This window comes from Pseudomonas sp. Q12-87 (genome assembly GCF_001269755.1).
GTDB lineage: Bacteria > Pseudomonadota > Gammaproteobacteria > Pseudomonadales > Pseudomonadaceae > Aquipseudomonas > Aquipseudomonas fluorescens_S.
Map to the genome: position 1 here is coordinate 230,687 of NZ_LHVI01000016.1, position 52,462 is coordinate 283,148.

Consider the following 52,462-nt stretch of genomic DNA (forward strand, 5'->3'; position numbering starts at 1 on the left):
CAGATGCAGGCCCGCTGCGATGTTCAGCGACATCTGGTGACCGCCGTGCGGAACGACGCGGCGGGAAGACCAACCCATTTCTTCCATCACCTTCAAGGTGCGCATGTACTCCACCAGTCCATAGGACAGCGCGCAGTCGAACTGGAGATAATCACGGTCGGGACGCATGCCGCCGTGGCGCAGGAGGTTACGGGCATCCTGGTGGGAGAACAGGTTTTCCCCGGTAGCCATAGGCAGTTCATAGTGATTGGCAAGCTCAGCCTGGAGTGCATAGTCCAGCGGATCGCCGATCTCTTCGTACCAGAAGAGGTTGTACTGCTTGATCGCTTCTGCGTAAGCGATACCTGTTTGAAGATCGAAGCGACCATTGGCATCGACCGCCAGGCGACGACCGTCCCCAACGACTTCCAGCACCGCTTCGATACGACGGATATCTTCGTCCAGTGGCACCGCGCCAATTTTCATCTTGACGACGTCGTAGCCACGATCCAGATAACTCTGCATTTCCGCTTTGAGCTTGGTCTGGTCTTTGCCCGGATAGTAGTAGCCACCCGCTGCGTAGACCCAGACCTTGTCGTCCGCCACGCCGTCACGGTAACGGTCGGCGAGCAGGCGATAGAGGGGTTTGCCTTCAATCTTGGCAACGGCATCCCACACGGCCATGTCGATGGTGCCCACTGCGACCGAACGCTCACCGTGGCCACCTGGCTTTTCGTTGGTCATCAGGGCTTTCCAGATGGCGAACGGATCCAGGTTGTTGTTCTCATGGTCGACGAGCGTATCTGGATCCGCTTCCGTGATGCGCGCCAGGAAACGATCACGCATCAATGCGCCTTGCCCATAACGGCCATTGGAGTTGAAGCCATAGCCGATGACGGGTTTACCGTCGCGAATAACGTCCGTGATGACAGCGACAACCGAGCAGGTCATTTTCGAGAAATCGATATAGGCATTGGCGATTGGGGAGGCAATCGAAACAGTTTTTTCGCGGATGTCTACGATGCGCATGACGGGTTCCTCTTGTTGTTGATGGCCCCACGTTATGCTTTGCGATGACACCCGCCCAATGCTATTAATGCCGCACCCTATGCACAGGAGGCATGGCCCTTGGAGCTCGTTTGGCTTGAAGATTTTTCGGCGCTTGCGGAGTACGGCAGCTTTGTTCGGGCGGCCGAGGCACGGCATGTTACGCAGCCGGCGTTCAGTCGCAGAGTGCGCTCGTTAGAGAGTTGGATGGGGGTGCAACTGTTCATTCGAACGCCTCAAGGCGCGACGCTTACTGAAGCAGGGCGGCAAATATTGCCAAGTGCCCAAGAGGCTGCCAGACGCTTGTACCGAATGCGCAATGAGGCCCAGGAGGTCGCTGGAATGGCCGCCAAGTCGCTTCAATTCGCGGCGACGCACTCCCTGTCATTTACCTTCTTCCCAAAGTGGCTGCGAAGCTCAGAGAGCGGCGCCCCAATCGAGGCTGTGCAACTGCACTCCGATAGCATGGCTGTCTGTGAGCAGATGCTTATACATGGCCAGGTTCAGTTTCTGCTCTGCCATCGCCATCCCGACGTTCCACCTCTACTGGCCCCTGATCAGTTCATCGGCAAGAAGGTGGGTGAGGACGTTCTCGTTCCCCTTGCGAGCGCTGGCGCTACTTTCGGCTCCTCGCCTGCGGCATTGCCATACCTTGCTTACACCCACGAGTCCGGCTTGGGACGCATCGTCGCTCACCGGCTGCGGGGCAAAGAAGAGTACCTTCACCTCAAACCGCTTTTCAGCAGCCACCTTGCAGCGGTACTGATGTCCATGGCCCTGGAAAGCAAAGGCGTGGCCTGGTTGCCCAAGAGCCTCACCGAGCAGGAAATACTGGATGGTCGCCTGGTCAGGGCGCTCGACGAAAGTTGGGATATACCGTTGGAGATCCATCTGACCCGTCCCTCTGCGCCACTCAGTCAATCTGCGGAAGAGTTTTGGGGCAGGGTGGGGCAGTGATTGTGTCCGCATACGGTTCAGCAACTGATAAGCAGCCGGCCGACATACCGTGTTGCTCATCCCATTTGAGGATGCTCTGTTTATGGTTGCAGATTCCGCATACGTATAGTCCTTGTCCCGGTGCCCGATCGCAAATAAACCCGCTTAGTTGAAATTTGGTATTCAGGCCAATACGCCGTCCAAAATGGACACAAGGAAGAACCATGGACGCTAGAGCTATTCCCGAAGGTTTTACCCCGTTTGGCCGCAGCAGTCCGCTGCTTGATTTGCTCGGCCCGATCTACGCGAGAGGCAGCGGGCTGGAATTGCAACTTGGATTATTGACTGACTCACGACATGCCAATGGCCGCGGCACCTTGCATGGAGGTGTATTGGCGACATTAGCCGATGTGGGCATGGGGTACGCCATGGCATTTTCCAGCGACCCTCCGCAGCCATTGATCACGGCCAGCATGACGTTGGATTATCTCGGCGTGGTGCAAATCAATGAATGGCTGGAGGTACGTCTCGAATACTCCAAAAAAGGACGTCAACTGGCGTTCGCTGCCGTCAGCTTGCATGTGGGTGATCGAACAGTGGCACGCGCGAGTGCGGTGTTCTCTGTGCCAATGAATTGAAAATATCCGTCCATCCAATTCGCCGAATACTGGGCATTTGCCGGTAAAGTTCGGAGCACGTACTTTTCCGGTCTAATCAATTCCTCTCTTTATTGAGGAGAGCCATTGCTCGCTGCTCTGAAATCGGCATTACCGTTGGATTTGTATTCTCGACATGGATGTAGACAAACCAGTGATCCGGGGGAGAGTGAAGAATCCTGTGAACATTGACGGGCCTATTCCCGCCTATTCCGCGGGAGCCCAGCGCCGTGTGATCCTGTCGAATTTCCGCATGTTCAATACCATGCCGCGCCATGGCGTTGCTAAATGCTTGGTCGACTCGTTTTTTGTTGCGGCGCTGAAGGGTCATATGCGCGCGGTATATCGCATAGCAAAAAAAATACGCTGAACGTCATCAATATCAGCCCGAGGCCGAACTTGCTCCAGAGAGAATCGTCCATGCCGAGTTGCCCTTAGGTAGTCCCGATGCCCGTTGAGGCATGTTGACGGGATTCAAAGCAGCATAGCAGTAGCTCGCTGGCCGACCCGTTGAAATCGGTCTGTTGAAACTGCCGCCCCTCATCGCTCGGCGATACCGCCACTGCCTCCGATTCTGCTTTACCGTTTGGTCATTGCACTTGGTTTCTACGCTTACGAAGCATATGCTTGTCATATATGAAACGTATAGAGTGAAACCCATGGGCATTGTAAACATCGACGACGAATTACACGATCAACTGCGCCGAGCCACCAAGGTGTCCGGTCGGTCCATCAACGCGCAGGCTGCTTTCTGGATCAAGGTCGGCCTGTTGTGCGAGATAAATCCTGAGCTGACCTTCAACGAGATCATCCGCCGTGAACTCGGCAGCGCGGGCGTGCGTGCACAGCCATTGGTGGTGAGTTGAGCATGATCAAGAATCCCGGGCAGGTAGCCCTGCTAGCGGAGTCTGGCCGACTCCTGGCGTCTGTGTTCGAACTGCTGGATAGAACCAAGCTTACGGGGATGTCGACACTCCAGGTCGATGCCCTGGTGGAGCGTTTTATCGTCGATGACCTCAAGGCCCGACCGGCGAGCAAAGGCCAGTATGGCTATGGGTTCGTACTCAATTGCTCGGTGAACGAGGTGGTTTGTCACGGTGTGCCATCGCCTGCCAAAATTTTGCGGGATGGCGATATCGTCAATCTCGATATCACCTTGGAAAAGAATGGCTACATCGCCGACTCCAGCAAGACCTACCTTATCGGTGAGGTCAGCGCCGCTGCCCGGCGCCTGGTCGATGTCACCTATGATGCGATGTGGCGGGGTATATGCGCGGTGCGGCCAGGTGCGCGGCTGGGTGACATTGGGGCGGCCATCGAGCGCCACGCCAAATTGAATGGGTACTCTGTGGTGCGTGAATACTGCGGCCATGGCATCGGCCGGGAAATGCATGAGGAACCTCAGGTGCTGCATTTCGGCAAGCCCGGCACCGGCCTGGTGCTGCGCGAGGGCATGGTGTTCACCATCGAGCCCATGCTCAATCAGGGCACGAACCATGTCCGGACCGAGGCGGATGGTTGGACGGTCGTGACCAGGGACGGAGCGCTTTCCGCTCAGTTCGAGCACACCGTTGCGGTGACTTCTTCGGGTGTTTCGGTGTTGACGTTGCGCCCGGAAGAGTTGGGTAGGGCGCGGGAACTGGAACCTCTCGTCGTTTCGTAACTGAAAACCAGACTGAGCCGTGTCTATTGTTTCTGGCGACAAATCGCTACCGGAGGCATGGACATGAGGCAGCGTATTTCACCCGACGCTTCAGGCAGGCGCGGTTGCTTTGCTGGCGTACTGCCTGGGCGAGCAGCCCAGAATGCGTTTGAACGCCGTGCTAAACGCGCTCTCCGACTCGTAGCCAATCGACAGCGCGACAGTGGATACCGAGTCGCTTGAGCTCAGCAATTTTTCCGCCGCCAATAGCATCCGCCAGCGGCTGAGATATTCCATTGGCGAGGCGCCGACCTTGGCTTTGAATTTGAGCGCAAACGTGGAGCGCGATACGCCGGCGCAGGCGGCCAACGTCTTTAATGTCCAGGCCTGAGCGGGCGCCTCGTGCATGGCGCTAAGCGCGGCGCCTAATTGTTTGTCCGCCAGCGCATAAAACCAACCGATGCGCTCTGTCACCTGCTGCGCCAGATGCACGCGCAGGGCCTGGATCAACATCATGTGTGCCAAATGTTGGGCGATTAAAAAGCCGCCCGGCTGCCCTTCGCGCAGTTCGCGTCGCATGCGCTCCAGTGACCAGCGCAGGTCGGTCTGGTCGTCGTTGCCGCGGATATGCACGATGGGCGCAAGCAGGCCCAAGAGAAAATCAGCATGCAGGCCATCCAAGGAAAAACGGCTACCTGCCAGAAAGAAATCGCCGCCCCCGTTGTACGTCACGATGCCGTCCGGCCGTTTCGCCGGAAACAACGTGGCGCCGTCGATGGGCGCCAGCGCGGGGTCACTGGCCAAACGAAAGCGCCGCCCGCGTGGCAACAAAAAACAATCGCCCTCCTTCAGCAACAGGGGAGCCGCGACGCCTTCCATAATCAACCAACACTGGCCGGTAATAACCGCATTAAATTTGATCGCGTCATACGAGGTGAACTGGATTGACCAGTCCCCACCGGCAGCGAACCCGGCAGACACATAGCTGTGAGGTTTGAGCAGCGAAAGCACTTCAGAAAGCGGGTCCATGCAAGATTCCGGACGATGGCCAATGTATTTTAGATTTCCAAGCATAGATCGTATTGATCGACGCCGTCACCATGGAGATCATTTCGCCAGATTCAGGAGCGCACCATGATTGTCGTTACCGCCCCCACCAGCAACATTGGCTGCCAGGTCATTGAGCGATTATTAGCTGCCGATGCGCCCGTCAGGGTCATCGCACGCGACTCATCACGATTGTCGCCAACCGTACGGGAGAGTTGCGAGGTAATCGAAGGCTCTCACAGAGACGACGCTGTCGTGGATAAAGCCTTCCAAGGGGCTGACGCGATGTTTTGGTTGGTGCCGCCTGATCCGAAAGCCCCCAGCGTGAACGCGGCCTATCAGGATTTTAGCCAGGCCGCGTACCGGGCAATCAAACGTCATGGCGTGGCACGCGTGGTCAGTGTCTCCGCACTTGGGCGGGGCGCGGCGAAACAGGCAGGTCTGGTCAGCGCATCACTGGCCATGGACGATCTGCTGGCAAGTACCGGCGCCCACTACAGGGCTTTGGCGATGCCCACGTTTATGGACAACCTTCTGCGCCAAGTGAGCTCGCTCAAACAGGCCGGTGTATTTTTCTCACCCATCTCCGCGGACCTTAAACTGCCCACCTGCGCGACACGAGACATTGCCGCGGTGGCCTGCAAGTATCTGCTGGATAGCCACTGGACCGGGTACAGCGATGTGCCGGTACTAGGACCGGAGAACCTGTCATTTAACGACATGGCGCACATCATTTCGCAGGTGCTGGAAACCCCCGTGCGCTATCAACAGATACCGTTCGAGGTGTTCAAGGAGAATTTGCTCTCGCAAGGCATGTCGCCCGCGATGGCTCAAGGCGTGGTCGACATGATGATCGCGAAAAACCAGGGCCTCGACAACACAACCCCGCGAACTGCGCAAAGCACAACACCTACGAGCTTGCGGCAATGGTGCGAAGAAGTTCTTAAACCGGCTATACAGGCGTAACACGTATTCAACGACAAAAGGCCCGCATGCGCGGGCCTTTTGCTGCCGGTTGCCTTTATTTCGCAGCTTTCTCAATCAGGTTAGCCACCACCTTCGGGTTGGAAACCATCACCACGTGGGAGGCGCCTTTAACCACGACGGTCTGCTTGGAATGCGCACGCTCCGCCATGAACGCCATCGCCTGTGGAGGAATGTTCTTATCCTTATCGCCGTACACGAACCAGGACGGAATGGTTTTCCAGGCTGGGTCGGTAGCGGCTTCGTTCAGCGCGGCGACGGTGACGGGACGCTGACCGGCAGCCATCAGGCGAGCTTCAGCCTCAGGGACATCGGCTGCGAACTGGTCGTGGAATTTATCCTGTTGGATGTAGAGATCCTTACCGCCATCGGCCAGTTCGACCGGGGCCGACAAGGCCGAGGCCAGGGTGCCGCCCGGGAATCGTCCAGACAGTTGCGCCGCAGTCTCGCCAGCTTCCGGGGTGAATGCGGCCACATACACCAGGCCCTTCACGTTCTGCTGGCCGTACGCCGCCTCGCTGATCACCGAACCGCCGTAGGAGTGGCCGACCAGGACCACCGGTGTCTTGATGTTCTTGACGATGCTTGCCACGGATTGGGCGTCGCTGCTGACGCCACGCAGTGGGTTCGCTGCGGCAATGACGGGATAGCCGTCCTTCTCCAGGATTTTGACCACGCCATTCCAGCTCGACGAGTCGGCGAAGGCGCCATGTACCAGAATCACAGTGGGTTTGACGTCAGCAGCGTTTGCAAAACCAGCGGCTGCGAAAGCGGTGGCGAAGGCCAAGCCAGTAAGAATCTTTTTCATGAGTAACTACCTGTAAGAGAAGGAAAGGGAATTGCCGGGTTCGGTGTTATTGGACGACGACGTGCAGGTGCACATCGAGGTTGCTGCGGGTGGCGGTTGCTGCTGCGGTGTAGAGTGCTGTCATGATTTCGCTCCTGATATCGATCCAATCGCTGCTGGTTTTGCTTAGCGCTAAATGTTTGCGCGCTAAGAAGTTGAGATAAAGTTAGCGGTACAAACACTTGCGCGCAAGATAAATTTACAAAAAAAATTGTTCTTTTTATAAGGTTCTGTTTTTAAAGAAATATTTTTCGACGTGGGAGGAAGGGGATCGCCCGACGACGCATGTGGATCGAAGAAAAATGATCGAAGGCGTTTGCGGACACAGGAAGCGCGGCGGATCGTTGTCAGGAGAGGCCTCGCACCAACAGCATAATGGCGCCGATGAATACGACGCCCTCCATCAAGAGCGAGTGCCGACCCGGCGTCACGTTGCGCAGCAAATGGCGGGCAACAAATGCTCCGGGCACCGTTGCCAGGCCAATCAAGAGTCCTGCAAGGACCAGTTCGGAATTGAGCTGCTGGAAGCCGCCAAATATGACGACCTTGACCAGCCCCATCGTTAGCGAGACGACGGCATCGGTGGCGATGAGAGGCGCGCCGAATAGCCCTGACGACAAGAGGATGCCGCTCAGGACCGGACCGGTTCCGGTCATCGCCCCGTTGATCAGCCCAAATCCCACGCCGGCAATACCTTCTCCATAGGCGCCAAGTTGGTGGCTGGACGGTGAGCGTAGGCGCCGGTGCATGATGCTCAGCAACATGACGCCGCTGAGCAGCAGGCAGATCCATCGTGACGACAACAGGGTGTAGCTGTATGCACCCAAGGCGCATCCGGGCAAGCCGCCGCACAATAACCTCTTGACGTGGACCCACTCGACGGCCTGCCGGAACGCCCATGCACGGCTTCCGTTGGTCAAGACCATGCCTACCGCCATGAGCGGTATGACATTCTCAACGCCCACGATGGGGATCAGCACCATGGGGAGGATCAACCCCGTCCCGAAGCCTGAAATGCCCCCAATCAACGATGCGGCAAATGCCACGGCGGCAATCAAGATGGCTTCATACGCGCCAACATTGTCCATTTGTAATCGCCTCATTCGTTCCGCAAAAAATCGCAAGAACGATCAAATGCCCCGCGTGTTCATTTGCTAACGTTGCTCCAGCTTTCTAGGAGCGTCTACATGCTGAACATCGAAAAAGCCTTGTGGTACATCGAGGCGGAGTTGAAATCCGGCCTGGATCTTGGGTGTGTTGCGCGCCACTGCAATATTTCTCCGTTCGCGCTAGCGCGTTTGTTTGCACTGTCGACGGGTTGGCCGGTGATGCGTTACATCCGCGCGCGGCGTTTAAGTCAGGCGGCGTTGGCGTTACGTCGAGGAGTACCGGATATCCTGCAAGTGGCGCTGGATGCTCACCCGAGATACCCACGTCTGCAAGGGTTATAAAAATACTCAGAATGTACGCAGATTCATGGTGGAGCACTGCGGCACGGGCTTTAAGTTCGACAGGGACTTTATGGCCTGGATACGTAATGGGGAAACGAAGACCATAGGGGATGTCGTTGACGAATGGGCACGAAGAAATCCTGGTGCCCACTGAGCCGAGTTATCCAAGAAATCCTTGAGTATGTCTGTGGATAACCGCGTCGCCGCCAGGCGGATCGGGCGTTTCAAGCGACGATCAAAAAATAGCCACATTGCCGGTGGCGCATCCCGCGGACCGGCAGGAATAACTGATAAATTTCCAAGGGTTGGCGAAATCTCATTCACCGGAGCGTTTCGGCACACTAGTCGAGCATTTCGGCACAGTAATCCCCCCGTGCGCTCTCTAGACTCATGCTTCTCACAAGGCTTAGAAGAGGTCACGATGAACATCAGAACAATCCTGTCCGCATTGTCCATGAGCGTCGCTCTCACCGCGCACGCTGCCGATTTTTCGTTGACGAGTCAGGATATTGCGCAAGACCGTCCGCTGACCAGTCGAGAGGTGTTCCAGGGGTTCGGTTGTGAAGGGGGCAATACGTCGCCGGAGCTTTCCTGGAGCAATGCCCCGGCGGGTACCAAGAGTTTTGCAGTCACAGTCTACGATCCTGATGCCCCGACCGGCAGCGGTTGGTGGCATTGGACGGTAGTCAACTTGCCGACTTCAACCACCCATTTGCCCCGGGGAGTGGGCTCGAACCTGCCTGCTGGTGCAGTACAAGGTCGCACCGATTATGGCCAAGCGGGATTCGGCGGCGTTTGCCCTCCAGTAGGGGATAAACCTCATCGCTATCAATTCACCGTATGGGCGTTGAAAGTCGATAAGCTACCCCTCGATAATCAGTCCAGTGGCGCCCTGGTGGGCTATATGCTCAATGCCAACGTCTTGGCCAAAGCGACCATCACTCCCATCTACGGACGTTAAAAACGATGCGCCCATGTGTCGGCACACAGCACCGGGAAAACACGATCGATGCGTTTGTCATCCGGGCGCGACAGCCCCATACCTTGCGGCGGGTATCGATATTCGCCACCACTTTGTGCCGCGTGCGCCAGGGACAAAAGCTGCTGCAATGGGATGATCGAGCGATGCGCGCCGGGTCGCAACATCTGATCCTGATGCCGGCCGGACGTGAGCTCGGTATTTCCAACTTCCCGGGTCGCCAGGGTCATTACATTGCCGATGCAGTGACCTTTCCCGGTTCGGTGTTGCGTGACTTCAGCGCCCGGTATGGCCAGCAGATCATGAGCTGCAACCAGGCTCCGACATCCGATCTATGTGTCCCCTTGGACAGGCATATCACCCAAGCGTGGGACCAGTTGTTGGCCGCCATTAATGCACAGGCTCCCCACGCTTTACGCACGCATTATGCGCAGGCGGTTCTATTGAGCCTGGGCCTTGGCGGCTTCGCCGGGCCGCTGCTGATGGATCGCAACGATTCACTGCGCGAGCGGGTGCAGCGACTGGTCATGAGTGGCCCGGAGAAAGACTGGACAGTTGCCAGCGTCGCACAGCAATTGAACCTCGGTGAGTCGACGCTGCGCCGGCAATTGGCCAATGAAGGGGACAATTTCAGGAACATCCTGGAAGGCGTTCGGCTGGCAATGGCGCTGCAATGGCTGCAAACCACTTCTCGACCCATCGGTGAGATTGCCGGCGCCAGCGGTTATGCATCGGCCTCACGTTTTGCCGTGCGCTTTCGCTCTCATTACGGCCTGTCGCCCCGGGATTTGCGAGCGACAATCTAAGTACCCACTTCAGCCAGTCATAAAGAAGACTCGACCGTCATGCGGTACGACCGCCGAGCACTTCTGCGACCCAGTCGGCAATGTACTGGCCGGCGTTGATGCTGTTGTCGAAGCTCGAATGCTGCACGCCTCCTTCCCGCTCGGTGAATATTTTCAGCTCGCGCTTAGGGCTGTTGATCAATTGTTCGTAGGTGCGCTGTGCCCACTTCAACGGGATCTGCGAGTCCTTTTCACCGTGGGTGACGAGGAAGGGCACCTTGATGCGATCCAATATGCCGTCCAAGTGGACATTCTCGGCGATGGCCATGAACTCATCGGTGTCTTTGGCGCCCCATACCCAGGCCACATGCGACCAGTAATGGGGAACCGGGAAGCTGCCTTCTTTTTCCATGCGGCGTTTCTGCACATCGCGCCAGTCGTGGTTGGCACCCCATACCACCCCACAAGCGAAGCGCGGTTCGAAAGCGACTGCGCGAGGGCAGTAATAGCCGCCGAGCGATACACCTTCCAGGCCGATGCGCTTGCCATCGATATCACTGCGGGTTTGCAACCAGTCCACCACGCGGCTGGCCCAATGCTCACTGTCGAAACGGGCGGTCAGGTGATGCAGGCGCAGTGCTTCGCCGGTACCGGGCTGGTCGATGATCAGCGACGACACGCCACGTTTCGCCAGCCAGGCGGGCAGGCCGACGCGGTATTTCATTTCTTTGGTGGAGTCCAATCCGTTGACCTGCACCAGAATCGGCGCCGGGCCAGTGACGCCTTCGGCACGGACCAGCAGACCTGAAATGTGCTTGCCCTCGTAGGGGATTTCAACTCGTTCGCAGTTCTCTTGCGACAGTTCGATACCGCGTTGGAAGGTCTTTAGAAAGCGCTGGTATAACTCTGCGCGGCCAGGCGCACCATGGGCTTGCAGGCGTTCGCAGCTCAAGTAGTAGGTGGCGGCGCGGTTGTATTTTTCCCCGGCCGATAACCGTCGGCCTTTGGTTTCGTCTTCCTCAGCCAAACCGCAAAGCTTGTCAGCCATTCTCGCCCAGGTTTCACGGAAGGCTTTGCTGCCAGCGGCGTCGGGCTGCTTGGCGGCCTCTTGGAGCGGCGCGCACATTTCTTCGATTTCGCCGATGCGGGCACCCATCTCGATGGCGAGGTCGACGGAAAGATTCCAAACGTAGTTAGTTGGGAAGTAGCGGAACATGATTGTTATTGTCCTTGTACAGGCAAAGGCAGGCAGCCAGGTCCGGGCCAGCTGGATCGGGCTCAGACGGTTTGAAGCAGGCTAAGGGGAGGCCAATTGTTTGGCCAATCGCGAGTCGGGATGGCAGGTATCGCGAACGACGATGGCCTGTGTGGATGGGGCCCGGGTTATGAGCTCCAAGCGCACATTCCAAGCCGTAAATCCAGATACCTATCATCGTACTTCACGATTGCTCCTAGCGAAGGATGCGATTGGTGCTGTCCAGATTCGATTCATTAAAGTCCGCCGCATACCGTACCGCCGTTGGCGGATGGCACCACTGGATCCTGCCGCTTGATGAACTGTAGCCACCGTCCGTCACGGCATTCTTTTCCCTGCTGTGTAAGGAGATGGGCATGTTTGCACTGAGCCGTGTGCTCGGCGATCTATCGGTGGGTGCCAAGCTGTTGCTGGGTTTCGGCCTGGTACTGCTGGTGACTCTCGGAGTGGCGGCCACCGCGTTCCATTCTCTGGGTGTATTGCAGCAGCGCGGGGAGCAATCGCGTCATGAGTCGTCGATCCAGGCACTTATCCTGCGTGCCCGCATCGCCGAGAAGGAATTCGCCCTGGATCTCTCTCCACAGCGCCTGGACCAGGTGCGCGAGATTATCGGCAAACTGAGCCAGCAACTCGATGACGCACCAGCCAGTAGCGCATCCCGCGCCACCATGCGCACGGCTGTCAGCGCGTATCTGGAGCAATTTCTCGGCTATGCCGATTCCTTGCGTCGAGCCCGCGAAGCCCGCCTGCATATGCAGGCGCTTGCGCAGACCGCAGGTGGCCGTTTCACCTTACTGTTTCTTGATCAACTGGATGCACTTAATGTCCAGCTAGGGCAAGGGACTCCGCCGAGCAGTGATCAGATGGTGCTGCTGGAGCAGACCGCTGCGCTGCGGGACAAGCTCGCCAAGCTGCGTGACAGCGAGCTGTATTACTCGCTCGACGGCGAGGAGCATTACCGCAGCGACTGGGAAATGAGCATGAGCGACCTGCTGGCCGCCATGCAGGCGCTAGATCTGGGTGAGCAACAAGGCGAGTCGCTGCAGGAGGCGAGCACGGCCTTGAGCGACTACCGCAAGGCTTTCGTCGAGTTCGTTGGCAGCCGTGGGCAAAGTGCGCAAAACAGCGCGGCGATGAATGCGCAAACCGAACAGGTGAGCCTGTTGCTGGCCCAGGCCGAAGAACAGCAGAAGCTGGCGGTACTGGACGATAATCGTAGCGCCTATCGTCAATTGGGTCTGATCACCGTCCTGGCGTTGGCCTTGGGCATGGGGGCCAGCCTGCTGATCCGCCAGTTGATTCTCCAGCCGCTGCGCCAGGCCGTGCAATTGGCTGAGCGTGTGGCGGCAGGGGATCTGAGTCAGCCGCCATCGGAGAGCGATCGTCGCGATGAATTGGGCCAGCTGTTGAGCACAGTGGGTAGCATGCTGGGCAATCTGCGCGGATTGGTCGGGCGCATCGACCGTGGTGTCGGCTCGCTTAACGGCATGGCCCGCAGCCTGGCCGAGGTGACCCAGAGCAATAGCCGTGGTGTCGAGCAGCAGCGCCAGGAAACCGAATTGGCAGCCACTGCCATGCAACAGATGGCTGCCACGGCGCAGGAAGTCGCCCGCAACGCGGGTGAGGCCAGCGAAGCGGTGGCCCACGCCGACGAACAGGCCCGTGAGGGCGATGAGCTGGTACGTCTGGCGGGTGGCAAGATCGATCATTTGGCAGTGGAGATGAGTGGTTGCGCACAAGCCATGCAATCCCTGTTGGTGGAGAGCGCAGCGATTGGCGGGGTGCTCGATGTCATCAAGGCGGTGGCCGCGCAGACCAACCTGCTGGCGCTCAACGCTGCCATCGAGGCTGCGCGTGCTGGTGAGCATGGTCGCGGTTTCGCCGTGGTCGCTGATGAAGTGCGTGGGCTGGCTCGGCGCACTCAGCGTTCAACCACGGAAATCGAAGGGCTGATCGCTCGTCTGCGAGGTGTTGCCGAGCACGCCGCCGAGCGCTTGCAAGGCAGCCACGTGCTGAGCGATGAGACGGTGGTGCTTGCCGCCCAGGCCTCCCAGGCGCTGGCGCGAATCACTCGGGCGGTGTCGCGCATCGAGCAGATGAACCAGCAGATTGCCGCCGCTGCCGAGCAGCAGAGCGTTGTGGCCGAGCAAGTCAGTCAGAGCATGACGCGGGTGCGCGAAGTGGCCGAGGGCAGCGCAAGGGAAAGCCTGCAGCTGCAAGTCTCAACGGCCGATTTGCAACAGATTGGCGGCGAGTTGAATGCGGCCGTCGGGCACTTTCGCACTTGATTCGTCTCTGGGCAGCGGGAGCAACTATTGCTCCAGCTCGTTGATGATCTGACTGATTTTCGCCCGCAGCCAACGATGCATCGGGTCCCCATCCATGGTGCGGTGCCAGAGCATGAACTCACGCATGACCGGGATTTTCACCGGTGGCTGCAGGATGCGCAGCGGCAGGTAGTTGGCATAGAGCTCGGCCATGCGCTGGAGCATGGTGGCGACACGTTGGGTGCCGACGATCAACTGCGGCAAGGTGTTGAAGTCGTGGGTGACGACTTCCATGCGACGCGTGAAGCCGTACTGGCTCATCAGCCATTCTTCGACGCTCAGTTGCCGGTTACGGCCAAAAATCACCGATACGTGGCCCATCTCGATGTACTGATCGAGCGTGATGCTATCGCCCACTTGGGTGTTGCCGTCCCATACAACACAAACGTGCTCTTCTTCGAACAATAGCTGCGATGGGTGGCCATCGATGAGGTAGCGCTCAGGCACGATCATCATGTCGGCTTCGCCGCGCATCAGCAGCTCGGTGGACGTGTCGCCGGGGCCAAGCAGTTCGAAAGTAATGTGCGGGGCTTCCAGGTAGATCTTCTGAATTACCCGGGCAAACAGGACACTGATCAGGTAGTCCGAAGTAATCAGGCGGAAATGGCGCTTGCTGGTGGCGGGGTCGAACACTGGTTTGGCGGTGATCGAGGACTGGATCGTCAGCAATATCTCCCGTACGGGCGCCGCCAGTTCACGGGCATAAGGCGTGGGTTGCATCTTGCGCCCGACCTGCGCCAGCAATTCATCTTCGAAATAGGCACGTAGCCTGCCCAGTACCCCGCTGGTGGCGGATTGGGTCATGTGCAGGCGTTCAGCGGCGCGGGTGATGTTCTGTTCTTCCAGTAACACATCAAGCGCCACCAGGAGGTTGAGGTCCAAATGGTTGAAACGCATGGCGGCCTCGATTCTTGTATTTATTTTGTAAATACATTCCGGCGTTCCCATCGCCGCGTCAAGCCCCTTGAAAGGGCGGATCGACGATGATTATTCGATCGTCCCCGCTCTTGGCTCGGTGCGCACAGGTATCGCGTTTGCCGATAGGTCGCATCCCGACAAGCGATTAGTCAGTGGGCTTTCCCGACGTCAGTATCGGCTCGCAGTCGGTTGGCCGTGACGCTTTATCGACTCCAAAACAACAAGATCGGCAGCGCATCGTCCGGCACTGCTCCGCAACGGGGTGTCGACCTTGCGCCGAATAAATTAATGGAGTGGTAACAATGAACATCATCGGCCTTGATGCCTTGGTTTTTGGCGTCGACGACATTCAAGCCTGTACCCATTGCCTGCGTGACTACGGCCTGCAACCTGTCGATGTCGACAGCGAGGGCGGCCGTTTTGAAGCCCTCGACGGCACTGCGGTGATTATCCGTCGTGCTGACGATGCCAGCCTGCCGGCGGCCATCGGGCCTGCGCCATCGATTCGTGAAACCATTTATGGCGTGGTCAGCGCGGCTGACCTTGAGGCCATCGCCGACGAGCTGGGGCGTGATCGCCCGGTAACCCGCGGTGCCAACGGCTCGGTGCACAGCGTTGACGACATGGGGTTTGCCGTTGGTTTCCAGATCAGCGTCCGCCGTCCATACAGTGCGCCCGCCGACCTGACCAACGCGCCGGGCCATGCCGCCCAGCGCCCGGTCAACCAACCTGGCGTCAATCCTGATATGCAGGCGCTGCCGCGTACCCTTTCCCATGTGGTGTATTTCGTGCCGGATGCGGTCAAGGCCGAAGCCTTCTACAAGCGCCTGGGCTTCGTGACCACCGACACCTTTGTCGGCGCCGGTCCGTTCATGCGCCCGGCGGGTTCCGATGATCACCATTGCCTGTTCATGATCCAGACGCCACCGCATATGAAAGGCTGCGAGCACTTCACTTTCCACATGGGCAGCGGCACGGAAGTGCTACTGGCCGGGCGACGCTTCGAGCAGAACGGCTGGACCAGCTTCTGGGGGCCGGGCCGTCACCTCTTTGGCTCCAACTGGTTCTGGTACTTCAACAGCCCGTTGGGTTGCCACATCGAATACGACGCCGACATGGACAAGCACGATGATGCCTGGCAAGCACGCCAGGCGCCGTTGTCGGCGGATAACTCGCAGCTGTTCCTGTTCACGTCCAGGGAAAAATGGTTTCCGAGCGGTCCGCCGCCCAAGCAGGCGTGAGTGCCGATCCGTCCATGAGCCATGCCGCCATTGCTCTGTGCCGCCTGGATGAACTGCTCGAAGGGCAGGCCCGTGGATTCGATCCGCTGGGTGCGGGAAAGGACAGCGTCTTCGCCCTGCGTCACCACGGTGAGGTGCGGGTTTATCGCAACAGCTGCCCGCATCTGGACGTGTCCCTGGAGTATCGCAAGGACCGTTTTCTCAGCGCCGACGGTAGCCAGATCGTCTGTTACGCCCACGGTGCCCGGTTCCTTCCGGACAGTGGCCTGTGCGTCTACGGACCGTGCCTGGGGGAGCGCTTGGGCGCTCTGCAATGGAAGGTCGAGGCCGATTGGCTGGTGCTCGAAGCGGGTCAGTTGGAGGCATTTGGACCGTCATTAACGTATCGCGGTTTCTGATACATCGTATCCCTACATGCGATTAGTCAAACGCCTGCTTTGCCGAGAAAGTGGGCACAACGCGGTAGCGAATGCGTGCAGAAGTACCCAGTGGCGAGGCCTCGAATCGCTCCTGCGGAGCCAGCGTGAATAACAAGAATAAGAGTGAGACAAGCATGAACCCAGTGAAGAAGGTGCTTATTGTCGGCGGTGGTATCGGTGGTCTGTGTGCCGCAATCGCATTGCGCCGCCAGGGCATCGACGTCGAGCTTGTCGAACTCAAGGCGCAGTGGACCGTCTATGGCGTCGGCATCATCCAGCAGAGTAACGTCGTGCGTGAGATGGCCAAGCTGGGTGTGCTGGACGGCTACCTGGATGCCGCCTGCGCATTCGAGGATGTGACCATCTCCAACACCGCCGGGGAGCAACTGGCGCGCTTTCCAGGCCAGCGCCTGGCTGGCTCCGAGTATCCCGCCAACGTCGGCATCTCGCGTCTGGCCCTGCATCAAGTCCTCAGCGAAACCACGATTGCCCTGGGCGCCTCGATTCGCCTGGGCCTGAGCGTACAAACGCTGGAGCAGGCGGGCGAGGGCGTCGACGTGCTGTTCACCGATGGCAGTCGCGGCCGTTACGACCTGGTCGTGGGGGCTGATGGCCTGTACTCCCATCTGCGCGATTTGTTGTTCGGCGAGCAATACCAGCCGCGATTCACCGGTCAATCGGTGTGGCGCTACAACTTTCCACGTGCCCCTGGCATCGATCACCTGGCCACCTTCCAGGGACCCGCCGGCAATGCCGGGCTGGTGCCGCTGGGGCACGACCAGATGTACCTGTTCGTGACCTCCCATGAGCCCGGTAACCCGAGGATGGATGCCTGCACCCTGGCGTCTGAGATGCGCCAGCGCCTGAGCGGTTTCACCGGCCTGATTGGCGAACTGCGCGAGCAGATCAAAAACAACGACCTGGTCGTCTACAAGCCGCTGGAAGTGGTGTTCGTCAACGAGCCCTGGTACCGCGGTCGTGTCGTGCTGATCGGCGATGCGGTGCACGCCACCACCCCGCACCTGGGGCAGGGCGCTGGCATGGCCATTGAAGACGCCGTCGTGCTGGGCGAGGAGCTGGTCGCCGGAGGCAGCGTCGAACAGCAGCTCGAACGCTTTATGGCGCGCCGTTATGAGCGCTGCAAATTCATCAGCGAAAGCTCGGTACTGGCCGGTGACAAGGAAATGGACCACGACCGTAGCTTCGACCGGATCGGCCTGGTCAGGCGGATGCTCGAGGTCACGGCAGAGCCCATTTGAGGCGCCGGCAGGACTGATTTCGCTTTCCCAAGGATGTTCATGCCCGTGCAGGCCTGGCCTGGCTCTACGGCGGGCGCTGTTTACCAGAAGAGCTGACATACAACAACAATAAAGAGGGTTACTTCGATGGCTACTCGCAAGCTCGCTGCCTCGCGGCGCGTCCCCTTCACCCTGACCCTTGCGGCCAGCCTGGGGCTTGGCGCTTCGGCTGCCCAGGCGTTTCAGATCGATACCGGCAGTCCGGATCTCAGCTTGCGTTGGGACAATACGCTCAAGTACAGCTCGGCCTGGCGCCTGAAGGACTCCAGCAGCAAGCTCAGCCAGGGGCAGACGGCGCAGAACCAGAATGACGGCGATAACAACTTTGGAAAAGGGCTGATCTCCAATCGCCTGGACATTCTTTCCGAACTGGACATCGGCTATCACGACTTTGGCGCTCGCCTGAGCGGTGCGGCCTGGTATGACACCGTGTACCAGGACCGCAACGACAATAACGACGCAGCCAGTGCCAACCAGCGTTCGGTCGGCTTCGACGAGTTCACCAGCGACACGCGTCACCTGCATGGCGGCGATGGCGAACTGCTGGATGCGTTTGTCTACTGGAACGGTGAACTGGCCGACCGTGCGATGTCAGTTCGTGCGGGGCGTCACGGTCTGATCTGGGGTGAGAGCCTGTTCTTTGGCGGCAACGGCATTGCCGGGGCCATGGCGCCGGTGGACGTGGTCAAGGCGCAATCGGTGCCCAACACCCAGTTCAAGGAAATCACCCGGCCGGTCAACCAGCTTTCGACCACTTACCAACTGACCGATGATATGTCATTGGGGGCCTTCTACCAGTTGGAGTGGGAAGCTACCCGTTTACCCGGCGCCGGCAGCTACTTTTCCACCAGCGATACCATTGGCGAAGGCAATGAACGGCTGATCACTGGCGGGCCATTTCCGGATTTCCTAGGCGGTAATGCCAACAGCCCGGCGGCGTTTTTCCACGGCAAGGACAAGAAAGCCAGGAGCTCCGGCCAGGGCGGCCTGCAGCTCAAGTACAACACCGGGACGACGGATTACGGCCTGTACGCGCTCCAATATCACGAGAAAACGCCCTCGTTGTATTTGAAGCCGAATGCCACCGGACCGAACTTCAGTACCGGGCAAATCGGCGAATATTCCTGGGTTTACCCGGAAGACATCCGTGTCCTGGGTGCCAGTTTCGCGACTTCCGTGGACGAGTACAGCTTTGCCGGTGAGGCGTCCATGCGCTGGAACATGCCGCTGGTGTCCAACGCCCAGACCGTCCTGCCGGGCGTCGACGCGGACAACAATGATGACGCTTTGTACGCCGTTGGCCGGACGGCCCACGTCAACCTCAATGTCCTGGCATCGCTGGGCCCTTCCTTCGTCGCCAATGAAGCCAGCCTGGTAGGGGAAGTCGCCTGGAATCGCCTGCTGGCAGTGACCAAAAATCGCGCCGCTCTCGACCCTAACGCCACCGATGACGGCCTGGGCTTGAAGCTGGTGTACACGCCCACCTATCGCCAGTTCTTCCCTGGCGTGGATCTCAGCGTTCCGGTGGGCATCAGCTATTTCCCCATGGGCAAGTCGGCGGTGATCAGCGGGTTCGGCCCCGATAGAGGAGGGGACATGAACATCGGCGTCTCCGCCACGTACCTGGACCAAGTGACCGTGGGACTGACCTACACCCACTTCTATGGTCCCGAGGACACCAGCCTCAACGCCGCCAACCAGTTCAACTTCAAGCAGTCGCTGAAAGACCGGGATTACCTGGCTTTCTCCGTCAAGTCCACGTTCTAAGAGGATTCGCGCATGACCATTCAGTTCACTCTAAAGGCCTTGTGCTTAACCCTGCTGGCCGCCGCCGCGCCGATGGCCCTGGCCGCCAGCGCCGAACAAGCGGCCGCGCTGGGCAAGACCTTGACGCCCTTCGGCGCGGAGAAGGCGGGCAATGCCGACGGCAGCATTCCGGCTTGGGACGGTGGCTACACCAAGGCCGATCCAGGCTACGTCCCGGGCGGCAAGCGTGGCGATCCGTTTGCCGCGGACAAGCCGTTGTATAGCATCACCGCCCAGAACCTGGCCAAGTACGCCGACAAGCTCAGCGACGGCACCAAGGAGCTGTTCAAGCGTTTCCCGGAGACCTACCGCATCGATGTCTATCCGACCCGGCGCACGGCGGCCGCACCGCAGTGGGTCTATGACAATACGCTCAAGAATGCGACCCGCGCCAAACTGGTCAACAGCAGCGCCGGCCTGATCCCCGACGGGGCCTATGGCGGGATCCCGTTTCCGATTCCACAGAACGGTACCGAAGCCATTTGGAACCACTTGCTGAACTGGCGCGGCACCTCGGTGGCGGCGCATTTTCGCCACTATCTGATGACGGCCGACGGCAACCAGGTGATGACCAGCGACGGCCTGTTGACCCAGGAGATGCCCTACTACTTCGAGGAGGGCGGCCCTGAAAACTACTCGGGCGACTACTGGCAGGTGCACTTTGTCAATTCCGGCCCGGCGATTCGTGCCGGCGAGCAGATCCTGGGCCGTGAGAACATCAACGGTGACAAATCCCAGGCCCACGTCTATTTGAGCGGCCAGCGCCGGGTGCGCACGCTGCCCAACGCTTGCTGCGATACCCCTACGCCGTCCACTGCCGGGGTCATGTCCTTCGACGAACTGTTCGTGTGGCAGGGACGTACGGACCGGTTCGACTGGAAACTGGTGGGCAAGCAGGAAATGTACGTCCCCTACAACACCAACAAGGTGCAGAACGCTGCCCAGCCGCAGGACCTGTTCGCCAAGCACCATCTGAATCCTGACTACGTGCGTTGGGAGTTGCACCGCGTCTGGGTAGTCGAGTCGACGCTGGCCGCCGGCAAGCGTCACCAGTTGCCCAAAGGTCGCTACTACCTCGACGAAGACACCTGGCAAGCCCTGCTCGGCGACCGTTGGGATGCCAGCGGCCAACTGGCCAAGACCCTCTGGTCGCTGCCTTCCGTACTGCCCGACCTGCCAGGCCTGGTGCAACTGTCGGCCGGTTTTTATGACCTGACTTCGGGGGCGTGGTTTATCCAGAACCTCTACGCCGGATTGCCGGAACAGTATCACGCGGTTGATCGCTACAAAGCCTCGGAGTTCTCGCCAGCGGCGATGGCTGGACGCGGCGTGCGTTAAATCCGGGTTGAGCGTGAAGGGCAGGCCTGTCGGTCTGCCTTAGGGTGCGAGTGTTTTTCCGAGGTGGGTTATGAACAGAATCAGTCAGGCGGGCGCTTTGCTCTTGGCCTTGTATTTGCCCTTCGCCACGAGCGAGTGCCTGGCAGGGGCAAACACCGTGGGCGCGCCGCTGAACACCCCGGCCATGGTGGTGCCGGCTGCGCAGAAGAGCGTATTACTCGATCTGGCGCGGGCCGGCACACGTGTGGTGGCCGTAGGCGAGCGTGGCCTGGTGCTGCTTTCCGATGACAACGGGCAAAGCTGGCGTCAGGCATCGGTGCCGGTATCGGTCAGCCTGACGGCGGTGCAGTTCGTTGACGCGCAAAAGGGATGGGCTGTCGGTCACTCCGGTGTGGTATTGGCCACTCGCGATGGTGGCGAGCACTGGACGCTGCAACTCGACGGTGTACGCGCGGCACAGCTTGAACTGGATGCAGCCAGGGCCGACCAGGCCACGGCGGCCAACCCGGATGACGCATTGGCACGTGTACAAACGGCCGAACGGGTCGTCGCCGAGGGCGCGGACAAGCCCTTTCTGGCACTGGACTTCATTGATGCACAACACGGGCTGATCGTGGGGGCCTACGGGCTGGCGCTGTGGACCGCCGATGGCGGTGCGACCTGGCAATCGCGGATGGGTCACATCGCCAACCCGAACGGGATGCACCTGTACGCCATCAGTCACCAGGGGACACGTTGGTTCCTCGCTGGCGAGCAGGGTTACCTGGCGCGCTCGGATGACGACGCGGTTTCGTTCAGTCAGTTGCAAAGCCCTTACGAAGGCAGTTTCTTCACCCTGCAAACCCGCGCCGATGGCGCCCTGTTGGCGGGCGGCCTGAGGGGCAACGCTTTTATCTCCAAGGATGGTGGCGACAGCTTCCAACGCCTGTCAGTCCCCATGCCGATTTCATTCAACGATGCCACCCGCCTGGCCGACGGCGAGGTGCTGCTGGTCAACCAAAGCGGTGCGCTGTTTCGCAACGGCGAACAGACCGGGGAGGCGCTGCTGCCACTCGGTGAGCCCTTGGGCAAGCCTGTTTCAAGTCTGATCGAGGCAGCCGATGGCAGCCTGATCGTCGCCGGTTTCACTGGGCTGCAGCGTATTGCGCAGCCATCCACTGCCGCTTCGGAGTGAGATCATGACGTCCCCTAGCCATTTCACCCCGTCTCCTGCGAATGCCTTCGATGACTTTGATCCGCGTTCCGGCTCGGTACTCGAGCGGGCCCTGTTCAACCATCGCCTGTGGGTGTTGCTGCTATGCCTGGCGACCACGTTGGTGCTCGGCTGGCAGTCCAGTCGCGTCGAGCTGAACGCCAGCTTCGAAAAAATGATCCCTACCCAGCATCCCTACATCGCCAACTACCTGGAGCACCAGCAGCAGTTGAGCGGGCTGGGTAACGCGGTGCGCATCGCCGTGGTCAACAAGCGGGGCGATATCTACGACAGCGCCTACCTCAAGACCTTGCAAGCGTTGAGTGACAAGATCTATCTGCTGCCCGGCGTCGACCGGGCTTACATGAAATCCCTATGGACGCCGGCCACGCGCTGGGTGGCGGTGACCGAAGCGGGCCTGGACGGCGGGCCGGTCATTCCCGACAACTACGATGGCGGTGCCGACAGCCTCGTGGCCTTGCGGCGCAATGTGCAACTGTCCAACGAAATCGGTCAGTTGGTGGCGTTCGACCAAGCCTCGAGCATCATCCATGTTCCGTTGTTGCAGCGGACCCCTGACGGGCAGTTGTTGGATTACACCAAGCTGTCGCAACAATTGGAGTCGCTGCGCAGCCAATACCAGAGCGACAGCGTCGACATTCGCATCACCGGTTTCGCCAAGAAAATCGGTGACCTGATCGCCGGCCTGCGGCAGATCCTGATGTTCTTTGCCGTGGCCATCCTGATCACCGCCGTGGTGCTCTACTGGTACACCCGCTGCATACGCAGCACGTTGCTGGTGGTGTTCTGCTCGCTGGTGGCGGTGGTCTGGCAGCTTGGCCTGCTGCCGCTGTTGGGCTATCAACTGGACCCTTATTCGGTGCTGGTGCCGTTCCTGGTGTTTGCAATTGGCATGAGCCATGGCGCCCAGAAGATGAACGGCATCATGCAGGACATCGGTCGTGGCATGCACCGTGTGGTCGCCGCGCGCTTCACCTTCCGCCGCCTGTTTCTCGCCGGCCTCACCGCATTGCTCTGCGACGCCGTGGGCTTTGCGGTGCTGATGATCATCAAGATCCAGGTGATCCAGGACCTGGCGATGATCGCCAGTATCGGCGTGGCCGTGCTGATTTTCACCAATCTGATCCTGCTGCCAGTGCTGCTTTCCTATGTGGGGGTCAGCCGCCACGCTGCGCGGCTGAGTCTGAAAAGCGAACACGCCGAACAAGCCGGCCAGAATCGCCACGGGTTCTGGCGTTTCCTCGATCTGTTCACCCAGCGTCGCTGGGCGGCGTTGTGCATCGCCCTGAGCCTGGCACTGGCGACGGCCGGCTTCGTGGTCAGCCTGCAATTGAAAGTCGGCGATCTGGACGCCGGCGCCCCCGAGCTGCGGGCCGACTCACGCTACAACCAGGATGACGCGTTTCTGACCCAACATTACGGCGCCAGCAGCGACCTGTTCGCGGTCATGATCAAGACGCCGGCCAGCGCCTGTTCGCGCTACGACATCCTGAGCAAGGTCGATGCCCTCGACTGGCAACTGCGCACCTTGCCAGGGGTGGATTCGACCAATTCGCTGGCGCTGCTCAACCGGCGGATGCTGGTCGGCCTGAGCGAAGGCAGCCCGAAGTGGTACGAACTGCAAAACAACCAGGCGATGCTCAACATGGTCACCGCCGGGGCGCCGCGTGGGCTGTACAACGAAGACTGCAGCCTGCTGACGCTCTATGCCTACCTCTCCGACCACAAGGCGCAAACCCTGACTCGCCTGGTGGATCACGTCGAGCAATTCGCTGCAAAAAACAATACCGACGAGGTGCAATTCCTCCTCGCCGCTGGCAATGCCGGGATCGAGGCGGCGACCAATATCGTGGTCAAGCAGGCCAATCGCGAAATGCTGTTCTGGGTCTACGGCGCCGTAATCCTGCTGTGCCTGATCACGTTCCGTTCCTGGCGCGCCACGATTTGCGCGGTGATTCCGCTGATGCTCACCTCGATTCTCTGTGAAGCGCTGATGGTCTGGCTGAACATCGGCGTCAAGGTCGCGACCCTGCCGGTGATCGCCCTGGGCGTGGGCATCGGCGTCGATTACGCGCTGTACGTGATGAGCATCCTGCTCGGCCATATGCGCCAGGGCACGAGCCTGTCGCAGGCGTATTACCGGGCACTGCTGTCCACCGGCAAGGTGGTGATGCTGACCGGTGTGACCCTGGCCATCGGCGTCGCCACCTGGATGTTTTCGCCGATCAAGTTCCAGGCCGACATGGGCGTGCTGCTGGCCTTCATGTTCGTCTGGAACATGGTCGGTGCGCTGGTCTTGCTGCCGGCCCTGGCTCACTTCCTCTTGCCGAGCAAGCGCGTCAGTAGGGGGCAGACCGAGTCTGGCCCCCTTGATGAGGCCCACCGCCCAGTGGCTGTGCCGCAGGCGAACGCCACGGTCGAGGCGGCCAAAGTGCCGCGCCTGCAAAGCAAGAAGACTTCCGGTCACGATCAAACAGCGGCTAATCCAGTCGCGCCATAACAAGAAAGGACTTAGCCATGCCTCGTCTGTATCTGTTCCAGCAGCCTCTCTGGCTTGACCTCATCGCCGGCCTGGGCGCCTTCGGTATGGCGTTCTGCGCGGCCCACCCGTCGGAGGTGCACCATGAGCGTTGAGCGTCAGGCGGGCTTGCCGCAGTCGTTTTTATTGTTGCTCGGCAGTTGCTTGCCGGTGCTGGGTGCAGTGCTGCTCGCACCCGTGCTGCCGCGTATGCAGGAGCACTTCGCCCAGACACCGGGCGTGGCGGTGCTGGTGCCGATTGCCCTGACGCTACCGGCGCTGATGATTGCCTTGCTGGCGCCCTTCGCCGGGATCATCGCCGACCGGCTCGGGCGCAAGCCGTTGCTGATCGGGGCCATGTTTCTCTACACCCTCTGCGGCGTGTTGCCGCTCTGGCTGGAGTCGCTGCCGGTCATCGTGATCAGCCGCGCCGGCATCGGTTTGGCCGAGGCGGCGATCATGACCTGCTGCACCACGATGATGGGTGACTACTACAGCGGCGCGCGGCGTGAACGCATGTTCGCGTTGCAGATGGTTGCCACCTCATTGTCGGCGGCGATTTTCATCGCCATCGGTGGCGTGCTCGGCGAGCACGGCTGGCGCACACCGTTTGCCTTGTATGGGCTAGGGCTGGTGTTCCTGCCGCTGATGGCCTGGCTGCTGTGGGAGCCGCGCGCGCAGGTTGTAACAGCAACAACCGCGGTGGGCAGGGCCTTTCCCTGGCGCGCCCTGGCACCCTTGTACCTGCTGTCATGCCTGGCTGGCTTGAGCCTGTTCATCGTGCCGGTACAAGTCGGTTACCTGCTTAACCTGTTGCACATCGACGGATCCCAGCAGATCGGCATGACCATGGGCGCCAGTCAGCTCGGTGTGCTTGCGGGGGCGCTGGGTTTTCGCCTGATCAGTGGCGTGCCGCCTTACCGGAAAATGTTCCTGGCCTTTGTCACGGCGGGGATTGGCGGCGCACTCCTGGCAATCGCCCAGAGTCATGGCGTGGTAGTGGTCGCCGTGCTGATCAACGGCTTGGGCATCGGGTTGATGATGCCGACCCTGATCACTTGGATCATGGCCCATGTCGACTTTCCTCAGCGCGGCCGCGCCGCCGGTGGTTTCACGGCGATGTTCTTCGCCGGCGAGTTCATCAGTCCGCTGGTCGTGCTGGCTATCACCGGCGCAGCGGGCGGCGCTTTGCCGATCGCGCTGGGGATTGTGGCAGCTGCCCAGCTCTTGATGGCCCTGGCCTGCCTTCGACTGCGCGGCAACGGAGTGGTTTTTCCGACAATTGTGGGCCAGGCGCAAAACGGCGTTTCACCAAAATAAGAACAACGAGGAGACCGTGATGAATTATTTGCTTAACACCTGGTACATCGCCGGGTGGGCAGACGAGCTTGCGCAAGAGGCGTTGCTGGGAAGAACCATTGTCGAGCGACCTGTTGTGTTCTTTCGCGACAGTCAGGGCGTGATCCAGGCGATCGATGACCGCTGCCCACACCGGTTTGCCCCGCTGCACATGGGCAAGGTTGTTGGTGACAGTATCCAGTGCCCCTACCACGGGCTGCGTTTCGATGGCGCCGGCAAATGTACCCATAACCCCCATGGCGAGGGGACCATTCCCAAGGCCGCGTGTGTTCGCGGGTATCCGGTCGTCGAGCGCCATGGGGCGATCTGGGTCTGGCTTGGCGATCCGGCGCTGGCCAGCGATGCGCTGATCCCCGACTTTTCCTTTTTTGAACAGGCGCCAACCCATGCCAAGGGCAAAGGGTACTTGCCAACCCGTGCGCACTACGAGCTGCTGTCCGACAACATCATGGACCTGAGCCATGTCGATTTCCTGCACCCCGATACGCTGGGCGGCGGGGCGTTGTCGCGGGTGCGCGCCAGTGTCGAGGAGTTGCCCAACGATCGCGTGCGCATCAGTTGGTGGGCGCCTGACGACGTGCCGCCGCCGGCGTTCGGCGCGCACCTTGAAGACTCGACTCGGGCTGACGTCTGGGCCGAAGTTATCTGGCATGCACCGGGCCTGATGCTGCTGGGCAGTGGCGCCACTTCCCCAGGACGCCCCAGGGAGCAGGGGCCGGTGACGTGGAACCTGCACCTGATGACCCCGCAGGACGCGACGAATACCCATTACTTCTTCGCCAATACGCGCAGTTTCGAGCAGCACAACGAACAGTTGAATGGCTTTGTTCAGAAGATGCTGATCGGCATTTTTTCCGATGAAGATAAACCCATGGTCGAGGCCCAGCAGCGCCAGATAGGTGAGGTTGAATTGCTTGACCTTAACCCTGTGCTGCTTCCCGTCGATGCCGGTGCCGTGCGCTGCCGCCGGGTATTGCGTCGATTGATCGAGTCCGAGCGGACGAGTGCTGAACCCAAGTAGTCGGCAATCCACTGTCCGAAAAGAGGAATTGCGATGAGTTTTCTACGTAACGTCTGGTATGCGGCCGCATGGGGAAGTGAAGTCAAGGTCGGGGCGCTTTTCCAACGGACCCTGCTGAGTGAGCCGGTTGTATTTTTCCGTGATTCCCATGGCGCTGCTCAAGCCATCGCTGATCGGTGCCCACACCGTTTCGCGCCCCTGGGCATGGGCGTGCTCAAGGGCGATGCCGTGCGCTGCCCGTACCACGGCTTGGAGTTCGATGGCAGCGGCAGCTGTGTCCACAACCCTCACGGCGATGGCGTCATTCCCCGGGCAGCCAAGGTCAAGGCCTATCCCCTGGTTGAACGCTACAGCCTGCTGTGGATCTGGATGGGCGATGTGAGTCTGGCCGATGCCACGCTGATCCCGGACTTCAGTTGCATGGACGGTGATCAGTGGTATGTCGGCAAGCGTTATCTGCACGCCAAGGCCAACTATGTGCTGGAGACCGACAACATCATGGACCTGAGCCATATCGAGTTCCTGCACCCCAGCACGTTGGGGGGTGATGGCGTCAAAGGTGCGCTGACCAGCGTGCTGGAGGAGGGCAACACCGTCTGGTCCAACCGACAGACGGTTGCCGAAATCTTGCCTGAGTTTCTCTACAACGCCTGGAACATCCCGCTGGACACCCCAGTGGACCGGTGGATCGATGTGCGTTGGGACGCCCCCGCGAACATGATGCTGTTTTCCGGCGCGGTGGCGACAGGCCGTCCAAGAGAAGAGGGCGTGTCGACGCCGATTCCACACCTGTTCACCCCCGAGACCGAAACCACGACGCACTACTGGTTCGCCATGTGTTTTCCCAAGGCGATGGGCGATTTTGCCGAGGGCTTGGCGGAACAGCAGGCAACCGCAATCAACCAGCCTTTTCACGATGAAGACCTGCCGATGCTCGAGGCTCAGCAGCGGATGATGGGCGATAAGTCTTTCTGGGACTTGAAGCCGGTCTTGTTGATCGGCGATGCCGGAGCCATTCGAGCCCGTCGTGTACTCGACCGGCTGATCGCTGCTGAACAACAAGCGAGTGCCCAGTGATGATCGACGTCGTCGTGACCCGCAAGCATCGCGAAGCCGAGGGTATCTACAGCTTCGAACTGGCCGCCGTCGATGATTCTCCACTGCCGGCCTTCAGTGCCGGCTCGCATATCGACGTGCACCTGCCCAACGGCCTGGTGCGCCAGTACTCGCTGTGCAATCACCCCGAAGAGCGCCACCGCTACCGGCTGGGCGTGCTGCTCGACCCCGCGTCTCGTGGCGGTTCGCAGGCCATGCACGAGCAGGTGCAGGAAGGTAGCCGGCTGCGTATCAGCGAGCCGCGCAACCTGTTCCCGCTGGAGCATGGGGCGCAGTACAGCGTGTTGTTCGCCGGCGGTATCGGCATCACGCCGATCCTTTGCATGGCCGAGCGCCTGGCCCAGATCGGCGCTGCCTTCGAGCTCCATTACTGCGGCCGCTCAACTGAACGGATGGCCTTTGTCGAATACATTCGGCGTTCGACATTTGCCCATCACGTGCAGGTTCACGTGGACGATGGCGAGCAGGCCCAGCGTCTCGACGCTGCACGGGTGCTATCGGCACCTGCCACCGACCATCACCTGTATGTCTGTGGCCCTAACGGCTTCATGGAACATGTGCTCGGTACGGCGCGCGAGCAGGGCTGGGCCGAGGCGCAATTGCACCGTGAATATTTTGCCGCCGCTGCTGTTCCTGCCCATGAGGCGGGTGGTTTCGAGGTGCAGCTAGCCAGCACCGGGCAGTGCCTGCCAGTGCCCGCCGATCGCAGCGTGGCCCAAGTGCTGCTGGAGGCCGGCATCGATATTCCCTTGTCCTGCGAGCAGGGCATCTGCGGCACGTGCCTGACGCGCGTACTGGAGGGGGAGCCGGAGCATCGCGACATGTTCCTGACCGATGCCGAGAGAGCCCGCAATGACCAATTCACCCCTTGCTGCTCACGAGCCAAAAGCGCGCGACTGGTGCTCGATCTTTGATGACTGCCCACGATCGAGCTCTGTCCGCTGCCGCGCCACTTTTCGCCAAGCCCCGTTGGCAAACTGATTGAGGAGTCTTACATGCAACAGCTTCCCGGATTCAAACGCGTGGTCACCGGGCACGATGCCCAAGGCCAGGCGGTGGTCGCCCTCAGCGGGCCGACGCCCAGTAGTTTTCCGCTCAAATCGGTGCCCGGCACGGTCTTCCATGAGATCTGGAACAGTGCCGCCAGCCCGGCCGTGCTGGATAACGGCGATGATCCCACGAGCAAGCCGCTGCAATTGAGCCCCGCACCGCTGGGCAGTGTGATCCGCGTGGTGGATATTCCGCCTGACAGTGTGCAGAACCAGGTCAGTGCCGACGCTGCCGCGGCGGCCTTCGCCGAAATCGGTCAGGCCCATGCAGGTACGGGGCAGGCTGACTCCAAACACAAGCTGATGCACCGCACCGAAACCCTCGATTACGGCGTGGTCACGGAAGGTGAGGTCTGGCTGGTATTGGATGGCGAGGAGGTGCATCTCAAGCGCGGTGACATCGTCGTGCAACGAGGCACCAATCACGCCTGGAGCAATCGCACCGAACAGATGGCACGCATGTTGTTCGTCCTGCTCGATGGTCGCTTTGCCCCCGAACTGCAAGGAGCACCGGTATGAAGCTGAGCACCCTGAAGAATCACAGCCGCGACGGCCGCTTACTGCTGGTATCGCGCGACCTGGCCTGGGCGGTGGACGCCAGCGACATCGCTGCAACACTGCAGCAGGCCGTCGATCATTGGCCAAGCGTCGAGAGCGCTTTGCGCGCCCGCTATGACGCCTTGAACGAGGGGGCATTGGCAAGTGCCTTTGCCTTCGATCCGCAGCAGGCTGCGGCGCCGTTACCGCGTGCCTGGCAGTGGCTGGATGCCTCGTCGTTCCTCAGCCACGGGGAGCGGATGCAGAAGGCTTTTGCGCTTGATCCCATCGAAGGTGTCGAACACACACCGTTGATGTATCAAGGCTGTGGCGACGATTTCCTGGGGCCCCACGATGACATCGTGCTGCCCAGCGAAGCCCATGGCATCGACTTCGAAGGTGAGTACGCGGTACTGGTCGATGACGTACCCATGGGGTGTTCGGCAGAAGAGGCCGCAGGCCATATCCGGCTCATCCTGCAAGTCAACGATGTGAGCCTGCGAGCGCTGGCGCCCCGTGAAATGAAGACCGGTTTTGGTTTTATCCAGGCCAAATCCTCATCGAGCTTTGCCCCGGTGGCGATTACGCCCGACGAGTTGGGCGAGGCCTGGCGCGACGGGCGTGTGCATCTGCCGCTGCGAGTCGAGTGGAACGGCCAGTGGTTTGGTCACGCCAACGGCGGCGCCATGCATTTCGGTTTTCCTCAGTTGATTGCCCATGCCGCACTCACCCGGCGCCTCAGGGCAGGCTGTCTGATCGGTTCCGGTACCGTTTCCAATGCCGACCTCAGCGTGGGCGCTGCCTGTATCGCCGAACGGCGTGCCGTGGAAATGATCGAGCACGGCGCACCACAAACGCCGTTCATGCACTTCGGTGATCGTGTACGCATGGAAGTCTTCGATCAGCAAGGGCAGTCGGTATTCGGAGCGATAGACCAAAGGGTCGTGAGGGGAGACCTGCCATGCGCGTAATGATTACCGGGGCCAATGGATTTGTCGGACGGGCCCTGGTGAAGCGATTGCTCGAATCCAATCAATTGCACGGCCGGTCGATCAGCGCGTTGATCTTGCTGGACAAAGAGTTGGTGGGCTTTGCTGAGGACAAGCGTCTGCGCCGGCATTGCGGCAGTGTGACCGACGCTGCGTTGTTGCGTCGTGCGCTGGCCGATGGCATCGACGTGGTGTTCCACTTGGTCAGTATTCCCGGTGGCGCAGCCGAGCAGCACTATGCCCTGGGCTATCGGGTCAATCTGCTGGCGAGCTTGGAGTTGCTTGACCAGTTGCGCGAGCAGCCTGGCGCGCCAGTGCTGGTGTACGCCAGCAGCGTGGCGGTGTACGGCGGCGACCTGCCGGAACGTATCGATGAGCGCACTGCACCGCGCCCGCAATTGAGTTACGGCGCGCACAAGCTAATGGTAGAGACGGCGCTCAATGACCTGGCCCGACGGGGCGAGGTGGACGGCCGTGCGGTGCGCCTGCCAGGCATTGTCGCCCGTCCACGGGAACCCAACGGGCTGCGTTCGGCGTTCATGAGCGATCTGCTGCACGCCTTCGCCGAAGGCGAGCCGTATTGCTGTCCGGTTTCGCCCCAGGCACAGGCTTGGTGGATGTCCGTGAAGTGTTGCGTAGATAACCTGCTGCGGGCCGCCGAGCTGCGGGCAGACGAACTCGGTGAATCACGCGTCTGGCAGTTGCCGTTGCTGCACCTGTCCATCGCCCAGGTCATCGATGCCCTGGGCACTGCCTACGGCCAGGAACGCCGCGCGCTGATCAGTTTCGCACCGGATGCTGCACTGCAAGCGTTGTTCGGCCAGTTTCCCGCAATGAAAACTCCCCAGGCCCGGGCCCTTGGCTTTCGTCATGACGGCTCCGCCGGCGCCTTGATCCGCAACAGTTTGAATGCCGCTGCCCCGGCGCGCCGAGCGCGTGGGCGTGCCAAAACCGGAGTGACCGAAAATGCAATCGACTAAACGCCGTCTGGTGGACCTCTCCGTTACCCTGGACAACAACCTCTACACCGACCCGCCGCCGTTGTTGCCGAAGATCGACTACATGGACCATCAACAAGGTTGGCCGGAGATGGCCGCGATGTTTCCCGGGCTGTCCAAGGCGCAACTGCCTGGCGATGAGTCCTGGGCCGCTGAACGCCTGCAAATCACCACTCACAGCGGCACGCACATGGATGCGCCCTGGCATTACGCTTCGACCACTGACGGCGGCAAGCCGGCTTTTGGCATCGACGAACTGCCGCTGGACTGGTGCCTGCAACCTGGCGTGAAACTGGACTTTCGTCACCTGCCGGACGGTCATGTGGTCAGCGCCGCCGAGGTGCAAGCCGAGCTGGCGCGCATCGGCCATGACTTGCAGCCGTTGGACATTGTCCTGGTCAACACCCGCGCCGGAGCCTTGTTCGGGCAGCCGGGCTATCTGGATGCCGGAGTGGGCATGGGGCGCGAGGCCACTTTGTACTTGCTGGAGCGCGGTGTGCGTGTGGTCGGCACCGACGCCTGGAGTTGGGATGCACCATTCAAGTACACGCGCGAACGCTTCGCGGCCACGGGCGACGCCTCGATCATTTGGGAAGGGCACAAGGCCGGGCGCGACATCGGCTACGGCCAGATGGAGAAACTGGCCAATCTGGAGTGCTTGCCGGCCCATGGCTTCCAGGTGTCCTGCTTCCCCTACAAGATCAGGCACGCCTCGGCCGGCTTCGTCCGCGCTGTAGCGATTTTCCAGGAATGAGCGGGCCCGCGGACGGTGCAAAGAAACGTGGCAGCCTTTCCCAGGGGCTTGAGACCGTGCTGTCGGCGCACATTCTTGAGGGGCGGCTGCGGGGCGGTGAACAGTTGCCCACCGAGACGGCCCTCATGCTTGAGCATGGGGTCAGCAGAACGGTGGTGCGCGAGGCCATGTCGCGTCTGCAAGCCGCTGGAATGGTTGAGACACGCCATGGCATCGGGACGTTTGTACGCGGTAGCGCGCTGTCGCTGGAAACCTTTATCGACCCGGCCACGATTGGCATCATCGTCGATTCGTTGGCGATCATGGAGTTTCGCATCGGTCTGGAGGTAGAAGCCGCCGCACTCGCTGCCCAGCGACGCACCCCCGTTCAGCTGGATGAATTGCGAGTTCTACTCGATCAGCTCGGGCAGCGTGACGTCAGCGTGAGTGAGCGGGCAGCGTTGGATTTCCAGTTCCATTTGAGCGTCGCCCAGGCGACAGGCAATCCGTACCTCGCCAATACACTTCGCAACCTTGGCGTCGTCATCATTCCGCGCAGCCGCCTGGATTCTGCGCGTCTTTTTCATGACGAACCTTTGCACTACGAACAGCGCGTGCAAAGCGAGCATGAGCAGATTTACCAAGCCATCCTGAATCAGGACCCGGAGTGGGCGCGCGCTGCCATGCGCTTGCACCTGAGTGATAGTCGCGAGCACCTGCATCAGGTTCATGAAGAGCTGGAAGGAGGGTAGGCATGGCGAGCACGAGCTGCACCGCAACAAGAACCTGCGAGGGGCTCATATGCTCGATCCCATAGCGCAGCCTGCGGCCACTGCTTTGACAATTGTCGATCCCCGTTGGGCGTTGTTCGTCCAGGTGGCGGCGGCGGGCAGTCTCAGTAAGGCGGCAGTACTGCTGGATATGCCTCAGTCCATGGTGAGCAGAGGCATCGCCCAGCTCGAAACCCAATGCGGCGAGCGTCTGTTCCATCGCACCGGGCGAGGGGTGGTCCTGACTGAGTTCGGGGAGCAACTGCTGCCTTGCGTATCGGGTCTTCTCGCGGACGCCGAGGGCCTTGCCGACGATATTCGCAACCGGCGTGGAAAACCGGTGGGCGAAGTCGTCGTCGGCATGCTGCCTTCTGCGGTACGTCGGTATGCCGGTACACTTTTTGCGGCCGTGCAAGCCCAGATGCCGGGGGTGCGATTGCATCTGATTGAAGGTGCGAGTGCTCAGCTCGAAGAGCAGTTGCACGATGGTCGTCTCGACATGGCCTTGGTGTTGCGCGAGAACGAAGCCAGCATTGGCGAGGCGTATCTGCTGGCCAGGCTGCCGCTGCATTTGGTAGGGCCTGTCACCGATCCAGTCTTCGATCATCCAGATATCCCATTGAAGCAGTTATCCGGATTGCCGCTGGTGGTGCCAGGGCGCCCCCATCTGCTCAGAGCCAGGCTCGATCACCTGGCGAACGAGCATGGCGTGGAGCTGTGCGTCGCCGTGGAAGCCGACTCTGTCCAGCTCCAGTACGAAGTCGTGGCGGCGGGTGGGGGCTATGCGATTGCCTCGGTGCTGCCGGGCTCGCTGGATAACCGACTGATGTCGTCGCGTATCGTCGCGCCCGTTCTTGAGCGCTTTGTCGTGCTCGCCGAGTCTCCCCGCCGTCCGGTCACTCGTGCCTCCCGTGAGGTTCGGCGGTTGATCTGCAACCTGGCCATGCCATCGATTTGAGCGATAGCTGCTTTCGATGCCGAGCAGTATTCGGCGTGATGTGCGCCTCGTAGGGTGTCAGTCAATCAATGGCTGATACCCGATGGCGAGGTTAGCGATATGCATGATTCTCCAGTGTCTCCAGTAACTGCCCCCACGCTCTTTCTCAGCGACGCCGATGTTGCCTCGCTCTCTGACTGGAGCTCCGCCGTTGCTGCGCTCGCGCAGGCGTATGGCTGCCCCGTATCCGATGCCATGGTGCCGCCTCGGTCCATGGCCCGGGGCGAGGGGATCTGGCTGCGCAGTTTGACGGCTGTCCCTCCGGCGGGTGGCCACATGGGCTGCAAATTGATCGCGGCCTCCATGCGCGCCCGTTGTGCCAGCTATCTGATCGCCTTGTTCAATCAGCAAACCATGGCCCTCAGTGCGTTGATCGACGGCAACCGGGTCACCGGATTGCGTACGGCTGCAACCGCCGCCCTGGCGGTGGATCTGCTGGCGCCTAAGCGGGCGCTGCGGGTTGGCGTGATCGGTGCGGGGTTCGAAGCGCGTGGCGCGCTTGACTGCCTCAAGGCTGTGCGGGACGTGGTCCAGGTGCGGGTGTTCAGTCCGACGCCCGCGAGCCGCGAGCGCTTTGCCGAAAGTTTCAGGCCTGCCCTGGATATCCAGGCGGTCAGCAGTGCGCAAGAGGCGGTGCAGGATTGCGATGTAGTGATTTGTGCCGCGCGCAGTCGTGACGAATCTCCTGTGTTGCTGGGGGAGTGGCTGCCTGCGGGCGCTACGGTGGTGTCGTTGGGCTCCACCTTGCCCGAGCAACGGGAGGTCGACCCGACCACGATGGATCGAGCGGTTTGCATCGTCGCCGATATGCCGCAAGAAGTGCTCCACGATACCGGTGACGCCGTTGCTGCGATCAGCGCTGGTGTGTATGTCGCCGACAAATTGGTCGCACTGGCGGACCTGGTCGCGGGCCGTGTCTCGCCGCGTCAAAACGCAAGCGACATCGTCCTCTACAAATCGGTGGGCTCGGCGCTGCAGGACGTCGTCATTGCCCAAGCGCTGTACGAGCGCGCCAAGCGACAAGGCCTCGGTATCGAGCTGCCCGCCAGCATCGTTCCTGTCTCGAAATAAACCCTCCACTGTTCGAAGGAAATCATCATGGCTACCTACCAGAAAGCTGATGCCCGTGTCTGGGCCCGCGACAACCTGATTGGCTGCTCGGCCGTCACCATCCCCAGCTTCAGCGCCGACTTGAAGCGTCTCAATGAGCGCGGCATTCGCCACGACATCGAACTGACGGTCGGATTGGGCTACAGCGCCACATTGCTGTGCAGCGAGTTGGCGATCACTCCCCAGGAAAATGCCCAGTTCACCGCCTGGGCCCGGGAGTCGGGGAAAGACTTGATCCTGTTCTTCCATGCGGCTTTTGGCACCCTCGCCGAGAACATCGAGGCGGTGAAGCTCGCCGAGAAAGCGGGGGCAGACATCGTGCTGCTCTCGTACCCACCGCAGTTCTGGCCGACCAACGAGCAGGAAATCTACGACTACACCAAGTCATTCTGCGATGCGACGGACCTGGCGGTCATGCTGTTCCCGATTCCGCTCTGGGGCTTTGAACGCGTGCATCCGGCGGGCATGTCGCTGGAGCTGGTGCGTCGTTTGTTGAAAGACTGTCCGAACATCGCGGCCATCAAGTCCGAGCAGGGATTCCCCCTGCCGGCCGGCATCTGCGAGATGTATTACCACTTCCGTGACCAGGTCGTGATCAGTTGCCCGATCGAAGGCGATGCCATTCCGTTGATGAGCCTGATGAAGCTGCAATTTTCCGGCACCAGCAACACCGCGTGGATGAGCGACTACTACCCCAAGGCATTCGAACTGGCGCGCACGGGCCGGTTCGAGGAGGCAATGGAACTGTACTGGAAGGTCAACCCGGCACGCAGTGCCAACGGCGCCGCCGCCCAGAGCTATGCGGGCGGCACCGGGGTACTCAATCGCACAATGTGGAAGTACCAGGACTGGCTCGCCGGCTTTAACGGCGGCCCACTGCGTGCCCCGGCGATGCGCGTGCCGGATCGCTTCATGAAGTCTTTGCGTCAAGGGCTGGTTGCGGCGGGTCTGCCGGTGACTTCCGATCCTGATAGCGCCTTCATGATCGGGCGTCACCCTTGCTGATAGGAGGATTTCAACGTGAAGCATTTATTGAAAGATCCCACCCTGTGGCGTACCGGTGCCTATATCGGTGGCGAGTGGCTGGACGAGACGCCCCATGGTCGGTACACGCTGCGTAATCCAGTCGATCAAACGGTACTTATCGAGCTGCCACGCTGCCGCGAAACCGAAGTGCGCCGCGCCATCGATTCCGCGCAGGAGGCCTTTGGTCCATGGCGCCGCTTGACGGCCAAGCGCCGTGGCGAGGTGCTGCGCCGCTGGTATGAGTTGATGGTTGAACATCGCGAGGATATCGCCACGCTGATCACCTTGGAGGAGGGCAAGCCACTGGACGAGGCCCGTGGTGAAGTCGATTACGCCGCTTCCTTCGTGCGATGGTTTTCGGAGGAGGCCACGCGAGTACGCGGTGACCTGATCCCTGGCGTGAAAGACACCCAGCGTATCGTCACCTTGCGGGAGCCTATCGGGGTCTGCGCTGCGATTACTCCATGGAACTTCCCTGCGGCGATGATCACCCGCAAGGCGGCTCCAGCGCTTGCGGCGGGCTGCACGATGGTGGTGAAACCGGCAAGCCAGACACCCATGACCGCGCTGGCGCTCGCTGAGTTGGCGCAACGCGCTGGGGTGCCCGCCGGTGTCTTCAGTGTGATCACGGGCAATGACACCCGAGACATCGCCGGAGAGCTCACGGCCAACCCGTTGGTGCGCAAGCTCACTTTCACCGGGTCTACGGAAGTGGGCCGGCTGCTGTTGGCGCAAGCGGCGCAAACCGTCAAGAAGTGCTCGATGGAATTGGGCGGCAACGCCCCGTTCATTGTCTTCGACGATGCTGATCTTGACGCTGCCGCTGACGGGGTGATGTTGGCCAAGTTTCGCAACAGCGGCCAATCCTGCATCGGCGCGAACCGTGTATTGGTGCAGGCTGGGGTGTATGACGCGCTGGCCGAGCGCATTGTCGAACGCGTGGCCCGTCTGAAAGTGGGCAACGGTTTGGAGCCCGGTGTGCAGGTGGGGCCCATGATCGATGAAGCGGCGGTGCAGAAATCGCAAGCGCTTGTCGACGGTGCCCTGGCGCAAGGTGCCCGATTGCTGGCGGGTGGCAGCCGTCACGCCATCGGCGCAGGTTTCTTCCAACCCACGGTGCTCGCCGATGTGACGCATGGGATGCGGATCGCCCGGGAGGAGATCTTCGGCCCGGTCATGCCGCTGCTGCGTTTCGAGACGGATGACGAAGCGATCGCAATGGCCAACGACAGCGAGTATGGCTTGGCCGCCTACTTGTACAGCCGTGATGCGGCGCGTATCTGGCGCAACGCTGCACGCATCGAGTCGGGCATGGTCGGGATCAACTGCGGTTTGATATCCAATGAAGTCGCCCCCTTTGGCGGGGTGAAGCAGAGCGGTCTTGGGCGAGAAGGATCCCATCTTGGCATCGACGAATTCCTGGAGGTGAAATACCTCTGTTGGGATGGCCTCGAAAGCGTCTGACATGAAGTAGCCTGGGGGCCATGGATGTCGGTGTGCACACGCCGGAATTCATCGGCCCTCTATACTTATCCGCGACACCCATCACCGCCAGCGATACCTCGGATTGTGGAATGCGATTTCAGCGCGGGTATCCGATTCGATAGTCTCGTCATTGATCCAACATTGTCAGTCGGAACTTCATGAGTCTGCGGCATCGACGCGGCAGGATTCGTCGGTGCGCAATGCAATGTCAGCCCGGTTGAAATAAGAATAATTAGGAGTGCGTGATGATTGCAGCAGTCAAGAAGGTCCTGGTCATCGGAGGTGGGTTTTCCGGTATGACAGCGGCCATCCAGCTCGCCCGTCAGGGCGTCGAAGTGGATCTGGTGGAAATAGATCCGTTGTGGTGCCCCCTGGGGGCAGGTATTACGCTGAGCGGTCCCACGCTGCGAGCGCTGGATACCGTTGGCATTCTTGAACGGGTGGCCGAGGAAGGGTATCTCTCCACCGATTTCGATGTGTTCTCACCGGCAGGCGACCTGATCGTGCAGTTGGCGCTTCGGCCTCCCGTCAGCCATAAGCAGATCCCCTGTGGCGGCGGCATCCTGCGCCCGGTGCTGGCTCGGATCTTCGCCGATAAGACCCGGGAAGTGGGCACTCACGTGCGCCTTGGCATTACCTTCGACAGTATCGTCGAGCGGGGGGATGGCGTTGAAGTGTCTTTCACCGACGGGACCGCTGGGCGCTATGACCTGGTCATCGCCGCCGATGGCGTGCATTCGCGGATACGAAAGGAGCTGTTTGCCGGGGCTCCATCGCCCAGACCCATACACCAGAGTGTCTGGCGTGCGGTGTTGAAGCGACCGCCGGAAATCGTCCGTCCTACTCATTGGCTGGGACGCACCAAGGTCGGTGTCAATCCGATTTCCGCCACCCATATGTACATGTTCCTCATGGAAAATCGCGACTCTAGCGAGTGGATTGATCCGGCGAATTGGCCAAGCGAAATGGCGCGCCTGTTGGGTGAGTTCCCGGCCCCGATCCTGCAGACGCTGGTGCCGCAACTGTACGAGCCGGGCGCCAGTATCGACTACCGCCCGCTGGCCAATCTGTTGGTACCGCTGCCATGGCATAAAGGCCGCATCGTGATGATCGGCGATACGGTGCATGCCACCACGCCGCATCTGGCATCCGGGGCCGGCATTGGTATCGAGAGCGCCATTGTGCTGGCCGAAGAACTGTTCGCCGCCAGCGATCTACAGGCTGCCCTCAGCCGGTTCGAAGTTCGGCGCTGGGAGCGTTGCCAGTTAGTGGTCGAGAATTCCGCACGGCTGTGCGAGATCGAAAAGAGCGGCGGCGACAAGCAGGAGCATGCCCGGATCATGGGCGACTCCATGGCGACGTTGGCTGAGCCAATCTGATAGATCGCTGGCCTTCGGCTGGGTGGGGGAGGACAGGCCATTGCAACGGTGGCGTCCTCGCCCACGACGAGCGTCCTGCTGGGGGCTGCCCTAGAGTTCCAGGATGACGACTTCTTTAACGTAGACGAAAAAAGATTCGGAAGACGCTGCGACCCCTTCATCAGAAAGCTGCTGGAACAGGGCTCTCTGGTACTGACGAAAGACCGAAAGATCGGCTTCGTTTTCAAACCACATGCTGGAAACGCCTTCGTAGACGGCTACTTCTGGTCCGAAATAAGCGGTCACCCTGTCACCCTCGGGAAGATACTTGGAGCGAACATGCCTGCGTAGCGCCTGTTGAAACTCAGGCTGCTGATCGCTCAGGGTGTCGTGGGCCAGATCCCAGGCGCTGAAAAAAGTCTCCAGCGTCACCGCCGGGTGCTTCTTTATAAAGATCATCGCCTTGCATTCAAGAGGCGCAGTACCGCCAGTGGATGTTTCTACTTCATCCATCAGTTGAGCAACTTGTTTGGAAAGGTCAGCGAAATTTTCTGCGTCAGGCCCAGTGGTTTGTTGGGTGTAGGGATCGCTGAAGGTTTGAATTAAACCTGGCATGTCGTCAAAGAATAATTCAGTGATCGAATCCCTGTGAAAGGTTTGGGTGTAAGCAGTGTCGGCATCAACGCCGAAGGCGGAGTCAATAACATGATTTTGCACGTATCGCTTGACCCCTAAGGGTTTGGCTTTAGCGATTTTCCCATGCTCGTGCTCGATATAATCTAAAAATTCCCCATGGGTCATTCCGGGTTTTCGGCGTACAGCGGCTAGAATTTTAATCATGAGCGTGCTCGTTTTTGTGGGGTTTATTAGCCGAATTGATCGTCTGATATCGAATGTCTTTTCTTGCAGGCTATAGTTCTGCAAATAAAAGATACGGCTAAAATTGTTCCCCCAACCAATCGGTGTTTCTGCTGGCAGGTATCGCGTAAATATATAGTTGACGGGTCTTTACCTGGTTCTTTCGCCCTGGGTTACTTCTATTTGAATGTCTCAGGGTGGCCATGGATGGTTCCTGCAAGATAATGTCGATGTGATGATCGCTGTCTTTCGCACCAGCTCATTTCCCACCCGTCACATCGAGAAACGTACCAGTAACGAACGATGCCTCCGCACTGGCCAGCCATAAGATGGCCCGCGCCACTTCCTCTGGTTGACCGCCCCGGCCCATGGGGATCGAGTCCTTGACGCGATCGACCCGCCCCGGTTCGCCGCCACTGGCATGCATTTCGGTGTAGATGTGGCCGGGGCGAATACAGTTGACGCGGATTCCTTCTCGCGCCACCTCTTTGGCCAACCCGATGGTGAAGGTTTCCAGGGCTCCCTTTGACGCCGCGTAGTCGACATATTCATTGGGACTGCCCAGGCGCGCCGATGCCGAAGAGACATTGATCACCACGCCGCCCGGACCGTTGTGCCGGTAAGACATGCGCTTGACCGCCTGCTGGGCACAGAGAATCGGACCAATGGCATTGACCGCAAAAATGCGCTGCATGCGTTCGAAGCCGAGGTCCTCCAGGCGCGACTGTGCCGACAGCATCCCAGCGTTATTGACCAGTACGTCGATACGTCCGAACGTTCGATCGATGGCCGCGAACAAATGGGCGACCTGCGCGGGGTCCGCACTGTCGGCCCGCATCGCCAGCGCACGGCGACCCAACGCCTCTATATCGGCTGTTACAGCCAGTGCCGCGGACTCGTTGGTTACGTAGCTGATTGCGACGTCATAGCCTTTTGCGGCGGCTAGCCGTGCGGTGGCGGCACCCACTCCGCGACTGCCGCCGGTTATCAGAATCAGCGGTGCCTGCGAGACGTTTTCCATCGAGATGACCTCCTGCAACAGTGAGAATTCGGCTGCGTCAGCCAATAATGAGGGTGCCACTGGCGATTACTGCGCATGCCAGGAGCCGGCGGACGCTAAGTGTCTCGCCGAGGAATGCGTAGCCAATCAACACGGCAAACAGCACGCTGGTTTCGCGCAATGCCGATACCGCGCCCAAGGGCGCTTCGTTCATGGCGTAGATAACTATTCCATAGGCCAGCAGCGAGACCAGCCCGCCGGACAAGGCGGCCAATATTCCGGGCCGCACGCAGAACAAGCTGCGGGCGTCGCGCAGGCCGATGTAGACCGCCGGCATCAGCACGCCCCACAAGACGCTCATCCAGACGGTATAGGCGAGTGGCGCGCCGGAGAGCCTGGCGCCAATGCCATCGGTGACGCTATAGGCGGCGATGAAGCAGCCGGTTCCCAGCGCATAGGGAAGGCTGGGAACCGACAGGTTGCGTCCCCTGAAGGCCAGCGAAATGATTCCGCCTGACACCAGCGCAATCCCCAATAACGCGCCGGGGGCGATGCTTTCTCCGGCGAAAACGGCGGCGCCGAGGGTGATCAGTACTGGTGACGATCCACGGGAAATCGGATAGACCTGCCCGAGGTCGCCGACTCGGTAGCTGCGTACCAGAAACAGGTTGTAGCCGACATGCAGCAACGCCGAAAGCACCGCATAGCCCCAACTGGCAGCCGCTGGCGGCACCAGGAACACCGCGGCGATGGCACTGGCGATGGCCACGGCGATGCACATGACTGTCATCGACCACAGTCGATCAGCGCCGCCACGCAGCAGCGCATTCCAGCCGGCATGCAGGAGCGCGGCGAAAAGAACCAGCAAAGTGATATGGATAGGCATGCGCCATTTTTAGCAGGCTGCTCACCCGGACTACAGCGAAGTCTCCTCATTGCTTCATGAGTGAATCCTCATGCATCAGCCATAAGCGCGTTGGACCTTCAGTGCCTCACTGATCAACCACTGGCGAAAGTTGACGATGTGCGGCTGCGATTCGATGCCTCTTGGGCAGACGAAATAGTAGGCAAGCGGTGATGGGAAGGGCACATCGAACAGCCGCACCAGTCGGCCATCGCTGATTTCCGTTTCAACATGCCCGCTGCGCACCAGGGCGACGCCTTGGCCGAGCAAAGCGGCCTCTACCGTCATGTTGGTATCGCCAAACCTGACGCTTTCCTTGAGCGGCAAAAACTCCAATCCGACTTTTTGGAACCAGTCCTCCCACTTCGGTACCATTTCGGCGCCATCGCGGTTCAGCAGCGGGTAGTGCAACAACTCGGCCGGGCTGCGCGGTGTCCCGAAGCGTTGCAGCAGATCGGGACTTGCCACCGGAAACACTTGCTCGCCGAACAGGAACTCTGAGTGCAGGCCGGGGTAAATGCCCTTGCCAAGGCGGATTGCGACGTCGGCTTGGGCGTTGGAGAAGTGGATGATTTTGTCCGAGGTGTCCAGCGAAACCAATAATTCGGGATGCTGTCGGGACAGACCGGGCAAGCGTGGCAGCAGCCATTTCAAAGCGAAGGAATACGTAGTGCTGACTTCGAGTCGGACCCTGCCTTTTTGCTCACGCAAATCGCCCAGGGTCGCCTCCAGGCTCATGAAAAACTCCCGGACAATGGGTGCCAGGGTAGCTCCCGCTGCCGTGAGGCTTAATGATTTGCCACGCTCGAACAACTGCAATCCCCAGAGGGCCTCGAGATGCTTGAGCTGGTGACTGACTGCACTTTGAGTGACATGCAGCTCTTGCGCAGCGGCGGTAAAGGTCGCGTGCCGAGTGGCTACTTCAAAGGCGCGCAACGTCGCGGTCGGTGGCAAATCTCTCATGTATACGGTGTCCCGGCGAGTCGTCAGAAATGGCAGTCATGAACGCTTGCTCATGATAGAGCATGCTGGGAGGCATTGAGTGCGGGGCGATGCGGGGAGCAATCTGGTTTTGCCGAATAGGCGGGTACTCTTGTGCTTGGGCGGGTTACTGACACTTCCAGGGATGCATGTTCAAGGTCCCGTCCCTCCTGCCGCTCTTCACCGCGATCGCGGGCTGTCAGAGCCTTACCCGTCCTCAAGATTTCGAATCCTCCCTCGTTGGCTTGCGCTGCATGATGATTGTCGGTGCGAAGCCTTTCAAACAGAAAAACCTGCTTTATATCGTAATGCTGTTCATTTAAGAAAGATGATGGACCTGTGGCGAGGGAGCTTGCTCCCGCTCGGCTGCGAAGCAGTCGTAAACCGGCGGGTGCGGTGTGTCTGATGCTCCGCATATGGCAGGTTTTGGGACCGCTTCGCGGCCCAGCGGGAGCAAGCTCCCTCGCCACGGGTTTGTCGATTGCCTTAAGTGAACTGCATTAGCTTTATATCGAGCGCTATGCCAACTATGGAAATGCTGGGTGCATGGCTAAGTTGGGCAAGCTCTATCAAGAGGGCGGACACGGCGTTGACCCGGATATGCGGCGCAAAATCGTGTAGCTGATTGGGCTACGCGACCGGATTGATGGACATTTCCATGGCCGCGCGCGAAGCGGGCACGCGGAGACTATGCTCATCGCTACTGCGCGAATGTATTGATCCGTCAGTCGCCAAGGAAAGGAGTCTGTATGCGTCTAGTTCTTAATGCCCGGTTCTATGATCGGATGGGCCGGATGAGCCATCTGGCGACACGTCGATATCAGCGGACTTTGATCGCCTTGTGGGTAACCGGGCTGGCGATGGTGGCGGCCAATGCCACCCAAGCTGCCGACAGCGGCGTCGCCGGCGGCGCTACCGCAAGCTATAGCATTGCTTTCAGCAACTCCTACGCAGGCAGTGATTTCCGCAAGGTGATGGTGCGCAACTGGCAGGAGATTGCGCTCCAAGCGCAAAAGGATGGCTTGATCCGGGAGGCGCCGGTGGTCAGCGCGAATAACTCGGCTTCGGAACAAGCGGCCCATATCCAGGACTTGGTCGTTCAGGGCGTCAACGCCATCGTCATCCTGGCCGCGTCCGACACGGCCCTCAACGGGGTGATCCGCGACGCCTGCAACGCCGGCATCGTGGTGGTGGTCATGGCCAGCCTGGTTACCGAACGCTGTGTCTACACCGTGGACTACAACTGGTCCGCCATGGGCCGCGTGGAAATGGATTATGTCGCCGAGCGCCTCAAGGGCCACGGAACACTCCTGGAAATCCGCGGGATTGCCGGCGACGCCACCGATCAAAACATCAGCGACGGCATACGCAAGGCCGCCAGCGACTATCCGGGCCTGAAATTCGCCAAGACGGTCTACGGAAACTGGACCGCGTCGGTCGCGCGCAAGGAGGTGGCACTGGCGTTGCCATCACTGCCCAGCATCGATGCCGTCGCTACTCAGGGTGGCGACGGCTATGGCGCGGCCATGGCGTTCAAGGCGGCGGGACGCCCTCTGCCGATCATCGTGATGGGCAACCGCCAGGACGAACTGGCGCTGTGGAAACAGGAACGCGACGCCAATGGCTACGAGACCGTCTCGGTTTCCGCTTCCCCGAGCGTTTCCCAGGTAGGTTTCTGGGTGGCCCAGCAGATCCTGGCGGGCAAGCAGGTGCCAAAGTTCGTCGAAGTGCCGCTGGTACGTATCGACGCGAAAGACCTGGACGCCTGGCTCGCCACGATGCCGGTAGGTGGTGCCGCCAACCCTTTGTACAGCCAGGCTTCCGTGGCGGCGATGATCGACGCGGCCACCAACAATACGGCGCCGCCGACGCCTTTGCCGGAGGTTACGAAACAGTAGCGGCGGGCGAGGAGTCGAGGCGCCATGTTGATATTCAAGTCCGCCGGGGGCAGGCCCATTGCCGTCAGGATTGGCCTGGCGGTCGCCGCGCTGGTGTTCCTGATGCTGGCGGTATCGCTGGTGAACCTTTACGGCCTGCGAGGCATGGTCCGGGCGGTGGATTCTGCCAGCCATTCCGCGGAAATCCTGGCCTCGGTCAACGGCGCCACCGGGCGGGTGGAAAATTTCATCGCCACCCGCGACCAGGAAAGCCTGTCCCAGGCCGAAGGCATGGTGGCGACGGCTATCGCCGGGCTCAACGCCATTCCGGTGGTCGAGGCGCAATCGCTCAAGGGCAGCCTGGAGAGGCTCGCCGCGGCGATCGCTGCCTTGCGGACGGCGACCCTGACCATGGACGGCGAAACGGAGAACATGACCGCCCACCATGGCCGGATGCGAGAGGCGACGATCCTTGTCGAACAGGGCATTGCCGACGGGCTCAAGGAGGTTGATTCCCGCGCCGCCGACCACGAGGCGCGGGTGGACAACATCGAAAGCGCCCATCGCATCCTGGATATCCTGCGCAACGGCGAGGGGATCATCACCGCCAATGTAGCCAACATGCTGGTGACCGGTGATAAAGCGGCGGCCACTGCGGCGCGCAACGCCTGCGCCGCACTTGCGCCCGTGGTCGAGCAATTGCGCGAGGCGATGGCCTCACCGCAAGAGGCGCAGGCCCTGGACCAATTGGCGGCGGCGGTCGCTGCTGTCAGCCTGGCAGTCGGGCACCTTGATGAGGCGCCCAAGCTTCGGGGCGGCGAGGCTTTGCGGCATCTTGCCGAGATTGGGGACGTGACCGAGCGCCTCGATGCAATGTTGGCTGACGTGGACGAACACGTTGCCCATGACGCCAGCGACATCCAGGCAGCCACCGGTTTGCTGCACAACGCAGCCGCGTTGTCCAAGCGCTTCGCCGAGCGTGTGGCCACCCTGGAGGCGCAAACCTTGTCGTTTCGCCTGTCGCCGTCGGCCGAGGTCGCCAGCTCTGTTGGCGACATCCTGGACGAACTCTCTCGTCTTTCTCGCGTCCTTCCGTCATCCGTTGGGCTGAAAGCCGAGGCCAGGCCGCTGACGGTCAGCGATCAGATTGCCGGCTACCGGGCGGCATTCGCCAGGTTCCATCAGGCCAGCAACGCCTTGAGTGACGCGCGCGACCAGGTTCGCAACGAGGCACGGAGCGCCGGCCTACTGGTTGCGCGCTTTGCTGGCGAAGCGCGCTCCGCCGCCTTGATCCACAATGACCGCGGCATGCTTGCGACGATCCTCGCCGGTACCGTCGCCATCCTGCTGGCCGGCGCTATCGCCTGGAGCACGTCGCGGTTTATCGCGCAGCCCATCGTGGCCTTGGCCTCGGTCATGCGCCGCCTTGCGGCCGGCGACCTGAACGCCGAGATCGCCAGCGCCGGGCGCGGTGACGAGATAGGGATCATGACCAGCGCCGTACGGGTGTTCCAGGAAAATGCCCAGCGCATCCAGGTACTGGAAGCCGAGGCCGAGGCCGAACGACAGCAAGTCCAGGCATCGTTGGAGAGGATGGTCGCCGAACGGACCGACACGCTGCACCAGCAGACCGAGGTGTTGGAGGCGCAGGCCGTCGAGCTCATTCAGGCGCGCAACCAGGCCGAGACGGCAAATCAGGCAAAGAGCGATTTTGTTGCCACGGTCAGCCATGAACTGCGCACGCCCTTGACCCTCATTCTCGCGCCTCTGGAGCAGCTCTCGGCGGCCACCACGCCACCGGCGGACTGGCATGTGCAAATCGACCGCGCCCAACGCAACGCGCTGCGCTTGATGAATCGGGTGAATGACATCCTCGATTTTTCCAAGGCCGAAGCGGGCAAGTTTGAGTTGTGTCCGGCGCCCATTGACCTGAACAGGACCGTTGGCGTGCTGGCTGAAGACGCCGCCATGGTGGCTCAGGGCAAAGGCTGCACCTTGACCAGCAGCATCGATCCCAGCCTCGGCACGGTGTTCCTGGATCCCCGGCATTTCGAGAAGATCCTCCTCAATCTGGTGAGCAATGCCATCAAGTTCACGCCCGCTGGCGGTACCGTGCATCTGGCAGTGACCGCGCTCGACGGCGAGCGATTTGAGTTCGCGGTGCATGACTCGGGCATTGGCATCGCGGCTGACAAACTGCCGCTGCTGTTCCAGCGGTTTTCCCAGATCGACAATTCCGCCACGCGCCACTACAGCGGCACAGGCATCGGTCTCGCCCTGGTCAAGGACCTGGCCGAACTGATGGGAGGCGAAGTCGGTGTCAACAGCGAGCCCGGACGGGGTTCGTGCTTCTTTGTCCGGCTTCCACTGGGCACTGAGCCCAACACCGTGCCCACCGAAACCAACGACTCCCACGAGCGATCCTCACCCAGCACAACGACCACCGCCGAACAGCGCCACCTGCGTTTCGACGACGGCCACCCTGGCAGTCGCAGCGACCGGGCCTGGACGGAAGGCGAGGGCGACGAGCAGCGCCCGGGACATGCTTTGCAATCCAGCGTGCTGGTGGTAGACGACAGTCCGGAAATGCTGAGCTACCTCAGCGAGCTTTTGCATGCCGACTACAACGTCGCCACCGCAGTCGATGGCGAGCAGGCCTGGGCGCTCCTGCAGCGTCGCCCCATCGATGTCGTCGTCTCGGATGTAATGATGCCGAAGCTCGACGGCTTCGGCCTGACCGCCAGAATCAAGGCGAGCGCCGGTTTCGCCCATCTCCCCGTGATCCTGCTGACCGCCCGTGGTGGCAGCGAGGCCTGCGTCTCGGGGCTGGAAAGTGGCGCCGATGACTACATAGCCAAACCCTTCTCGCCGCTGGAGCTCCAGGCTCGCATACGTGCAGTGCTGCGCATGAGCCAGGTGCAAGCCGAGCTGAATGCAAAATCCCGCCAGGCGGGCATGGCCGAAATCGCCACCACGGTGCTGCACAACGTTGGCAACGTCCTCAACAGCGTGAACGTATCGGCCGAGCTGGTCAGCAGCCTGATGCGCGGCTCCAAGGCGCAGGGGCTGGGCAAGGTGGCTCAGCTGATGAACGACCACGTCCATGACCTGAGCGATTTTCTCACCAGGGACCACAAAGGAAAAATGTTGCCCAGCTACTTGCTCAAGCTGGCGGAGGTGGTGACGGCAGAGCAACAGGGCATCATCGAAGAACTCGGGCAACTCACCAAGGGCATCGACCACATCAAAAACATTGTCGCTGCCCAGCAGTCCTATGCCGTTGCCGTCAGCATTGTCGAGACAATGCCGGTCCCGGAGTTGATCGATGACGCCCTGCGCATGAGTGCCGGCTCACTGGCGCGCCAGGAGGTGACGGTGGTCAAGGAGATTGCCGAGTTGCCCCTGTTGTCGCTGGACCGGCACCGGATGCTGCTGATATTGGTGAACTTGATCACCAATGCCAGGCAGGCGTTGAGCGGCGTGATCGATCGCAGCCCGCGTATCACATTCAGCGCCTTTATCGCTGACGGGCCGGCACTGCGCATTACCGTGGCCGACAACGGCAACGGAATTACGCCAGAGCACCTGACGCGGATCTTTTCGCATGGTTTCACGACCCGTAAAGACGGTCACGGTTTCGGCCTGCACAGCTGCGCCCTAGCCGCGCGGGAAATGGGCGGCAGCTTGATCGTGCAGAGCGACGGGGCTGGGCAGGGCGCGACTTTTATCCTCGATATTCCTCTCGAAGCTCCACCGGATAAGCGATGAGCACCGAGCTGGTGCCGGCTCGGTCTGCACACGCTGTCGCTGCAACCGTGTTATTGGCAAGCGCGGCTATTCCACCGCCTCGGCGACTCCTTGATCCTCACCCAGGAACCCGCCGCTCTGGTGGTGCCACAGCCGCGCGTAGGTGCCGTTTCTCGCCAGCAGTTCGGCGTGGGTACCTTGTTCAATGATGCGCCCGTCATCCATGACAATCAGTCGGTCCATGGCCGCGATCGTTGACAGTCGATGGGCAATGGCGATCACGGTCTTGCCCTTCATCATTTCATCAAGACTTTCCTGGATGGCGACTTCGACTTCCGAGTCCAGGGCGCTGGTGGCCTCGTCAAGCAACAGGATGGGAGCGTTCTTGAGCATCACCCGGGCGATGGCGATGCGTTGGCGCTGGCCGCCCGAAAGCTTGATGCCGCGCTCGCCCACCAAGGTGTCATAGCCGCAATGACCTTGTCGGTCGCTCAGTTGGTTGATGAAACCATCGGCCTGGGCGTTGGCTGCGGCCCTGCGGATTTGCTCATCGGTTGCATCCGGGCGGCCATAGGCGATGTTGTCGCGTATGGAGCGGTGCAGCAGGGAAGTGTCCTGAGTGACCATGCCGATGGCGCTGCGCAGGCTGTCTTGCGTCACCTGGGCGATGTTCTGGCCGTCGATACGAATCTCACCGCTGTCGACGTCGTAAAAGCGCAGCAACAGGTTGATCAGCGTGGACTTACCTGCACCGGAACGACCCACCAGGCCGATCTTTTCGCCCGGGCGAATATCCAGGCTCAGGCCATCGAGGACCTGGCGTTCACCGTTGTAATTGAAACTGACATTATTGAAAGTCACCGCGCCGCCAGCGGGCACCAGCACGCCGGCGTCAGGCGCATCCACCACCTTGGGGCCTCGGGTCAACGTCTCCATGCCATCCTGCACGGTGCCGATGCTTTCGAACAGCGAGGTCATTTGCCACATGATCCAGTGCGACATGCCGTTGATACGCAACGCCATGGCGGTAATGGCGGCCACGGCCCCGGTACCGACTTCATCCTGGTGCCACAACCACAGGGCATAGCCGCCGGCGCCAAGGATCAGCCCGACCACCAGGGCCTGGTTGACGATCTCGAACTGGCTGACCAGGCGCATCTGGCGAAAGCCGGTGAGTTTGAAATCTTCCATGGCTGCCCGTGCGAAATGCGCCTCGCGTTTGGAGTGCGAGAACAGTTTCACCGTGGTGATGTTGGTGTATGCGTCGGAAATGCGCCCGGTCATCGAAGACCGTGCATGGGCCTGTTCCTGCCCGACTTGCCCCAGGCGCGGCACGAAGTACAGCATGGCCAGGCCGAACAATGCGATCCAGGCAATAAACGGCAACATCAGTTTCAGCGCGAAGCCGCCGGCCAGGGCGATGATCGCAATGAAGTACACGCCGATCCCGGGGGCGATTTCGATGACGGTGAACAGCACTTCGCGCACAGCGAGCGCCGTCTGCATCACCTTGGTCGTCACCCGGCCGGAGAACTCGTCGGAAAAAAAGGAAAGGCTTTGCCGCAGCATCAAGCGATGGAAGTCCCAGCGCAGCCGCAGCGGCAGATTGATCGCCAAGACCTGGTGCTGCACCATCGTGCGCAACGCCACCAGCCCGATACTGGTGAGTAACACGATGGCGATGCCCCACAGCACTCGACTTTCCTGCCCTTGCGCATCGCCACCCGCTTTCCAGGTCGAGAGCAGGTCCACGACTTGCCCCAGGAAGGAAAACAACCAGGCTTCATAAATCGACACGCCAGCGCTGAGCAACGCAAACGCAAGGATATAACCGCGGGCGCCGCGGGTGCAGGCCCACAGGAACCGTACCAGGCCGACAGGGGGCGGTGGTGCTTCATCAGGTGGAAAGGGATCGAGTCTTCGTTCAAACACACGAAGCATTGTGGCCTCCGAAAGGTACAGGGTCGGCAGATTTTGCCATTTAATGGCTGTCTTGAGGATTTTACGAGGGCAAGCGGCGGCGTTGTTCTCGGCCGGCAAGTGAGCGATGCCGCGCCGAGACTCAGGATTGCGTGCAGCTCATTGAGGCGCTGCTGAGGGATTAGTTCGGTTTAAGCGCTTTTCGTTTAATTCAGTTCTGCTTTCCACCGACGAAGCGACAATACGATTTCAAAACCTTGGGACAGGCCGTTCGACGACGCGCCAATAGGACGATGTATCGATAAGGCTCAGGACTCGACCTTGCTCGGTGTCCTGGTTCAGAGCACCTCGGATCAAATCACCGGCCAGCCAACTTGGGGTATTGGCTGCCAGTACTCGGCCTTCGGAATTGAGCAGTAATGCTTCGTTACTGACTCGCATGAGGCTGCGTACGAGCAGCGGCTCCAGGGAATGCAGGGAAATATCGGCGGCGGCTACACCGATAAAATGATCGTCGAGAAAAATGGGGACCGAAAAGGCAACGATGTACAACTCAGTACCGTACAAATCCACAAACGGGCCATCTATCGAAGGCTGTCGGGTTTGCTGGGGACGGGTGTACCAAGGCATGTGCACGTAATCGTAGAACCGTTCGCTACGGCTATTGAAATTCAACGTCAGAGGCTGGATTTCATCTTTTTGCGCTCGGCACCACCACTCCAGGTGCATCTCGCGATCTTCCAACTCTCCAGGCGCGAAGACCACGCCAGCGCCATGAAACTTGAGGCTTTCCGAGTTCAGGATCTGCCGGATCACAGGCAGCAATGGCTTGAGATCAGCATGGCCAGGGCGCTTCGTTTTGCTGCGCCGATGTTCCCAGATGCTCAGTACTTGGGCGCTCATGTCATTGAGCCCCTTGAACACGTTACCAATGGAAGCGTTGATCAATGAGGCACATTGGGACAGTTCTGTTGCTGACATTTCGTTAGCCATGGCTCTACCTCATGACTCGGAGGGGACAATGCAACGCCAGCGGTTGGCGCGGAGTGCGTCGAGCCGTGTGGCGAGCAGGTAGTTCAGCAAGTTTCATTCCACTCAGGAGTCATCTTCGGCCATTTGCTGTAGCCGCAGGGAACTCAGGCGGCGAACGCCGCGTGCGACATGTGCTTCGGCCAATGCGCCAGCCAGGTTTGCATCGTTGGCTGTGATGGCCTCCAGAATAGCCCTGTGTTCCCGCTCGATGGTTTGCGGCTCCGGTTGTCCGGCGAAGGGCAGCCATAGCAGTTCCCCAAGCTCCGCCTGCAAGCGCGCTTCGCTGTGGGTCAGGCGCACGGATTGCGCGGCCACGGCTATCTCGATATGAAACCGGGCATCGGCTCGCCGGCGCTCTCGTCGCCCTTGGGCGTTGGCTAGCGCATCGATGAAACCACTGAGTCTTGCATGCTGCACGGGCCCGGCGCGCTGGGCGGCGAGTCGGGCGGCAGCGCCTGAAATGGCGGCATGTTCATCGGCCAGGTCACGCAATTCCAGCGTGCTGAGTTCCCGTAATTGATCGAACAGCGACTGATCTGTGGTTTGCGGCGCGGCGCAAATGAAGCTGCCACCGTTGCGTCCACGTCGGGTTTCGATAACCCCACGCTCGCGCAAGACCGCCAATGCGTCCCGCAGGGTAACCGTCGCAACGCCAAGTTGGGTGGCCAGGGCGCTTTCGCTGGGTAGCTGTTCGCCTTCTGCGAACAGACCCAAGTCGATCATTTCTATCAGGCGACGGGTAACGGACTCCGTTTTCCCTTCCTGATGAATGCGGATGAGACCTGAAGCAGGGCTCATGGTTGATTCATTCATGAACGACGCCGTTTGCGTGTGTGGCAAGAAATCGGTGAACGCGTCAAGCGCGCACGGACGTGATGCTTAAAAATTCTATTTCATATTTTATATATT

46 protein-coding genes and 1 pseudogene (1 of these 47 only partly in view) are annotated in these 52,462 nt (G+C 60.4%); 34 read left to right on the forward strand and 13 right to left on the reverse strand.

Features of this window, described 5'->3' with window-relative positions; all coding sequences use genetic code 11:
- A protein-coding gene (locus AD663_RS11320; protein ID WP_003180871.1) for a mandelate racemase/muconate lactonizing enzyme family protein crosses the window boundary here: on the reverse strand, positions 1–1,008 show its 5' portion. It extends 162 nt beyond the left edge of the window; the window shows 1,008 of its 1,170 coding nt (coding positions 1–1,008); the start codon lies at positions 1,006–1,008; the stop codon falls past the left edge of the window.
- A 99-nt stretch (positions 1,009–1,107) separates the two neighbouring features.
- On the opposite strand from AD663_RS11320, the gene AD663_RS11325 reads away from it, so the two are divergent.
- The 4 genes from AD663_RS11325 (at position 1,108) to map (ending at position 4,281) form a co-directional block, all read left to right on the forward strand.
- The gene (locus AD663_RS11325; protein WP_003180874.1) at positions 1,108–1,983 is read left to right on the forward strand and encodes a LysR family transcriptional regulator; all 876 of its coding nucleotides are present in this window, start codon (positions 1,108–1,110) and stop codon (positions 1,981–1,983) included.
- Between the two features lie 203 nt (positions 1,984–2,186).
- The gene (locus tag AD663_RS11330) at positions 2,187–2,600 is read left to right on the forward strand and encodes a PaaI family thioesterase (protein ID WP_003180876.1); all 414 of its coding nucleotides are present in this window, start codon (positions 2,187–2,189) and stop codon (positions 2,598–2,600) included.
- Positions 2,601–3,277: 677 nt separating this feature from the next.
- Positions 3,278–3,484, forward strand: a complete 207-nt coding sequence (locus AD663_RS11335) for a ParD-like family protein (protein ID WP_003180880.1) — start codon at positions 3,278–3,280, stop codon at positions 3,482–3,484.
- A 2-nt stretch (positions 3,485–3,486) separates the two neighbouring features.
- Positions 3,487–4,281 (forward strand): type I methionyl aminopeptidase, encoded by a 795-nt coding sequence (gene map / locus AD663_RS11340; protein WP_003180882.1) that lies wholly within the window; start codon positions 3,487–3,489, stop codon positions 4,279–4,281.
- Between the two features lie 90 nt (positions 4,282–4,371).
- Here map and AD663_RS11345 read toward each other — a convergent pair whose 3' ends face one another.
- A complete protein-coding gene (locus tag AD663_RS11345) occupies positions 4,372–5,289 on the reverse strand; it encodes an AraC family transcriptional regulator (RefSeq protein ID WP_003180883.1) in 918 nt (305 codons plus the stop codon).
- Positions 5,290–5,394: 105 nt separating this feature from the next.
- On the opposite strand from AD663_RS11345, the gene AD663_RS11350 reads away from it, so the two are divergent.
- Positions 5,395–6,273 carry an NAD(P)H-binding protein gene (locus AD663_RS11350; RefSeq protein WP_003180885.1) on the forward strand — a complete coding sequence of 293 codons (879 nt, stop codon included), beginning with the start codon at positions 5,395–5,397 and terminating at the stop codon, positions 6,271–6,273.
- A 55-nt stretch (positions 6,274–6,328) separates the two neighbouring features.
- Here the strand turns inward: AD663_RS11350 and AD663_RS11355 are convergent, their stop codons facing one another.
- Positions 6,329–7,099: an alpha/beta fold hydrolase gene (locus AD663_RS11355; protein ID WP_003180887.1), complete on the reverse strand. Its 771-nt coding sequence runs from the start codon at positions 7,097–7,099 to the stop codon at positions 6,329–6,331.
- Between the two features lie 386 nt (positions 7,100–7,485).
- A complete protein-coding gene (locus AD663_RS11360; protein ID WP_003180889.1) occupies positions 7,486–8,226 on the reverse strand; it encodes a sulfite exporter TauE/SafE family protein in 741 nt (246 codons plus the stop codon).
- 99 nt (positions 8,227–8,325) lie between these two features.
- On the opposite strand from AD663_RS11360, the gene AD663_RS11365 reads away from it, so the two are divergent.
- From AD663_RS11365 to AD663_RS11375, 4 genes are all read left to right on the forward strand, one after another.
- Positions 8,326–8,589 (forward strand): helix-turn-helix domain-containing protein, encoded by a 264-nt coding sequence (locus AD663_RS11365; protein WP_003180891.1) that lies wholly within the window; start codon positions 8,326–8,328, stop codon positions 8,587–8,589.
- Positions 8,552–8,743 (forward strand): DUF6434 domain-containing protein, encoded by a 192-nt coding sequence (locus AD663_RS29295; protein ID WP_083455133.1) that lies wholly within the window; start codon positions 8,552–8,554, stop codon positions 8,741–8,743. The genes AD663_RS11365 and AD663_RS29295 overlap by 38 nt, the downstream gene beginning before the upstream one ends.
- A 267-nt stretch (positions 8,744–9,010) precedes the next feature.
- Positions 9,011–9,550, forward strand: coding sequence for a kinase inhibitor (locus AD663_RS11370; protein ID WP_003180893.1), 540 nt, complete (start codon positions 9,011–9,013; stop codon positions 9,548–9,550).
- Between the two features lie 5 nt (positions 9,551–9,555).
- The gene (locus tag AD663_RS11375; protein ID WP_003180895.1) at positions 9,556–10,374 is read left to right on the forward strand and encodes a helix-turn-helix transcriptional regulator; all 819 of its coding nucleotides are present in this window, start codon (positions 9,556–9,558) and stop codon (positions 10,372–10,374) included.
- 37 nt (positions 10,375–10,411) lie between these two features.
- Here AD663_RS11375 and AD663_RS11380 read toward each other — a convergent pair whose 3' ends face one another.
- A complete protein-coding gene (locus tag AD663_RS11380) occupies positions 10,412–11,569 on the reverse strand; it encodes a S9 family peptidase (RefSeq protein ID WP_003180897.1) in 1,158 nt (385 codons plus the stop codon).
- Between the two features lie 1,307 nt (positions 11,570–12,876).
- Between AD663_RS11380 and AD663_RS29580 the strand changes: the two are divergent.
- A pseudogene (locus tag AD663_RS29580) lies at positions 12,877–13,038 on the forward strand (HAMP domain-containing protein); the annotation flags it as partial.
- A gap of 57 nt (positions 13,039–13,095) precedes the next feature.
- Positions 13,096–13,896: a methyl-accepting chemotaxis protein gene (locus tag AD663_RS29585; protein ID WP_371261176.1), complete on the forward strand. Its 801-nt coding sequence runs from the start codon at positions 13,096–13,098 to the stop codon at positions 13,894–13,896.
- Positions 13,897–13,920: 24 nt separating this feature from the next.
- Here AD663_RS29585 and AD663_RS11390 read toward each other — a convergent pair whose 3' ends face one another.
- Positions 13,921–14,832, reverse strand: coding sequence for a LysR family transcriptional regulator (locus AD663_RS11390; RefSeq protein ID WP_003180901.1), 912 nt, complete (start codon positions 14,830–14,832; stop codon positions 13,921–13,923).
- 323 nt (positions 14,833–15,155) lie between these two features.
- Here AD663_RS11390 and AD663_RS11395 point away from each other — a divergent pair, with 323 nt between their 5' ends.
- The 21 genes from AD663_RS11395 (at position 15,156) to AD663_RS11495 (ending at position 39,255) form a co-directional block, all read left to right on the forward strand.
- Complete coding sequence (locus AD663_RS11395) at positions 15,156–16,094, forward strand: VOC family protein (RefSeq protein WP_053213719.1); 939 nt, start codon at positions 15,156–15,158, stop codon at positions 16,092–16,094.
- 14 nt (positions 16,095–16,108) lie between these two features.
- Complete coding sequence (locus AD663_RS11400) at positions 16,109–16,492, forward strand: Rieske 2Fe-2S domain-containing protein (RefSeq protein ID WP_053213737.1); 384 nt, start codon at positions 16,109–16,111, stop codon at positions 16,490–16,492.
- Between the two features lie 155 nt (positions 16,493–16,647).
- Entirely contained in the window at positions 16,648–17,772 is a 1,125-nt protein-coding gene (locus tag AD663_RS11405; protein ID WP_003180907.1) for an FAD-dependent oxidoreductase, read from the forward strand.
- A gap of 126 nt (positions 17,773–17,898) precedes the next feature.
- Positions 17,899–19,578: a DUF1302 domain-containing protein gene (locus AD663_RS11410; RefSeq protein ID WP_003180909.1), complete on the forward strand. Its 1,680-nt coding sequence runs from the start codon at positions 17,899–17,901 to the stop codon at positions 19,576–19,578.
- Between the two features lie 12 nt (positions 19,579–19,590).
- Complete coding sequence (locus tag AD663_RS11415; protein ID WP_053213720.1) at positions 19,591–20,955, forward strand: DUF1329 domain-containing protein; 1,365 nt, start codon at positions 19,591–19,593, stop codon at positions 20,953–20,955.
- A gap of 70 nt (positions 20,956–21,025) precedes the next feature.
- The gene (locus AD663_RS11420) at positions 21,026–22,129 is read left to right on the forward strand and encodes a YCF48-related protein (RefSeq protein WP_053213721.1); all 1,104 of its coding nucleotides are present in this window, start codon (positions 21,026–21,028) and stop codon (positions 22,127–22,129) included.
- Positions 22,130–22,133: 4 nt separating this feature from the next.
- Complete coding sequence (locus tag AD663_RS11425; RefSeq protein WP_053213722.1) at positions 22,134–24,668, forward strand: RND family transporter; 2,535 nt, start codon at positions 22,134–22,136, stop codon at positions 24,666–24,668.
- Positions 24,669–24,791: 123 nt separating this feature from the next.
- On the forward strand, positions 24,792–26,006 hold the full coding sequence (locus AD663_RS11430; RefSeq protein WP_003180919.1) for an MFS transporter: 1,215 nt from the start codon (positions 24,792–24,794) through the stop codon (positions 26,004–26,006).
- 19 nt (positions 26,007–26,025) lie between these two features.
- Positions 26,026–27,066, forward strand: a complete 1,041-nt coding sequence (locus AD663_RS11435; protein ID WP_003180922.1) for an aromatic ring-hydroxylating dioxygenase subunit alpha — start codon at positions 26,026–26,028, stop codon at positions 27,064–27,066.
- Positions 27,067–27,099: 33 nt separating this feature from the next.
- Positions 27,100–28,143: an aromatic ring-hydroxylating dioxygenase subunit alpha gene (locus AD663_RS11440; protein ID WP_053213723.1), complete on the forward strand. Its 1,044-nt coding sequence runs from the start codon at positions 27,100–27,102 to the stop codon at positions 28,141–28,143.
- Positions 28,143–29,096: a PDR/VanB family oxidoreductase gene (locus AD663_RS11445; RefSeq protein ID WP_053213724.1), complete on the forward strand. Its 954-nt coding sequence runs from the start codon at positions 28,143–28,145 to the stop codon at positions 29,094–29,096. The genes AD663_RS11440 and AD663_RS11445 overlap by 1 nt, the downstream gene beginning before the upstream one ends.
- 81 nt (positions 29,097–29,177) lie before the next feature.
- Complete coding sequence (locus tag AD663_RS11450) at positions 29,178–29,750, forward strand: cupin domain-containing protein (RefSeq protein ID WP_003180928.1); 573 nt, start codon at positions 29,178–29,180, stop codon at positions 29,748–29,750.
- Entirely contained in the window at positions 29,747–30,739 is a 993-nt protein-coding gene (locus AD663_RS11455) for a fumarylacetoacetate hydrolase family protein (RefSeq protein WP_003180931.1), read from the forward strand. Before AD663_RS11450 ends, AD663_RS11455 begins: the two co-directional genes overlap by 4 nt.
- Positions 30,730–31,737 (forward strand): NAD-dependent epimerase/dehydratase family protein, encoded by a 1,008-nt coding sequence (locus tag AD663_RS11460; protein ID WP_003180934.1) that lies wholly within the window; start codon positions 30,730–30,732, stop codon positions 31,735–31,737. The genes AD663_RS11455 and AD663_RS11460 overlap by 10 nt, the downstream gene beginning before the upstream one ends.
- Positions 31,724–32,509, forward strand: coding sequence for a cyclase family protein (locus AD663_RS11465; RefSeq protein ID WP_053213725.1), 786 nt, complete (start codon positions 31,724–31,726; stop codon positions 32,507–32,509). The genes AD663_RS11460 and AD663_RS11465 overlap by 14 nt, the downstream gene beginning before the upstream one ends.
- On the forward strand, positions 32,506–33,240 hold the full coding sequence (locus tag AD663_RS11470; RefSeq protein WP_003180938.1) for a FadR/GntR family transcriptional regulator: 735 nt from the start codon (positions 32,506–32,508) through the stop codon (positions 33,238–33,240). The genes AD663_RS11465 and AD663_RS11470 overlap by 4 nt, the downstream gene beginning before the upstream one ends.
- Before the next feature lie 49 nt (positions 33,241–33,289).
- On the forward strand, positions 33,290–34,216 hold the full coding sequence (locus AD663_RS11475; RefSeq protein ID WP_050551569.1) for a LysR family transcriptional regulator: 927 nt from the start codon (positions 33,290–33,292) through the stop codon (positions 34,214–34,216).
- 315 nt (positions 34,217–34,531) lie between these two features.
- Complete coding sequence (locus AD663_RS11480) at positions 34,532–35,326, forward strand: ornithine cyclodeaminase family protein (RefSeq protein ID WP_256217187.1); 795 nt, start codon at positions 34,532–34,534, stop codon at positions 35,324–35,326.
- A 27-nt stretch (positions 35,327–35,353) separates the two neighbouring features.
- Positions 35,354–36,370 (forward strand): dihydrodipicolinate synthase family protein, encoded by a 1,017-nt coding sequence (locus tag AD663_RS11485; RefSeq protein ID WP_003180944.1) that lies wholly within the window; start codon positions 35,354–35,356, stop codon positions 36,368–36,370.
- A gap of 15 nt (positions 36,371–36,385) precedes the next feature.
- Complete coding sequence (locus AD663_RS11490; protein ID WP_053213727.1) at positions 36,386–37,855, forward strand: NAD-dependent succinate-semialdehyde dehydrogenase; 1,470 nt, start codon at positions 36,386–36,388, stop codon at positions 37,853–37,855.
- Positions 37,856–38,121: 266 nt separating this feature from the next.
- On the forward strand, positions 38,122–39,255 hold the full coding sequence (locus AD663_RS11495; protein ID WP_083455134.1) for an FAD-dependent oxidoreductase: 1,134 nt from the start codon (positions 38,122–38,124) through the stop codon (positions 39,253–39,255).
- A gap of 90 nt (positions 39,256–39,345) precedes the next feature.
- Here the strand turns inward: AD663_RS11495 and AD663_RS11500 are convergent, their stop codons facing one another.
- From AD663_RS11500 to gcvA, 4 genes are all read right to left on the reverse strand, one after another.
- Entirely contained in the window at positions 39,346–40,074 is a 729-nt protein-coding gene (locus AD663_RS11500) for an EthD domain-containing protein (RefSeq protein ID WP_053213728.1), read from the reverse strand.
- A gap of 277 nt (positions 40,075–40,351) precedes the next feature.
- Positions 40,352–41,113 (reverse strand): glucose 1-dehydrogenase, encoded by a 762-nt coding sequence (locus AD663_RS11505; RefSeq protein ID WP_053213729.1) that lies wholly within the window; start codon positions 41,111–41,113, stop codon positions 40,352–40,354.
- Between the two features lie 37 nt (positions 41,114–41,150).
- Positions 41,151–41,978, reverse strand: a complete 828-nt coding sequence (locus AD663_RS11510; RefSeq protein ID WP_053213730.1) for an EamA family transporter — start codon at positions 41,976–41,978, stop codon at positions 41,151–41,153.
- Between the two features lie 75 nt (positions 41,979–42,053).
- Positions 42,054–42,959: a transcriptional regulator GcvA gene (gene gcvA / locus AD663_RS11515; protein ID WP_003180956.1), complete on the reverse strand. Its 906-nt coding sequence runs from the start codon at positions 42,957–42,959 to the stop codon at positions 42,054–42,056.
- A 767-nt stretch (positions 42,960–43,726) separates the two neighbouring features.
- Between gcvA and AD663_RS11520 the strand changes: the two genes are divergently transcribed.
- The gene (locus tag AD663_RS11520; RefSeq protein WP_003180958.1) at positions 43,727–44,875 is read left to right on the forward strand and encodes an ABC transporter substrate-binding protein; all 1,149 of its coding nucleotides are present in this window, start codon (positions 43,727–43,729) and stop codon (positions 44,873–44,875) included.
- A gap of 24 nt (positions 44,876–44,899) precedes the next feature.
- Entirely contained in the window at positions 44,900–48,622 is a 3,723-nt protein-coding gene (locus tag AD663_RS11525; protein ID WP_053213731.1) for an ATP-binding protein, read from the forward strand.
- 66 nt (positions 48,623–48,688) lie between these two features.
- Here the strand turns inward: AD663_RS11525 and AD663_RS11530 are convergent, their stop codons facing one another.
- From AD663_RS11530 to AD663_RS11540, 3 genes are all read right to left on the reverse strand, one after another.
- A complete protein-coding gene (locus tag AD663_RS11530; RefSeq protein WP_053213732.1) occupies positions 48,689–50,542 on the reverse strand; it encodes an ABC transporter ATP-binding protein in 1,854 nt (617 codons plus the stop codon).
- A 228-nt stretch (positions 50,543–50,770) separates the two neighbouring features.
- Positions 50,771–51,514: a cache domain-containing protein gene (locus AD663_RS11535; RefSeq protein ID WP_053213733.1), complete on the reverse strand. Its 744-nt coding sequence runs from the start codon at positions 51,512–51,514 to the stop codon at positions 50,771–50,773.
- A gap of 102 nt (positions 51,515–51,616) precedes the next feature.
- The gene (locus tag AD663_RS11540) at positions 51,617–52,351 is read right to left on the reverse strand and encodes a FadR/GntR family transcriptional regulator (RefSeq protein ID WP_053213734.1); all 735 of its coding nucleotides are present in this window, start codon (positions 52,349–52,351) and stop codon (positions 51,617–51,619) included.
- Positions 52,352–52,462: the final 111 nt, after the last annotated feature.

Excerpts from the sequence above, each read along its gene's own strand:
- AD663_RS11480 (WP_256217187.1), top strand. The coding sequence starts at position 34,532 with ATGGGCTGCAAATTGATCGCGGCCTCCATGCGCGCCCGTTGTGCCAGC.
- AD663_RS11525 (WP_053213731.1), top strand. The coding sequence starts at position 44,900 with ATGTTGATATTCAAGTCCGCCGGGGGCAGGCCCATTGCCGTCAGGATT.
- AD663_RS11410 (WP_003180909.1), top strand. The coding sequence starts at position 17,899 with ATGGCTACTCGCAAGCTCGCTGCCTCGCGGCGCGTCCCCTTCACCCTG.
- AD663_RS11375 (WP_003180895.1), top strand. The coding sequence starts at position 9,556 with ATGCGCCCATGTGTCGGCACACAGCACCGGGAAAACACGATCGATGCG.
- AD663_RS11365 (WP_003180891.1), top strand. The coding sequence starts at position 8,326 with ATGCTGAACATCGAAAAAGCCTTGTGGTACATCGAGGCGGAGTTGAAA.
- AD663_RS11405 (WP_003180907.1), top strand. The coding sequence starts at position 16,648 with ATGAACCCAGTGAAGAAGGTGCTTATTGTCGGCGGTGGTATCGGTGGT.
- AD663_RS29585 (WP_371261176.1), top strand. The coding sequence starts at position 13,096 with ATGGCCCGCAGCCTGGCCGAGGTGACCCAGAGCAATAGCCGTGGTGTC.
- AD663_RS11390 (WP_003180901.1), bottom strand. The coding sequence starts at position 14,832 with ATGCGTTTCAACCATTTGGACCTCAACCTCCTGGTGGCGCTTGATGTG.
- AD663_RS11475 (WP_050551569.1), top strand. The coding sequence starts at position 33,290 with ATGCTCGATCCCATAGCGCAGCCTGCGGCCACTGCTTTGACAATTGTC.
- AD663_RS11330 (WP_003180876.1), top strand. The coding sequence starts at position 2,187 with ATGGACGCTAGAGCTATTCCCGAAGGTTTTACCCCGTTTGGCCGCAGC.
- AD663_RS11370 (WP_003180893.1), top strand. The coding sequence starts at position 9,011 with ATGAACATCAGAACAATCCTGTCCGCATTGTCCATGAGCGTCGCTCTC.
- AD663_RS11470 (WP_003180938.1), top strand. The coding sequence starts at position 32,506 with ATGAGCGGGCCCGCGGACGGTGCAAAGAAACGTGGCAGCCTTTCCCAG.
- AD663_RS11500 (WP_053213728.1), bottom strand. The coding sequence starts at position 40,074 with ATGATTAAAATTCTAGCCGCTGTACGCCGAAAACCCGGAATGACCCAT.
- AD663_RS11355 (WP_003180887.1), bottom strand. The coding sequence starts at position 7,099 with ATGAAAAAGATTCTTACTGGCTTGGCCTTCGCCACCGCTTTCGCAGCC.
- AD663_RS11450 (WP_003180928.1), top strand. The coding sequence starts at position 29,178 with ATGCAACAGCTTCCCGGATTCAAACGCGTGGTCACCGGGCACGATGCC.
- AD663_RS11415 (WP_053213720.1), top strand. The coding sequence starts at position 19,591 with ATGACCATTCAGTTCACTCTAAAGGCCTTGTGCTTAACCCTGCTGGCC.
- AD663_RS11465 (WP_053213725.1), top strand. The coding sequence starts at position 31,724 with ATGCAATCGACTAAACGCCGTCTGGTGGACCTCTCCGTTACCCTGGAC.
- AD663_RS11335 (WP_003180880.1), top strand. The coding sequence starts at position 3,278 with ATGGGCATTGTAAACATCGACGACGAATTACACGATCAACTGCGCCGA.
- AD663_RS11435 (WP_003180922.1), top strand. The coding sequence starts at position 26,026 with ATGAATTATTTGCTTAACACCTGGTACATCGCCGGGTGGGCAGACGAG.
- AD663_RS11520 (WP_003180958.1), top strand. The coding sequence starts at position 43,727 with ATGCGTCTAGTTCTTAATGCCCGGTTCTATGATCGGATGGGCCGGATG.
- AD663_RS11395 (WP_053213719.1), top strand. The coding sequence starts at position 15,156 with ATGAACATCATCGGCCTTGATGCCTTGGTTTTTGGCGTCGACGACATT.
- AD663_RS11495 (WP_083455134.1), top strand. The coding sequence starts at position 38,122 with ATGATTGCAGCAGTCAAGAAGGTCCTGGTCATCGGAGGTGGGTTTTCC.
- AD663_RS11535 (WP_053213733.1), bottom strand. The coding sequence starts at position 51,514 with ATGGCTAACGAAATGTCAGCAACAGAACTGTCCCAATGTGCCTCATTG.
- AD663_RS11540 (WP_053213734.1), bottom strand. The coding sequence starts at position 52,351 with ATGAGCCCTGCTTCAGGTCTCATCCGCATTCATCAGGAAGGGAAAACG.
- AD663_RS11505 (WP_053213729.1), bottom strand. The coding sequence starts at position 41,113 with ATGGAAAACGTCTCGCAGGCACCGCTGATTCTGATAACCGGCGGCAGT.
- AD663_RS11455 (WP_003180931.1), top strand. The coding sequence starts at position 29,747 with ATGAAGCTGAGCACCCTGAAGAATCACAGCCGCGACGGCCGCTTACTG.
- AD663_RS29295 (WP_083455133.1), top strand. The coding sequence starts at position 8,552 with ATGCTCACCCGAGATACCCACGTCTGCAAGGGTTATAAAAATACTCAG.
- AD663_RS11440 (WP_053213723.1), top strand. The coding sequence starts at position 27,100 with ATGAGTTTTCTACGTAACGTCTGGTATGCGGCCGCATGGGGAAGTGAA.
- AD663_RS11380 (WP_003180897.1), bottom strand. The coding sequence starts at position 11,569 with ATGTTCCGCTACTTCCCAACTAACTACGTTTGGAATCTTTCCGTCGAC.
- AD663_RS11485 (WP_003180944.1), top strand. The coding sequence starts at position 35,354 with ATGGCTACCTACCAGAAAGCTGATGCCCGTGTCTGGGCCCGCGACAAC.
- AD663_RS11420 (WP_053213721.1), top strand. The coding sequence starts at position 21,026 with ATGAACAGAATCAGTCAGGCGGGCGCTTTGCTCTTGGCCTTGTATTTG.
- AD663_RS11425 (WP_053213722.1), top strand. The coding sequence starts at position 22,134 with ATGACGTCCCCTAGCCATTTCACCCCGTCTCCTGCGAATGCCTTCGAT.
- AD663_RS11345 (WP_003180883.1), bottom strand. The coding sequence starts at position 5,289 with ATGGACCCGCTTTCTGAAGTGCTTTCGCTGCTCAAACCTCACAGCTAT.
- AD663_RS11350 (WP_003180885.1), top strand. The coding sequence starts at position 5,395 with ATGATTGTCGTTACCGCCCCCACCAGCAACATTGGCTGCCAGGTCATT.
- gcvA (WP_003180956.1), bottom strand. The coding sequence starts at position 42,959 with ATGAGAGATTTGCCACCGACCGCGACGTTGCGCGCCTTTGAAGTAGCC.
- AD663_RS11430 (WP_003180919.1), top strand. The coding sequence starts at position 24,792 with ATGAGCGTTGAGCGTCAGGCGGGCTTGCCGCAGTCGTTTTTATTGTTG.
- AD663_RS11360 (WP_003180889.1), bottom strand. The coding sequence starts at position 8,226 with ATGGACAATGTTGGCGCGTATGAAGCCATCTTGATTGCCGCCGTGGCA.
- AD663_RS11460 (WP_003180934.1), top strand. The coding sequence starts at position 30,730 with ATGCGCGTAATGATTACCGGGGCCAATGGATTTGTCGGACGGGCCCTG.
- AD663_RS11530 (WP_053213732.1), bottom strand. The coding sequence starts at position 50,542 with ATGCTTCGTGTGTTTGAACGAAGACTCGATCCCTTTCCACCTGATGAA.
- map (WP_003180882.1), top strand. The coding sequence starts at position 3,487 with ATGATCAAGAATCCCGGGCAGGTAGCCCTGCTAGCGGAGTCTGGCCGA.
- AD663_RS11510 (WP_053213730.1), bottom strand. The coding sequence starts at position 41,978 with ATGCCTATCCATATCACTTTGCTGGTTCTTTTCGCCGCGCTCCTGCAT.
- AD663_RS11445 (WP_053213724.1), top strand. The coding sequence starts at position 28,143 with ATGATCGACGTCGTCGTGACCCGCAAGCATCGCGAAGCCGAGGGTATC.
- AD663_RS11400 (WP_053213737.1), top strand. The coding sequence starts at position 16,109 with ATGAGCCATGCCGCCATTGCTCTGTGCCGCCTGGATGAACTGCTCGAA.